The sequence below is a fragment of the Pseudomonas sp. GW460-12-10-14-TSB1 genome (assembly GCF_017349775.1).
In the GTDB taxonomy this organism is placed as follows: domain Bacteria; phylum Pseudomonadota; class Gammaproteobacteria; order Pseudomonadales; family Pseudomonadaceae; genus Aquipseudomonas; species Aquipseudomonas piscium.
Window position 1 is genome coordinate 1 of sequence record NZ_JACNAC010000009.1, and the last position, 54,762, is coordinate 54,762.

A 54,762-nucleotide genomic window follows, 5' to 3' on the forward strand; every position below is an offset into this window, starting at 1 on the left:
TCGCCGGCGGTGGCGTCGGGGGTGAAAATCCCCTCCAGGGCCTGCAGTTCATCGGCGCCGAGGCGGACCTGCAGCGCGGCGACGTTCTCCTCCAGGTACTTGCGCTGCTTGGTGCCCGGAATCGGAATCAGGTAATCGCCCTGCGCCAGCACCCAGGCCAGCGCCAGTTGCCCGGTGGTGATGCCCTTGGCCGCCGCGAGTTGCTTGACCTGTTCCACCAGCAGCAGGTTCTTGGTGAAGTTCTCGCCCTGGAAGCGCGGGCTGAAACGCCGGTAGTCGTCGGCGGCGAAGTCCTCCGGGCTCTTCAGGGCGCCGGTGAGAAAGCCTCGTCCCAGCGGGCTGTAGGGCACAAAGGCGATGCCCAGGCGCTGGCAGGCCGCGAGACAGCCGTTGTCTTCCTGGTCGCGGCTCCACAACGAGTACTCGCTTTGCAGAGCGCTGATCGGATGCACCTTGTGGGCCCGCTCCAGGGTCGCCGCCGAGGCTTCGCTGAGCCCCAGGTAGCGGACCTTGCCGGCCTGCACCAGCTCGGCCATGGCGCCGACGGTTTCCTCGATGGCCACGTCCGGGTCGATACGGTGCTGGTAATACAGGTCCAGGGTTTCCACGCCCAGGCGCCGCAGGGTGCCCTCGATCGCCTGGCGAATGTATTCGGGGCGGCCGTTCACGCCGCGTGCCGCCGCGTCGCCCGGGTCGCGGACGATGCCGAACTTGCTGGCCAGGAACACCTGTTCGCGTTTGCCGCGAATCGCCTGGCCGATCAGGGTTTCGTTGCTGTGGGGCCCGTACATGTCGGCGGTGTCCAGCAGGTTGACTCCCAGTTCCAGGGCGCGATGCAAGGTGGCGGTGGCTTCCTTGGTATCGGTGCCGGTGGTGTAGAAGTCGGTCATGCCCATGCAGCCAAGGCCGATGGCGGAAACCTGCGGGCCGTTCTTGCCCAGTTGACGGGTTTGCATAGGAGAAGCTCCGGTAGTAGGTGTGGTGGCCATTGTTCTCCTCGACAAAAACAAGATAAACCGGCTAAAAGCACTATCACTATTCGTAATTTCTAAATAATCCGTGACAGGCCAAGCCAATGGACCGTTTTAACGCCATGCGTGTGTTCACCCGCATCGTCGACCTCGGCGGTTTCGCCAAGGCCGCCGACAGCCTGCAGATGCCCCGGGCCTCGGTGACGGTGCTGATCAAGCAGTTGGAGGCGCATCTGGGCGTGCAGCTGCTGTTGCGCACCACCCGCCAGGTCACGCCGACCCTGGACGGCGCCGCCTATTACCAGCGTTGCGTGCGGCTGCTGGCCGACCTGGAGGAAACTGAGGCGGTGTTCTCCGTTGCGCGCCACAACCCGCGGGGCACCTTGCGCATCGACATGCCGGCGGGGATCGGGCGGTTGGTGGTGATCCCGGCGCTGCCGGCGTTCTCCGAGCGTTACCCGTTGATCGATCTGGAAATCGGCCTCAACGATCGACCGGTGGACCTGATTCGCGAAGGGGTGGACTGCGTGTTGCGCGGCGGCCTGTGCCTCGACGACTCGCTGGTGGCCCGACCGTTGCTGGCGCTGGAGCAGGTGACTTGCGCCAGCCCCGCCTACCTGCGCCGGCGCGGTGTGCCGCAGAGCCTGGACGACCTGGCCGGGCATCAGATGATCGAGTATTTCTCCAGCGTCAGCGGCAAGCGTTATGGCCTGGAGTTCGAGGTGCAGGGCCAGGTGCTGTTGCCGGAGCTGCCCAAGCAGGTGTCGGTCAACAGCGCCGATGGTTACCTGGCCGCCTGCGAGGCGGGCTACGGCTTGGTGCAGACGCCTTATTACCATGTCGCCCAGCAGTTGGCCGAAGGGCGCCTGAGCGAAGTGCTCCGGCACATCCCGCCGCCCAGGATGCCGTTGAGCGCGCTGTACCCGCCGCACCGGCATCTGTCGACACGGGTCAGAGTGTTTGTCGATTGGCTGGTGGAGTTGTTCGCCCAGCCGGGGATTCACAACACCCGGCTGGCGTAGCTCGACAGTAAAGACAGACGCCCGCGGCGAGGCGGGCGTCTGGTAATTTCGCGGGTGAGGTTGCCGGAGGGGAAATACCGGCGGGCTGGATGACTTAGCGGTGGTAGTAGCCGGGGCCGCCGTCGTAATGGCGGTGATGCCAGCCGTCGTGAGGGAAGATGATGCAGCCGGACAGAGTCAGCATCGCCAGCAGGGGAATCAGCCATGTGATTCGACGGAACATTGCGCAGTCCTCAAAGGGCTCTCGGGGTTAACACCGCCGCGATGCAGCGAAAACTCTTCGGCGGCTGTAACATGAGACCCCGTTTGCCTGCGCCCATCCCCGATTCTCGGTAGGCGTTTGGCATCTGTTTCGATACAAGGTCGATACATTTTCAGGCCGTACTTTTACAGGTTCAGGAACCCGCAATGACCCAGAAGCAACGTTTGATCTATTCGATTGTGATTTCCCTGGTGGTACTGGGAATCATGCTTGGCCTTTCTTACCTGCAGAACGCCGGAATGATCACCGAGAAAATGTTCCAGTACATCGCCATTGGCGTGGCGGTGACCGTGGTCGTGATCAATGGCGTGATGCGGCGCAAGGTCAAGCCTTGAGAGACACCCCCGACGGCCTCAGTCGCGGCCGTCGAGTATGGCTTCAGCCTGTTGATGCAGGCTGAAGCTCTTGTCTGCATTGAGGGTGATCACGCCTTCGCTGCACAGCCGCTTCAACACCTCGCGCACGCTGAGGAACGACAGCGGGATATCCAGCTCCAGCAAATGACTGTGAATACCACGCACCCCCAGGGCGCGCTGGCTTTCGGCTGCCTGTAGCAAGGCATCGATGACTTTCAGGCGAATCAGGCTGGTGCGCAGGCCGAAGCTCTTGAGCAGGTGCCTGATGCGTTCGTTGCGGTTGCGCTCGGCTTGCTTGCCGAAGACACCGGCACCAGCGTTCAGGGAGGACGCGGGTTGTGCGGTGTGGCCATCCGTTGGCAGTTGCGGGTCGTACATGCAAAAACTCCTTTTCAGAGCCTGATCAGGAAAATGACGGGTGCTCTCATATAACTAGACGAACGAGCCGCGCAAATCATGAGGAATCAGATGTAGAAAATTTGTGAGGCCTTTGTCGTCGCCGGGTTGGCGGGCGATCCGCGACTGGCGCGAGGCAGCTAAATTTTCCGTGGCGGTTTCGTCTGTAAGGGCAGGCGGGCCTCGGCTGTTGTCGGGCCGCGCCGTTCTTTCCAGGCTGGAACCCGGTCCCCTGTGTGCTCATCGCATGCCGCGCCAGCCTTGGTTGTGCATCTTTTTCGATCAGGAGTCGGCGTGATTATTTCCAGCCAGTTGCCCAGGTTTTGCCTTGCGGGTTTGTTTCTGGGGCTGAGCCTTGCGGCTCAGGGGCGTGAGGTCCAGGGCGGAGAGGCGAGTGCCGATATTCGCCGTACCGGTTTTGGCGTCCCGCATATCCGTGCCGCCGACGAACGAGGCCTGGGTTATGGCATCGGCTATGCCTACGCCCAGGACAACCTGTGCCTGCTGGCCAACGAAGTGCTGACGGTCAATGGTGAGCGTTCGAAGTATTTCGGCCCGCAGCAACAGACCCTCGAGCAACGGGAAAACCTCACCAGCGATCTGTTCTTCAACTGGCTGAACACGCCCCAGGCGGTGTTCGGCTTCTGGCAGGCGCAGACGCCGCAGGTGCGGCAACTGATCGAAGGCTATGTCGCCGGCTATAACCGCTCCCTGGCCGAACGCCGGGCCCAGGGCTTGCCCGAGCAGTGCCAGGGTGACTGGGTACGGCCGTTGACCGCCCTGGACCTGGTCAAGCTGACCCGCCGGCTGTTGGTGGAGGGGGGCGTCGGCCAGTTCGCCGAAGCCCTGGTAGGCGCGACACCGCCATCCGCCACGGCGCAGCTGAAACAATCGGCCCAGGTCTTCGCCCAGGCGGACGCCCGTGGCCAGCGTTTCGCCCTGGACCGGGGCAGCAACGCGGTGGCCGTGGGGCGCGAACGCTCGTTCAATGGCCGCGGCATGCTGCTGGCCAACCCGCATTTCCCCTGGGTGGGCGGCATGCGCTTCTACCAGATGCACCTGACCATTCCCGGCAAGCTGGATGTCATGGGCGCTGCCTTGCCCGGCCTGCCGATGATCAATATCGGTTTCAGCCAGCACCTGGCCTGGACCCACACGGTGGACACCTCCAAGCACTTCACCCTGTACCGCCTGCAACTGGACCCCAAGGACGCGACCCGCTACCTGCTCGACGGCAAGTCCCTGCCGCTGGACAAGCAGACGCTCAGCGTCAAGGTGAAGGGCGAGGACGGCCAGCTCACCACCCTCAGCCACAGTGTCTACAGTTCGCAGTTCGGCCCGCTGGTGCAGTGGCCCGGCAAGCTGGACTGGGACAAGCGCTTCGCCTACAGCCTGCGCGACGCCAACCTGGAGAACGACCGGGTGCTGCAACAGTGGTACGCGATGAACCAGGCCCGCAGCCTCAAGGAGTTGCAGGCGTCCGTGCATCAGCTGCAGGGCATTCCCTGGGTCAACACCCTGGCCGTGGATGACCAGGGCCAGACCCTGTACATGAACCAGTCGGTGGTGCCCAATGTCAGCGCGGAAAAACTCGCGCGCTGCAGCGACCCGCGGATTGGCACCCGGCTGATCATTCTCGATGGCTCCCGCGGCGCCTGTGCCTGGGACATCGACCCGGCCGCCGCGCAACAGGGCATCTACCCGGCCAGCCAGCTGCCGCAACTGCTGCGCAGCGATTATGTACAGAACTCCAATGATTCGGCGTGGATGGTCAACCCGGCCGCGCCGCTGCAAGGCTTCTCGCCGCTGATCAGCCAGCAGGACCTGCCGCTGGGGCAGCGCGCGCGTTTTGCCCTGAACCGTCTGATCGGCACGGGCAAAGCCGCGCCGCTGAGCGCCGCCGACCTCAAGCACATGGTGATGGACGATCAGGTGTACCAGGCCGGGCAGGTGATGCCGGACCTGCTGCAGTTCTGTGCCGCCGACCTGGGCACCGATACCCAGGCCCTGGCGCCGCTGTGTGCCAGCCTCAAGGCCTGGGATCGCAGTGCCAACCTGCAAAGCGGATTGGGCCTGGTGCATTTCCAGAATGTCATGGAGCAGTTGGAGGCGGTCGACGACCGCTGGCGCGTGGCCTTCGATGCCCGGGATCCGCAGCACACGCCGCGTGGCCTGGCGATCGACCGGCCGCCCGTGGCCAAGGCGTTGCGCGAGGCGATGCTGGCCTCGGTGCAGCAAGTGGCCGAGTCGGGCCTGAAGGCCGACAGCCGTTGGGGCGATATCCAGGTGGTCAGCAGTGGTGGCCGGCAGACACCGATTCATGGCGGCCCGGCCAGCCTGGGGGTGTACAACGCGATCCAGAGCGTGCCCACGGCCGACGGCAAGCGTGAGGTGGTCAGTGGCACCAGCTACCTGCAAGTGGTGACCTTCGACGACCAGGGCCCGCATGCCCAGGGCCTGCTGGCGTTCTCGCTGTCCAGCGACCCAGCGTCGCCGCACTCGCGGGACCAGACCGAGGCGTTCTCGAAGAAGCAGTGGAGTGTGTTGCCGTTCACCGAGCAGCAGATCCAGGCGGACCCGCAGTACCGGTTGCAGGTGATTCACGAAGTGGAGGATCGGTTGCGCAAGGTCGCGACCCAGTAAGCGCGCTCAACCTGGCGTCAAGCGAAGGCCGCACCCGCGAGGGTAGCGGCCTTCAGCTTTTTGGCGCGGTGCCTGGCAGCGAATTGATGACCGGATTGCCGTCCTGGTTGCGGGTCAGGTACACCGGCAACACCTTGGGCAGCGTGGTCACCAGGCTCTTGACCGCGGTGACGTCGTAGATGCCGCCGACCCGAATGTTGCCCGTGGCGCTGTCGGCCAGCATCACCGGCTTGCTGAGGTAGCGGTTGATCAGCGGCAGGGCCTCGCCGAGGGCCAGGTTGTCCAGCACCAGCTTGCCCTGGCGCCAGGCCAGCGAGCTGTCGTTGGCATAGGTCTGGCTGATCTGCGGCTGGTAGTCGCCCCGGCGATAACGCGCCTGCATGCCCGGATCGAGACGGAAGCCGCCATCGGGGCGGCTGTTGTCGCTGTTCACCAGTACCGAACCTTCGAGCAGGGTGACCCGTACCTGATCCTCGTACATCCAGACGTTGAACTGGGTGCCGGTGACCCGGACCTCGCCGCTGGCGGCCTTGACCACGAACGGATGGGCGCTGTCATGGCTGACCTTGAAGAAGGCTTCGCCTTTTTTCAGGGTGACCCGGCGCTGGTCCTTGTAGTTGCTGTAGGTCAGCTCGGTGCCCAGGTTGAGTTCGATCTGGCTGCCGTCGGCCAGGGTCACCTGGCGCATGCTGCCGTCGGCCTGGAAATGTTCGTAGGAGGAGGGCAGCCAGCCCAGGCTCCAGCCGCTGTAGGCGGCCAGGGGCAGGGCCAGAGCGCTGATCGCCGCGGCCATGCCGTAGGCGCGCCAGGATCTGCGCGGCGCCAGCGCTGGCGTTGGCAAGGGCACGACGGTGGCGGTTGGCGGGCGTGGCAGATGGTCGGCGACTTCCCAGATTTCCTGCATCGCTTCGTACTCGAAGGCATGCAGCGGATGGGCATCGCGCCATTGCTCGAAGGCCTGGCGTTCGGCGGCCGTACAGTCCGCGGCATGCAGACGCATGCACCACTGCGCGGCGGCATCGGTGATGGCGTCGTATTCGGCTTCTGTGAGGTGCTGTTGGCTCATTGGCTCTTCCTGGTTTCGCGCATTCTACCCTTCGCAGCCAGGCTTGGAGAACCGCCGTCATGGCTGATGCCTATCAAAAGTGGAACTTATTTTTGCCCCGAAGCCCCTGAAACACAGGACTTTCGCCAGCAGTATCCACAGCTGGAGTGAAAAAATGATCAAAAACACAGGGGCGCTGTCATCGCTAATGCCACCTTGGCTCGCCATCCTCGGCTGACGGCCTGTTCGTAGCGACTCTGTCACTTCCTGGCATCGCCTGTGCAAGGTCATGGCCGAGGTTGACAGAGCGCGCGCAAAGCGTTGTTTAATCGTCGGGCGCACTCACCCACGTGCATCTTCATACGCTGTAGCCCATTCCAATAATTAATCCGGAGCTCCAGATGTCTGTATCGCCCCTGGCTGTTGAAACACCGCAGGAACACCTGTCGCTCGAGGCGCTGGTGACGCTGCTGGAAACGATTTTCCTGCGCCATGGCACCAGCGCCGAAGTGGCACGCAGCCTGGCGCAGAACTGTGCCGCTGCCGAGCGCGACGGCGCTCATAGTCATGGCGTGTTCCGTATTCCCGGCTACGTGTCGACCCTCAATAGCGGCTGGGTCAACGGCAAGGCCGTGCCGGTGGTCGAAGACGTGGCCCCGGCCTTTGTCCGGGTCGATGCGGGCAACGGTTTCGCCCAACCGGCGCTGGCGGCGGCGCGGGCGCTGCTGGTGGAGAAAGCCCGCCACGCCGGGATCGCCATTCTGGCCATCCGCAACTCCCATCACTTCGCCGCGCTGTGGCCGGACGTCGAGCCCTTCGCCGAGGAAGGGCTGGTCGCCCTGAGCGTGGTCAACAGCATGACCTGCGTGGTGCCCCACGGCGCCGACCGGCCGTTGTTCGGCACCAACCCGATCGCCTTTGCCGCGCCCCAGGCCGCTGGCGATCCCATCGTTTTCGACCTGGCCACCAGCGCCATCGCCCATGGCGACGTGCAGATCGCCGCGCGCAAGGGCGAACGCCTGCCGCCGGGCATGGGCGTGGACGGCCTCGGCCAGCCCACCGATGACCCGAAAGCCATTCTCGAAGGCGGCGCGCTGTTGCCGTTCGGCGGGCACAAGGGTTCGGCGCTGTCGATGATGGTCGAGTTGCTGGCGGCGGCCCTGACGGGTGGCAACTTCTCGTTCGAGTTCGACTGGTCCAACCACCCGGGCGCGAAGACGCCCTGGACCGGTCAGCTGCTGATCGTCATCGATCCGAGCAAGGGCGCCGGGCAGAATTTCGCCGAGCGCAGCCAGGAGCTGATCCGGCAGATGCACGGCGTAGGGCTCAAGCGCCTGCCGGGGGATCGCCGCCATCGCCAGCGGGAAAAGTCCCTGCGCGAGGGGGTTGCCCTGGACGTCGCGGAACTCAAGCAACTGCGGGAACTGGCCGGGCTTTAAAACGCGGTTTCAAAACGCAAGGATCAGGCGAGCATGTTGCTGGCCTGGTCCTTTTTTATCGGTTGCGGGTGGCAAGGCTTGTTACGAACGACGCCCCAGCAACAGGCCCACCACCAGGCCGAAGCCGGCGGAGATGGCCACGGTCTGCCACGGGTGGCCGCCGATGTACTGCTCGGTGGCTTGCACCACCGGCTTGCTGCGCTCGCGCACGCTGGACACCGAGTCCAGCGCCTGCTTGAGTTTCAACCCCACCTGCTGGCGCAGGTTCTCGCCTTCCTCACCCACCAGCGACGCGCTGTTTTTCAAAAGCTTTTCCGATTCTTCGATCAGCGCCTGAAGCTCGCTGAATGCCTGGTCCTTGATTTGTTCGTCAACCGCTTGCGCGGCAGTTTTACGAGCCATTGAGTTACTCCTTGCGGGTCAGTGATGCGATGAACAATGGAGTTGCGGGGGGAATGAAAAGTTGCAGCTATTTTCTGCGCCGGCTCCATGCCGGCGGGAAAACCCCAGCCGTCACAGTGTAAGATGTCGGCAATTTTACGCAGCAGGAAATTCCCATGAGCTTCAATCTGGCCAACAAGACTCTCGCCGAGCGCGCAGAGATCGAAGATGAAAAGTCCCGTCTGTTCGAGCTGTGGCAGAGCAACCTGGGCAAGGCCAAGGGCGAAGCCGCGCGGTTGTTCGGCGAGCGCGGCAAGCGCAAGGGCAAATGGGCCGAATGGGTGCGCTCCGAGCTCGACGGCATGTCGCCGCCGGAATACGCCAACATGGTGCGCAGTGAAGTCAATCGCCTGATGGCGGCGAACAAGTAGCTTCGAAGCTGGCGACTATCGCTTCCCGCACTTTCAGCACCACCGGATCGATCTGCGCGCTGGTGCGCCAGCCCAGCTCGATCGGGTAACGCGGCAGGTCCAGCGGGCAGGGCAGCAGCGCCAGCCCGGTCAGTTCGGCGATGCTCCGCGCGGCATGGGCCGGAATGGTCGCCACCGCCTGGCTGCCCTTGAGCAGATGGGGCAGCGCGGCAAAATGCGTGGTCGAGGCGCAGACCTGGCGACTCAGCCCCAGGGTCGCCAGACCCTCGTCGGTAATCCCGATAAAACCTTGCGACGACACCAGCACATGCTCGCGGGCGACGAACTCGTCGAGGTCGATGGCCTGCTGTCCCGGGCTCAGGCTCGCCGGGTCCGCCAGGCACAGATAACCACCTTCCCCCAGGACCTGACGGCTGAGCATGCGTTCGGCGAAACCGCCGGCGCTGATGGCCAGGTCGATGCTGCGCTGCAACAGCGCTTCGCCGACGATCTGGCTGTGGCTCTGGCGAAAGATCAGGCGCAGCTTCGGCGCCCGCCGGGCGACTTCCTCGATCAGGCGCCGGCCGTAGGCAATCTCGAAATCGTCCGACAGCCCGATCGCCACCGAGCGCCCCTGATAATGGCTGGCATGGGGATCGACCATGGCCAGGCTCTGCCGGCATTTGTTCAGGGCCTCGCTGACCACCGGCTTGAGCTGGTTGGCCCGCAGGGTCGGCGCCAGGCCGCGGCCGGTGCGCACGAACAGCTGATCGCCGTACAGCTCGCGCAAGCGCCGCAGCGCCGCGCTCATGGCCGACTGGGTGACGCCCAGGCGCAGGGCGGCGCGACTGGCGCTGGATTCGTCATGCAGGGCTTCGAAGGCCTTGAGCAGGTTGAGATCGACCTGGGCGATATTCATCTGGTTCATATCATTCAGTATCAGGAGGGGCTTTCTGCATGATCGGCGAGCGCCGGACAATGGGCAACACTTCACCGCCACAGGAGTTTTCCCGATGTCCAAATCCGTTGTCGCTGCGTTGCAGATCGGCTCCCTGCCAGGGGGCAAGGCCGCTACCCTGGAGCAGATCCTGTCCTATGAGGACGCCATCATCGAGGCCGGCGCGCAGCTGGTGGTGATGCCCGAAGCCTTGCTTGGCGGCTACCCGAAGGGCGAGGGCTTCGGCACTCAGCTCGGCTATCGCCTGCCGGAGGGCCGCAACGCCTTCGCCCGCTATTTCGCCAACGCCGTCGAGGTGCCGGGCGCGGAAACCGACGCCCTGGCCGGTCTGGCGGCGCGCACTGGGGCCAACCTGGTGCTGGGGGTGATCGAGCGTGCAGGCAGCACCCTGTATTGCACGGCGCTGTATTTCGACCCGCAGCACGGCCTGGTGGGCAAGCATCGCAAGCTGATGCCCACCGGCACCGAGCGGCTGATCTGGGGCAAGGGCGACGGTTCGACCCTGCCGGTGCTGGACACCCAGGTCGGTCGGGTCGGCGCGGTGATCTGCTGGGAAAACATGATGCCGTTGCTGCGCACCGCGATGTACGCCAAGGGTGTGGAAGTCTGGTGCGCGCCGACCGTGGACGAGCGCGAGATGTGGCAGGTCAGCATGCGCCACATCGCCCATGAAGGCCGCTGCTTTGTGGTCAGCGCCTGCCAGGTACAGGTGTCACCCGAGGAACTGGGGCTGGAGATTGCCAACTGGCCGGCCGAGCGCCCGCTGATTGCCGGTGGCAGCCTGATTGTCGGGCCCATGGGCGAGGTACTGGCCGGGCCGCTGGTGGGCCGTGCCGGGCTGCTGACGGCGCAGATCGACACCGCCGAGCTGGTGCGGGCGCGCTACGACTACGACGTGGTCGGCCACTATGCGCGCCCGGACGTGTTCGAGCTGACAGTGGACGAACGGGCCAAGGCCGGCGTGCGTTTTATCTGAGGCGGCGCCATTGCTCGCGGGTGATTTCCCAGATGTCCCGGGGCAATCGCCCGCAGACGAAGTCGTCTTCGTCACTGCGGATCAGGCGCATGCCCGCGCGTTCGGAAATCCGCCGTGAGGCCAGGTTCGGCGCGGCCTTGGGCACCCGCATCACCTCGCGCCCCAGCACTTCGAACCAGTATTGGGTGACCGCCGCACTGGCCTCGCTCATATAGCCCTGGCCTTGCCACGCCGGAGCCAGCCAGAAGCCGCGGTTGTTGTCGGTCTGGTCCATCAGGCTGACATTGCCGATCAATTGTTCGGGCGCGCTTTTCAGGCGGATCGACCAGTGCCATTCCTCGCCGCGCTCGATGGCCGGCAGCGCCAGGTCGCGCAGGTAACTCAGGGCGCCATCGGCGGGATAGGGCCAGGGCACCCGGGCGTTGAGAAAGCGCACCACTTCCCAGTGCGGGAACTGCTGCTGGACGGCATCCGCGTCGGCCAGTTCCAGCGGGCGCAGGATCAGGCGCTCGGTGTAGAGGGTAGGGATAGGTTGCATGTTCGCGGCACATTCCTTGTGTGGATCGGGTGTGGTTTTCAGCGTGCGCCCAGCACCAGGCGTTCGCTGAGAAAGTCGACGAACACTCGCAGTTTCGGCAGCAGATGTCGACTGCCAGGCCAGAGCACCGAGAACTTGCCGCTGTCGATCTGATAGTCGTCCAGCACCGACACCAGCGAGCCGTCGGCCAGCGCCGCGCGCACCACGAAATCCGGCACGAAGGCGAGGCCCAGGCCCTGGGTGGCGGCAAAGATCAGCGACTCGAGGTTGTTGCTGGTCAAGGCGCTGCGCAGCACCAGCGGTGGCGCGTCGGCGGGCAGGCGCAGTTTCCATTCCTGCAATTGCACAGTGCCGGGAAACTTGTAGCGCAGGCAGGCATGCCGCTCCAGGTCCCGTGGGCATTCGGGCACGCCATGGCGGGCGAAATAGTGAGGGGCGCTGACCAGCACGAAACGGAACGGCCCCAGGATGCGGGATTTGAGTTGGGAATCCGCCAGCTCGCCGCTGCGGATCACCGCGTCGACGCCTTCGGCGATCACGTCGATCAGCCGGTCGTTGAAGTCCAGGTCCAGCTCGATGTCCGGGTAGTGTTCGGCGAACTCCGGCAGGATCGGCAACAGCATGCGATAGCCGATGGCGGGCAGGCTGACCCGCAGCTTGCCGCGAGGCTTGTCGCTGATGCGCGCCAACTCGGCCTCGGCGTCTTCCACCTCGCCGACTATGCGCTGGCAGCGTTCGAAGAACAGCGTGCCTTCGTCGGTCAGGCTGATGCGCCGGGTGCTGCGATTGAGCAGGCGCACGCCGAGCCGTTCTTCCAGGCGGGCCAGGCTTTTGCCCACCGCCGAGGCGGAGATGCCCAGGCGTTCCGCCGCGCCGACAAAACTGCCGGCCTGCACCGTGCGCACAAAGGCCAGCATGCCACTGAGGTTGTCCATGAGGGATCTCGATTAGAGCCTTTATGTCCGCAAAGAACGGACCTAAGCCCTGTTTGTGGGTGATTGCGGCGAATCTACCATTGATCGCACTGCTACATTCCCCTTGAGGTGTCGATGAATTCGCCAACCGATGTGCCTGCTGCCTTCGATCCCACCGTCGCCGGCGGTTCTTCCTACGCGGTGCTGGCCGCGGTGTGCCTGGCTGCGCTGATCCTGCCGCTGACCTTCGTCGGCGTGGCCGTGGCGACCCCGGCCATCGGCCGCGAGTTGGGCGGTGGCCCCCTGGCCCTGAGCTGGATCACCAATGCCTTCATGCTGAGTTTCGGCAGTATGCTGATGGCCGCCGGTACCCTGGCCGATGAGTTCGGGCGCAAACGCGTGTTCAGCCTGGGCGTCGGCCTGTTCGCCCTGACGTCGCTGGCCCTGGCCTTTGCGCCTTCGGTGTTCTGGCTCGACCTGTTGCGGGCCGTGCAAGGGCTGGCCGGCGCGGCGGCGCTGGCGGGCGGCTCGGCGGCCCTGGCCCAGGAGTTCGAGGGCCCGGCGCGGACCCGTGCCTTCAGCCTGCTGGGCACCACCTTCGGCGTCGGCCTGGCATTCGGGCCGATCCTCGCCGGGGTGCTGATCGAAGCCTACGGCTGGCGCTCGATCTTCGTCTCCGGGACCTTGATCGGCGGCCTGTCGCTGCTGTTTGGCGTGCCGCGCATGCAGGAGTCCCGCGACCCAGACGCGGCGGGTGTCGACTGGCCCGGCACCTTGAGTTTTACCGCGGCGCTGGTGGCGCTGACCTGGGGCATTTTGCAGGCACCGCAAAGCGGCTGGGGCAGCCCGCTGGTCTGGGGCTTGTTGCTGGTGGCGCTGCTGGCATTGCTGCTGTTCATCGTCGTGGAGCTGCGGGTCAAGCGGCCGATGCTCGACCTGTCGCTGTTTCGCTACCCGCGCTTTGTCGGCGTGCAGTTGCTGCCGATCGCCACCTGCTATTGCTTCGTGGTGTTGCTGATCCTGCTGCCGATCCGCTTTATCGGCGTGGAAGGCTACAGCGAGATCGATGCCGGATTGATGATGATCGCCTTGTCCGCGCCTATGGTGGTGGTGCCCTTGCTGGCGGCGTGGCTGACCCGCTGGTTCAGCGCCGGGACCCTGTCCAGCGTTGGCCTGGTGATCGCCGCGCTCGGGCTCTATCTGCTCAGCCGGATCGCCCCGGGGCAGGCGCCGGCGGCCAATGTCTTGCCCATGCTGTTGATCGGCCTGGGTGCCGGTTTGCCCTGGGGCTTGATGGACGGGCTGTCGGTCAGTGTGGTGCCCAAGGAACGGGCGGGGATGGCCACCGGCATCTTCAGCACCACCCGGGTGGCGGGTGAAGGCATTGCCCTGGCCCTGGTGGTGGCCCTGCTGGCCGGCTTGCTGCAACTGTCCATGGCTGCGGCACTGCCAGAGCATCCGCAGCTGCCGCTGGCCGCCCAGCAGCTGGCCAGCGGCAACCTGCAGGCCAGCGCGGCGTTGGTGCCCGAGCTGGGCCGGGAGCTGTTGCTCGGGCTGTACGCCAAGGCCTTCACCTGGCTGCTGTATGCGCTGATCGCCATCACCCTGGTCGCGGCGCTGGTGGTGCGGCTGATGCTGCATGAGCCGCGCCGGGCTTGAGGGTGTTCAGCGGAACTCGAAGAACTCGTAGTGCAGGTTGCGTTCGGGAATCGCGTGTTCGCGCATCAACGCCTTGACCCTTGCCAGCAAACCCTTGGGCCCGCAGAAACTGATCTGGATCTGTTGCGGATCGGTTTCGCTGGCCAGCCGTTTCAGGGTTTCGCCCAGGCGGTCGGCGCCGTCGGTGTGGCCGATGAAATCCACCCCGCGTTCCTCGGCCAGGCCCTGCAAGGTTTCGAGGCTGGGGAAGGCCCGTGACGGGTTGCAGCAGTACACCAGGGTCGCCTGGTCGAAGCGCCCGGCGGCGGCATCCTGCAGCCAGGAGATAAAGGGCGAGATGCCGACGCCACCGCCGATCCAGACCTCCCGGCCGGCATCGAGCCGGCGCTTGAAACGGCCATAGGGCGCGTAGAGGTCGGCGAGCATGCCGACCTTGACCTGCTGGCGCAGCTTCTGGGTGTAGTCGCCCAGGGCGCGGATCACGAACTCGATGCGCCCGTCGCTGGCGTGGGCGCTGGCGATGGTGAAGGGGTGCGGCTCGCGCAGGCCTTTTTCGCGCATGGCGAGAAAGGCGAACTGCCCGGCCTTGAAGGCGAAACCGCGGTGCAGTGGGGTCAGTTCCAGGTGCAGGGAGTTTTTCTCCAGGGTCACCGCGCTGACCCGGTATTCGCCGGCCTTGGCCAGCAGCGGATAGAGCAGCAGCTTGTACAGGGCGCCGAGCAGGCCCAGGCCGCAGAGTGCGGTGAGCCAGATGCCCGAGGGGGTATCCAGGGCAATCGGCGACTTGAAGCTCAGCCAGTGCAGGATGACGATCGCGAACAGCGGCCCGGACAGCTTGTGCCACCAGCGCCACTGGCCGTAGGGAATGTTGCGGTTCAGCGCCAGCAGCACGATCAGGCCGAGGGCGAGGTAACTCAGCTGCCGCACCATGCGCGTCCAGTACTTGGACAGCTCGATGATCGGCACGCTTTGCCAGAGATCCAGGTTGGCCTTGAACACCAGGTGATAGCTGGCGAAGACCAGCGCCCAGATGCCCAGCCACTTGTGGCTTTCATAGACCCGGTCGAGGCCGCCGAACAGCCGCTCGACCCAGCGCCAGCGGCTGGCCAGCAGGCAGGACAGGGCCATATAGGCCAGCGCCGTGGCGCCGAGGACCAGGCTCAGGGTGGCGGAGGTGAGCCAGGTATCGCTGGGGATTTCCAGCAGCAGGGTGAAGGTGGTGATCAGCAGGACGCCGACCACCGAGTACCAGGTTTTCAAGGGGGACACCTCCAGAAAGATGGCGCCGGTGTCGGCGCATAGGATGGGTCGCGGGCTGCGGGCGGGTGGTGGCGCAGCCGGGGTGAGGGCCTATTTTACCGGCGCAGCGGCGAGCCCGAGCTGATCTGCATCAGCGCCTGCTCAGTGCGGCTGGGGCAAGGGGTTTTCCACCAGCCAGGCCTGGGCGAAATCCAGGTAGGCGCGGACGATGTTCGAGGTCGGGCGCTGGTTTGGATAAAGCAGGTACAGCTGTTGTTCCGGCATCGGCAGGCGGGGCAGCAGGGCCCGCAGACGGCCATCGCGCAGGGCTTCGGCGGCGAGAAAGGCCGGCAGTTCGGTGACCACCTTGGCGGTCAGCGCCAGCTGGCGCAGGTGCAGGTAATCGTTGGCGGCGAACAGCGGATTGGGGCTGTAGGACTGGTCGCCCAGTTGCCACTGTTCCCGGGCATCGGCATGGCGCGACCAGACGGCGCAGGGAAAACCGCGAAGCTCGGCGGGGGTTTGCGGGGTGCCGAGGCGCTCCAGCAACTGCGGGCTGGCGACCAGCATATGGCGGTAGCTGCCGAGCAGGCGCGCCGGGCGATCCTCGTCGAACAGCGGCCCGGCGCGCAGGGCGACGTCGACCCCGTCCTCTGCCAGGTCGCTTTCCCGCTCACTGGTATAGACCGCGACCTGGACCTCGGGATGGCGCCGCTGGAACTCGGCCAGCAGCTTCCACCAGCTCTCGAATGCCGCCGGCACTGACACGCTCAGGCGGCCCTGCAAGTGCATTCGATCACTTCTGACAGCCTGTTCGCCCTCGGCCAGGGCTTCGATACCACGGCTGGCGTGCTCGTAGAGCTGGCTGCCGGCGGCGGTCAGCCGGGTGCCGCGGGCGGAGCGTTCCAGCAGTTGCACGTTGAGGCTGCGTTCCAGTTCACGGATGCCTCGGCGGATGGTGGCCAGCGGTAGTTGCAGCAGGTTGGCGGCGGACGAAATGCTGCCGCATTGGACCACGCTGACAAACATCCTGGCGGCGTTGAGATCCATGAGCGCTCCCTGTCGAATATAGGGGAAAGCCTATCAGCTGCGGCTCTGCCCGATCAAAAATGCGCGGCCCGCGAGCGATTTTTATCGCCGGTTTTTCTCCCGCGCGGAGGGCTGTACGGGGGGCGGGTGAGGCCGTGTGAGGGCCATGTGAGGGATAAGCACGACAACTGTGTTCTCGACCCGGCGGAGTGCGTCTAGCAGCGGTAGCTTCGCGGCGGTGCGAGGCACGAAGTGCGAGTCTGAACATGCAAGCGTTGTTGAACGAGATCCTCGACGAGGTCCGTCCCTTGATTGGCCAGGGCAAAGTGGCCAGCTACATTCCGGCGCTGGCCGATGTGCCGGCCAACCAGCTGGGGATTGCCGTGTATGGCAACGATGGCCAGGTGTTCAGCGCCGGCGACGCCGATACGCCGTTCTCGGTGCAGAGCATTTCCAAGGTGTTCAGCCTGGTGCAGGCCATCGGCCATTCCGGCGAGGCGATCTGGCAGCGCCTGGGCCATGAACCCTCAGGGCAGCCTTTCAACTCGCTGGTGCAACTGGAGTTCGAGCGTGGCCGTCCGCGCAACCCGTTCATCAACGCCGGGGCGCTGGTGATCTGCGATATCAACCAGTCGCGTTTCGCCGCGCCGGCGCTGTCCATGCGCGATTTCGTGCGGCGCCTGTCCGGCAACATGCAGGTGCTGGTGGACGGCCGCGTCGCCGATTCGGAATACCAGCACCGCGCGCGCAATGCGGCGATGGCCTACCTGATGCAGTCCTTCGGCAACTTCCACAACGACGTCGAGTCGGTACTGCGCAGCTACTTCAGCCACTGCGCGCTGCGCATGAGTTGCGTCGACCTGGCGCGGGCCTTCTGTTTCCTGGCCAACGACGGCTTCTGCAAACACAGCGGCGAGCAGATCCTCACGGCGCGCCAGACCCAGCAAGTCAACTCGATCATGGCCACCAGCGGCCTGTACGACGAAGCCGGCAATTTCGCCTACCGCGTCGGCCTGCCGGGCAAGAGCGGTGTGGGCGGCGGCATCGTCGCGGTGGTGCCGGGGCAGTTCACGGTGTGCGTGTGGTCGCCGGAATTGAACGCGGCGGGCAATTCCCTGGTGGGCATGGCGGCGCTGGAGTTGCTGAGTCAGCGCATTGGCTGGTCGGTGTTCTAGCGGCGGCGAGAGAGTTGCGGCCGGTTGCGGGTGCTGCGCACCCGGTCGCAGGCTGCGCCAGCGGCTACAGGAGTCGGATTGCCTGTGTAGCCGCTGCCGAGCCTGCGAGGCTGCGATCGGCAACGCAGTTGCCGCAAACCCTGAATCCGCGATCTGCCTGGAAAAGCGCGTTGGCTGGTTCTGCGAGCGCTACGTCGGAATGCCGCCCAGCTCGATCGCAGCCTCGCTGTCGCTCGGCAGCGGCTACAGGGATACGGTGGTTACCAGGTAAAGTTGGCGGTCTTCGGCAGGCTCAGCTGGCCTTTTTCGACGAAACGCATAGTGCCGAACGGGCCGCCGGCGAGCTTGCCGCGCAGCACGTAGGGCAGGTCGTCGAGGCTTTGCGTCTGGCTCAGGCCCAGGGTCTGGCGCAGCACGGCGAAAGCCGAAACGCTGACCGGCACCACCAGCACACCCTCGGAGAAACGCGCGATGCTGCCGGTCTGGTCGCTGACCCCGGTGGCCAGCGGTTGGCCGTTGACTTCCAGGTCCAGGGCCACGCCGTTGTAGTTGATCGCGGTTTCATTGGGGTTCTGCAGGCGCAGCTTGATGGCGAAGCGCACTTCCAGGTCCTGGCTGGGCAGCGGCTCGATACCGACCACATTGATGTGCAACTGATCGCGCTGGGGAAACAGGGCGCAGGCGCTCAGGCTGAGCAACAGCAAGCAAAGGGTGAGGCCGAGGAGTCTGCGCATCAGGGTTAGTCTCTGCGGGAAAGGAGGCACTGATGAATCTAGCGCGACCAGGTCTGCACCACAAACCGAGGTTGTTTGAGGGGCGCCATCTTCTGTAGGAGCCAGGCTTGCCGGCGATGAGGCCGGCAGGGCTGGCATTGGGCTTGAGGCTGGGCATCTGGTGGTGTTGCCACTGACGCCATCGCGAGCAATCGAGCGTCGACCGGCTGCTCCTACAGAGGCCGAGGTCAGGCGTTGGCTTTGGTGTTTACATCCGGGTCCTGCATGACCTTGAGGGTCGCCGCTTCCGGGTCGAATTCGTCTTCTTCCAGCTCGATGAATTCTTCCGGCAGGAAGATGTTCAGCAGGATCGCGCACATCGCGCCCACGGTGATCGGCGATTCGAAGATGTTGTGCAGCGCCTTGGGCAGTTCGCGCAGGACTTCCGGCACCGCCGCCACCCCCAGGCCCATGCCCAGGGAAATGGCCACGATCAGCACGTTGCGTCGATGCAGTCCGGCTTCGGCGAGGATCTTGATCCCGGCCACGGCCACGGTGCCGAACATGATCAGGGTGGCGCCGCCCAGCACCGGCTTGGGCATCAGTTGCAGCACCGCGCCGATCACCGGGAACAGCCCCAGCAGCACCAGCAGCCCGGCGATGAAGTACGCCACGTAGCGGCTGGCCACGCCGGTCAGCTGGATCACCCCGTTGTTCTGGGCGAAGGTGACCATCGGCAGGCTGTTGAACACCGCCGCCACCATCGAGTTGAAACCGTCGGCCAGCAGGCCGGACTTGATGCGCTTGATGTACAGCGGGCCCTTGACCGGCTGTTGGGAAATCATCGAGTTGGCGGTCAGGTCACCAGCCGCTTCCAGGGGCGAGATCAGGAAAATCACCGCCAGCGGAATGAAGGCGATCAGGTCGAAGGAGAAGCCGTACTTGAACGGCACCGGCACGCTGACCATCGGCACTTCCGGCATCGTCGCCAGGTCGACCCGGCCCAGCAGCCAGGCGACGACGAAGCCCAGGGTCAGGCCGATGACGATCGAGCCCAGGCGCAGCATCGGATGGCTGAAGCGGTTGAGTACCACTATGGTCAGCAGCACCAGGGCGGCCAGGCCCAGGTTGCTGGCGGCGCCCAGGTCGGGGGCGCCGAAGCCGCCGGCCATGTCGGTGACCGCCACCTTGATCAGCGACAGGCCCATCAGGGTGATGATGGTGCCGGTGACCACCGGGGTGATCAGCTTGCGCAGCTTGCCGATGAACTGGCTGAGGAACATCTCGATAAAGGCCGCGCAGAAGCAGATGCCGAAGATGGTCGAGAGGATTTCCTCGTTGCTGCCGCCACGGCCCTTGACCATCAGCCCGGCACTGAGCAGCACGCTGATAAAGGAAAAGCTGGTGCCCTGCACGCACAGCAGCCCGGAGCCGATCGGCCCCAGGCGCCGGGCCTGGACGAAGGTGCCCAGGCCCGAGACGAACAGCGCCATGCTGATCAGGTAGGGCGTTTCATTCTGCAGGCCCAGCACGCCGCCGAAGATCAGGGTCGGCGAGATGATGCCGACAAAACTCGCCAGCACATGTTGCAGCGCGGCAAAGATCGCCGCGCTGAAGTGCGGGCGGTCCTCCAGGCCATAGATCAGGTCGGACTTGTAGCGCGGCGTGGAGCGATCAGGTGCGGTCATGGGAAAAAGCCTGCCAATGACGTGTCGATAGAGCATGAAACACGTGGAGAAAAGGGGCGCGACGCGGGATGTCGGAGGACGTAAGGCAAAATCTGCGGACCCGGTCAGAAAAATGGAGGCGCAGGATGCCAGAAAGGTGGCCGGGTCAGAAGAGCAAAGCGCATTGCCGACCGAAACTTCAATCGGCGGCAGCGGCTAGAGGATCCGACGCTTAGTCGAATGCGGCCAGCAGGTCTTCCTCGAAGGCCCGCTGCGCCTCGCCGGGAACCTGGGCGCGGTGGCGGGCCAGATAGAAGCCCACGTCGTAACTCAACTCCTCCGGGCGCAGGGCCTTGATCAGCCCTTTGTCTTCCCAGGCGCGGGCGAAGTGACTGGGCAGGTAGCCGATGTGCTGGCCCGAGAGGATGAAGGTGAGGGTGGCCTCGACCTGCTGTGAACAGGCCGAGCCGGGCACGCCCTGCAACGGCTCGTCGTTTCTCAGCAGCCGGTAGCTGTGGTCGACCTTGTCGGCGCGATGCAGTGCTTGCAGGTCCGGGTTGTCCTGGGCGAACAACGGATGGCCGCGCCCGCAGTACAGGTGCTGGGTTTCCGTGAACAGCTGCCGGTAATCGAAGGCGTGCTGCACCTTGGAGAAATAGCCGATCGCCAGGTCCAGGCGCTGTTGCAACAGCAGGCGTTCCATCTCGCCGGTCATGGCGCTGATCATCTCGATGCGCACCGACTCGTCGCGCTGGCGAAAGCGCCGGATCGCCTCGGCGACTGTCTGCAACACCGCCGGGTCGAGCGCCTCCGACAGGCCCAGGCGCACCTCGCCGAGCAAACGCCCAGCGACGCCGTTGGACTGATGGCGAAACTGCTCGATGGACTCGAACAGGCCGCGGGTCGCCAGCAGCAACTGCTCGCCCTTGGGCGTCAGGCGGAAGCCGCCCTTGCCACGGCTGCACAGGCGATAGCCGAGACGGGTTTCCAGCTTGGCCATCTGCTGGCTGATGCTCGACTGGCTCAGCCCCAGTTCACCCTGGGCGGCGCTGAAGCCGCCGCATTCGACCACGCAGACGAACAGGCGCAGCAGGTGCAGGTCGAGGTCGTGCAGTTGGCCGAGCATCAAACATTACTCCGGGTGAATGTCAGGTTAATACGCTTGATATTTTTCCAATGTATCGACCGGTGCAAGCTGCCGCCACAGATTCCTCGATGGCCGTCAGCGCGGGGATCTCTGTAACCCTTCGTTAGCCGCCAACCATAAGGACGAATCCATGGATATCGCCAACCGCAACGACCAGGCCCTGACCCGTGACAGCCTGTACGGCACCGCCGCCGAAAGCACCTACGCCGGCATCACCAGCTTTATGCGCCGCCGCTATAGCCGCGACCTGCGCGGGGTGGATGTGGCGGTCAGCGGTGTGCCGTTCGATACCGCCACCAGCAATCGCCCCGGCGCGCGTTTCGGCCCGCGGGGGATTCGCGCCGCCTCCAGCGGCATCGCCTGGGAACGCCACTGGCCGTGGACCTTCGACCCGTTCGACCATCTGGCGGTGGTCGACTACGGCGACTGCGCCTTCGATTCCGGGGTGCCGCAGTCGGTGCCGGAGAGCATCGAGGCCCATGCCGAGCAGATCCTCGCCAGTGGCAGCGCGATGCTGACCTTCGGCGGCGACCACTTCATCACCTATCCGCTGCTCAAGGCCCATGCGCGCAAGCACGGTCCGCTGGCGCTGATCCACTTCGATGCCCACAGCGACACCTGGCCGGACGAAGATGGCAAGCGCATCGACCACGGCACCATGTTCTGGCACGCCGCCAGGGAAGGGCTGGTGGACCCGGCGCGCTCGGTGCAGATCGGCCTGCGTACCACCAACGACGATCACCAGGGGTTCCAGGTGCTGGATGCGCGGCAGGTGCATCGGCGGGGCTGCGAAGCCATAGTCGAAGCGATCCGCCAGCGGGTCGGCGACCAACCGGTGTACCTGACCTTCGACATCGACTGCCTCGACCCGGCCTTCGCCCCCGGTACCGGCACCCCGGTGTGCGGCGGCCTGAGCACGCTGCAGGCGCTGGAGATCCTCGGCGGCCTGCGCGGCATCAACCTGGTGGGCATGGACGTGGTGGAAGTGGCCCCGGCCTACGACAGCGCGGAAATCACCTCGCTGGCGGCGGCCACCCTGGCCATGGAAATGCTCTGCCTGTACGCGGCGCGACATAAGGTCGATCGCTAGGACGGGAAGCGGGATTGCCGCAGACTTCCGGTTTGCGGCAACTGCGTTGCCGGTCGCAGCCTCGCGGGCTCGGCAGCGGCTACAAAGGCACCGCGTCCGTAGCCGTTGCCGAGCCCGCGAGGTTGCGATCGAGCTGGGCGGCATTCCGACAAAGCGCTCGCCACACCAGACACCGCGTTTCTCCAACAAGGTCAGAGTTCGCTACTGACAGATCCTGACAGGGGGCTCTGCTAAGCTGCGCCGATCCTTCCCTGTCGAGCTTGAAGACGTGTCGCGCACCACTCGTTTGTTGACCCTGTTGCAAGTGCTGCGCGGCAAGCGCTGCCCGGTGACCGCCGCGGCGCTGGCGGCCGAGCTGGAGGTGTCCGAGCGCACCCTGTACCGCGACATCGCCGAGCTGACGGCCCTGGGCGCGCCTATCCATGGCGAGGCCGGGATCGGTTATGTGCTGCGCAGTGGCCTGTTCCTGCCACCGCTGATGCTCAACGCCGACGAAACCGAAGCCATCGTCCTTGGCCTGCGTTATGTCGACCAGCGTGGCGACGAGGTGCTCGGCAAGGCCGCCGCCGATGCCCTGGCGAAGATCGCCGCGGTGTTGGCGCCGGCGGCCCAGGAAGCCTTGCACAACCCGACGGTGCTGCCCGGCCCGCCGGCTTATTGCTACCCGGAAAACGTGGTGCCGCTGAACGTGTTTCGCCAGGCGATCCGCGAGCAGGCCAAGCTGCACATCGATTACGCCGACGTGAACAAGACGCCGAGCCAGCGCCTGATCTGGCCCCTGGCCCTGGGCTTCATGAACGAGGCGCGGGTGATAGTCGCCTGGTGTGAGCTGCGCGACGATTTCCGCACCTTTCGCACCGACCGGATCGCCGCCGCCAGCGAGCAGGGCCAGCGTTATCCGGGGCGCCGCAGCGACCTGTTGCGCACCTGGCGCCAGCGTATGCAACTGGACGATGCCGGGCGTTTCACTCCTGACAAGAACTGACGCGACGGCGTTTTAGCATGGCTCCAGCAACGATAAACAAGGAGCCGTAACACCATGTCCAGCACAGCCACTTCCCTCGCACCGGCCATCGCCGCCTATCTTGCGGCCACCAATGGTCGTGACAGTTCGGCGGTCGCCAGTTTCTTCGCCGAAGACGCCCAGGTGTTCGATGAGGGCCAGCATCAGGCCGGCACCCGGGCCATCGCCCAATGGATGGAAGACAGCGCCCGCCGTTACCAGCCCCGGCTCGAGGTGCTCAAGGTCCAGCAGCGCACCGGCAAGGTGCTGGTGGACAACCTGATTTCCGGCAGCTTCCCCGGCAGCCCGCTGGAGTTGCGCTACGTGTTCCGCCTCGACGAGCAGGGCAAGATCGCCCGGCTGGATATCTCGCTGTAGCGCCAGGGCGACAGGGGCGTTGGGGGAAGGACGATGAGGCATGGCATACTGCGCGGCCCCTTTGCGGATGCGTGGACCCCATGCCTTTCGATTCCCCCCTCAGCGCCTATCAGTACGCCCTCCAGGAGCGCGGTTTTGTCGCCGACGAGGCCCAGGAGCGGGCGATGCTGGCCCTGCAGCAGTGCCATGTCGCCCTGCATGAAGGGCGCAAGTCGGTCACCGGGGTCTATCTGTGGGGGCCCGTGGGAAGGGGCAAGACCTGGCTGATGGACCAGTTCTATCAAAGCCTCGAGGTGCCGGCGCGGCGTCAGCACTTCCACCATTTCATGGGCTGGGTCCACCAGCGCTCGTTTCAGCTGACCGGCACCGCCGACCCGCTGCAGGCCCTGGCCCGTGAGCTGAGCGAAGAGGTGCGGGTGCTGTGTTTCGACGAGCTGTTCGTCAACGACATCGGCGACGCGATCATTCTCGGGCGCCTGTTCCAGGTGATGTTCGAACAGGGCGTGGTGATGGTCTGCACCTCCAACCAGCCACCGCAGCAGCTGTATGCCGACGGCTTCAACCGCGAGCGTTTCCTGCCGGCGATCGCGGCGATCGAGGCGCATATGCAGGTGGTGGCGGTGGACGGTGCCCAGGACCATCGCCTGCACCCGGGGGCGGCCACCCAGCGTTATTGGCTGACCCCGGCTGGCCAACCGAGCGCCCTGGGCCCGCTGTTCGAACAACTCACGGCGGGGCAGGCGGCGTCCAGCGCGGTACTGCCGGTGGGTTATCGCGAGGTCCAGGTGATCAAGGCCAGCGAGCAGGTGCTCTGGTGCCGCTTCGCCGACCTCTGCGAGCAGCCGTTCGCCGCCATGGACTTCATGGCCCTGTGTGACCGCTTCAGCGCGATCCTGCTCAGCGAAGTGCCCGAGCTCAGCTCGCAACAGCGCCCGGGGCGGATTGCCCGGGGTACCGAGGACGGCGCCGAGCGAGTCGTGGCCGGCGATCGCGAGCTGCCGCAATTGTCGGTGCACGATGACAGCGTGCGGCGTTTCATTGCTTTGGTCGACGAGTGCTATGACCGCAAGGTGCCGCTGTATCTCGAAGCGCAGGTGCCGATGGAGGCGTTGTACACCCAGGGCTACCTGGAGTTTCCATTCCGCCGTACCCTCAGTCGTCTGAAGGAGATGCAGCTGCAGCGTTTCGGCTGAACACGCCTGATCATTACAAGGGAGACCTGACCGTGAACCAGCCCCTGTCCCATCATCTGCTGACCATGGCTTACCAGAATGCCTGGGCCAATCATCGCCTGGGCAAGGCCTGGGAAATACTCACCCCGGGCGAGCTGGCGGCGCCGCGGGTGAGTTTCTTTCCCAGCCTGAAAGCCACCCTCAACCACATCCTCACCTGCGACTGGTTCTACGTCGACGCGCTGGAGCGGGAGCTGCGCGGCGAGCCGCCACGGCCTGACTGCTATGTGTTTTTCGACGACGAGGAGCCCTTCGACCAGGCCGCCGACCTGCGGCGCGAGCAGGCCCTGGTGGACCGCCGGCTGATCGCCTACTGCGAGCAGCAGCGGGATGCCGACTTGCAGCGCATCGTCACCATCGCCCGGGAGAAGCCGCAGCGCGATACCCGGCTGCGCATGCTTTCGCACCTGTTCGAGCACCAGCTGCATCACCGTGGCCAGGTACACGCCATGCTCAGCGGCACCCGGGTGGCGCCGCCGCAGCTGGATGAATTCTTCTGCGCGGGCGAGGCGGCACTGCGCGCCGAGGACTTTGCCGAACTGGGCTGGAGCGAAGCGCAGATCTGGGGCGAGGGCGCGGAGGCGGTCGAGGAAAAGAACGGTAGCGCTTGACGCGGTAGCCGCTCGTTTCGTCATGTGCCGGTGTTTACAATCGCGCTTGCCGGAACGCATCCGGATCAATCGAACCGTTGAGGACAGACATGGACGTTGCAGACGTATTGGTACTCCAGGCCAGCTACACCAACCCGGTACACGCCGAGGCGATCGCCCTGGTGCTCAACCACTATGCCCAGGACCCGATGGGCGGCGGCCAGCCGTTGGACGCCGATATGTTGCGGCAATTGCCCGGCGAATTGGCCAAGCGCCCCCACGCTTTCAGCGTGCTGGCCTTTGTCGGCGGCGAGCCGGCCGGGCTGGTGAATTGCTTCGAGGGCTTTTCCACCTTTGCCGGCCGGCCGCTGGTCAATGTGCACGACGTGTCGGTGATCGATAAGTTCCGCGGCCTGGGCCTGAGCCAGAAGATGCTGCACAAGGTCGAAGAGATCGCCCGCCAGCGCGGCTGCTGCAAGATCACCCTGGAAGTGCTGGAGGGCAACGCGGTGGCCCAGGCGTCCTACCGCAAGTTCGGTTTCGACGACGCCATGCTCGACCCTAGCCATGGCCGGATGCTGTTCTGGAACAAAGCCCTGTAAGCCCCTGGAGCCGCCAACCGATTAACTCACGCCCCTGGATGGCCCGGGGCTGAGTTTCTTCGGCGGGCCGGCGGTGCACTTGGGGATATTTCTATACCGAGTTCGTCCAGGGTTTTTACGCCCGCGGCGGATGATTGAGCCGGGCAAACACCAGGCGGAACAGGGTGAAGCTGCCGGGCACGCTGCTGACCTCGGTCCGCCCCTGATGCAGGTTCATGATCGAGCGCACGATCGCCAGCCCCAAGCCAGTGCCGCCTTCGGCGCGCGAGCGGCTGCTGTCGACCCGGTAGAAGCGCTCGAACAGGTGTTCCAGGTGCTGCTCCGGGATGCCGGCGCCGGGGTTGCCCACCGACAGCGACACGCTCGAATCGTGCTCCTCCACCAGGATCGAAATGCTCGACGCCCGGGGGCTGTGGCGGATGGCGTTGGACAGCAGGTTGGAGATCGCCCGCTGGATCATCAAGCGGTCGCCATACACCAGGCCATCGCCGGACAGGCTGATGCCCAGGTGCTTTTCCTCGGCGCTCAGGGCGAACAGTTCCGTGACCCGCCGCGCTTCCTCGCCCAGGGAGACTTCTTCGAACGCCACCTGGGAGGCCGGATGGCTGACCTGGGCGAGGAACAGCATGTCGCTGACGATCCGGGTCAGGCGTTCCAATTCTTCGGTGCTCGACTCCAGCACCGCCTTGTACTCGTGGGGCGGGCGTTCCCGGGACAGGGTGACCTGGGCCTTGCCCATCAGGTTGGTGATGGGCGAGCGCAACTCGTGGGCCAGGTCATCGGAGAATTGCGAGAGCTGCTGCACGCCGCCGTCGAGCCGGTGCAGCATGAAATTGATGCTGTGGGCCAGCTCGGCCAGCTCCCGCGGCAGGTTGTCCGGCGACAGGCGATGGGTCAGGTCCTGGGTCGTGACCTTGGCAGCCACCCGGCTGAACTGCTGCAACGGCGCCAGGCCGCGCTGCACCACCCACCAGGCGCCGATGCCGATCAGCATCAGCAGCAGGGGCAGGGCGATCACCGTGGAACGCAGGTAGGCGCTGAGCAACGCCTGGTCGTTGGCCCGGTCCAGGGACAGCACCACCCGCACCTGTTCGCCATTGCGCAGATTGATCAGGCTGGAGGTGCTGAGCAGCCGGTTGCCGGCGCTGTCGAGCCAGTCGAGGAATGCCGGGCTTTCCGGCTGGGTCAGGGCGACGGGCAGCGGTTCGAGGTTGCGGTTGCCGATGTTCAACAGCGGTTCGGCCTGGGGATCGGCGCCGAAAATGCTCAGGTGCAGGTTGTCGTGGCCCATCACCAGGTCCAGCAGCGAGTGCGGGCGGGCGGCGATGTCGCCGGTCTTCAGGTCGCTGGTCAGGGTGTGGCGGATCTGTTCGAGTTTGCTGTCCAGGCTTTCCCGCGCCAGGCTGCCCAGTTCATGGCTGAGGGCCAGGTAGGCCAGGGTCGCGAGCAGCAGCACCAGGCCGGCGCCCATCAGGCTGACGGTCAGGCCCAGGCGCATGGACAGGCTGCTGGCGGTGCGTTGTGGCGAGGCTTTCATTGGCGCACTTCCAGGACATAACCGACACCGCGGATGGTGTGGATCAGCTTGATATCGCTGGCATCGTCGATCTTCGCCCGCAGGCGGCTGATGGAGACTTCCACCACGTTGGTGTCGCAGTCGAAGTTCATGTCCCAGACCAGGGAAATGATCTGGGTCCGGGTCAGCACCTCGCCCGACTGGCGCATCAGCACCTGCAGCAGGGTGAATTCCTTGGTGGTCAGGTCGATGCGCCGAGAACCGCGATAGGCCCGGTGCCGGCGTGGGTCGAGCTCCAGGTCGGCGACCCGCAGGGTATCGGTCGCCGGCAGGTTCTCGCTGCGCCGCAGCAGGGTGCGCACCCGCGCCAGCAGCTCGGGAAACTCGAACGGCTTGACCAGGTAATCGTCGGCCCCCAGGTCCAGGCCCTTGACCTTGTCGGCCAGGCGCCCGCGCGCCGAGAGCATCATCACCCGGGTGCTGCTGTCCTTGCGCATGTCTTCCAGCACCTGCCAGCCGTCCTTTTCCGGCAGGTTGACGTCCAGAATCACCAGTTCGTAGTTCTGCTGTTCGATCAGGTAAAGACCGTCGACACCGGTGGCGGCGCGGTCGACCACATAACCGCTTTCGGTCAGGCCCTGATGCAGATAATCGGCAGTTTTACGTTCGTCTTCGACAACCAGAATGCGCATGGAAAAGTGACCTCTTGATCATTAAAACGATTTCAATGGCGCTGGATATGAAGTTGTTGTTGGACCAGCCATAAAACCCGCGAAGTTGCTGCTGATAAATAGCTTCAGCCGTTTGGGTAGGGGAATGTTCAAGCCTGAAGTGGCTTTAGGGTCAAGATTTAAAGTGCCTGATATCAATGGCTTGTGCCTGTTTTCGACAGTCGGTCGCCGGGCTTTTTTCGCAGGAAGGCGCTTTTTTGTCTGGTTGTGAGCAACAAGCGGGGTGTCATCGTTATTACTGTTTCAATATATGTCTAAGTTTGGCGGGAACTTATGTTAATACAGCGGGCAGTGACGGTTGCCTATATGGCGTAATTGTCATTTTGACGCCAGAAAGTTGATAGCCGATTGTCATGTCGCTGATATCGACGGGATAAAAAAGGCGCCCGTGAAAGGGCGCCGGAAGATCCTCTCTGCCAAAGGAGCATTATCGCCAGAGAGGAGTAGAGCTCGGGGCATATCAGGCATCCGGTTGCGCAGTGGCGCGGGTCGGGTCCTCGGCGGGTGCCTGGGTTTTTTTCCCACTCTCGGAGGACGTCTGTTCGCTATCGGTGCGGGGTATCTGCTGGCTGATGGGGAAGTTGTCCCAGTAGTGCTTCATGCGTTCAGCGCCGCCTTCGGCGAACGCTGCACCCGAGCTGGCAATCATCAGACCGGCGAGCAGGAGTGTGGAGGCTTTCATGTGCGGTGTCCCATTAACAGTGATCGGAATTCCGTCGCGTCCCTGTAACGAAGCAGTAATAGAAGTATGGCGCGATCTTATTAACTGGGGGTTAACAGGGCGCTGAAGGCGGGATGACAATTCTGTCATCCCGGATGAGAGGCGCTGACGGCCCACTGATATGGGCCTTGTAGGAAGAAGGGCGGGTTACAGCTTCCAGTCCAGGCTCAGGGTCATAGTGCGCGGCTCGCCCCAGTAGACGCCGTTATAGAAGCCGACCCGTTCGTAGTACTTCTTGTCGAACAGGTTGGTGACGTTGAGCGAGGCGGAGAGGTGCGAGTCGAACTCGTAGCGCGACATCAGCCCGGCGACACTGTAGGCCTGCTGGTGGATGCGGGTGTTTTCGGTGACGAGGCCCCCGTCGCCGTCGCGTCCCACCGGCCGCCGGCTGTTGCCGTAGATTGCGCTTTGCCAGTTCAGGGTGCCGCCGACGGTCAGCGCCCGCCACTGGCCCGGCAGGCGATAGGCCGTGGACAGGCGCAGCATGTTCATCGGCTCGCCGCTGTTGGCGCGCTGATTTTCGCCGTTCAGGGCGTGGGTGTAGGTGTAGCCGGCGGTGAGGTTCCAGCCCGGGAGGATTTCGCCCGAGACCTCGGCCTCGAACCCCTGGACCTTGCCGCCTTTGCCGCCCGACTTGTAGAACTCCTCGCCGGTGACCGGGTCCGGTGGCACCGAGCTGTCCAGTTCGGCGACGTTGTCCTGCTTGCTCCAGAACACCGCGGTGGCCAGGTTCAGGCGTTCCTCCAGCAGGCTGCCCTTGAGCCCCAGCTCGTAGTTGCTGCCGACCACAGGTTCCAGGTATTTGCGGCTGGCATCGCGCCTGGTCTGGGGCTTGAAGATGTCGGTGTAGCTGACATACACCGTGTATTCCGGGGTGAGGTCGTACAGCAGGCCGGCGTAGGGAGTCCACATGTCGTTGTGTTGCTGGCGGGTGTCCTCGAGGCTGGTCAGCTGGTTGTTGGCGTCGTATCTGCGAGAGCGGCTGTGGGCGCTCCAGCTGCCGTAACGGCTGCCGAGCACCGCATGCAGCTCGTCGCTCAGGCTCAGGCGGGTGGCCAGGTAGCCGGCCTTTTGCCGGGTGCTGTCGCCGGAACCGGGCAGGTTGGTCACGGTGTCGGGAAACTTGGCGATGCCGCCCATGTATTTCCAGTCGGCGATGCTGGCGTAGCCCGGCGGCGTCGGGCCGTTGACGGTGTAGGGTGACGACTCGCGGCGCTCGGCCTCGCCGTAGCCCAGCATCAGTTCATGTTCGCGGCCCAGCAGGCTGTAGGGGCCGGCCAGGTTGAAGTCGTACACGCGCATTTTCTGCGTGCCGATCATATGGCTGGCCCAGGCGGTCATGCCTGAGCGGTCGGCCTCCGGGAAACCGGCGCCGCCGTAGTAGACCTTGCCGTCGCTGTCGCTGTCGCGGTGGGTGTAGGCGGCTTTCAGGTGCCAGTCGTGGCCCAGGCGCTGGTCGAGGGTGGCGAAGGCGGTCTTGTCCCTGAGCGGCCAGGAACTCCAGTGCGCCGCCATGTTGGTGGAGCGCGGCAGGTTGGCCTTGCCGCCCGAGGCGTCCCAGTAGGGCACGGTGCCCCAGGAGGTGCCCTGGACCTGCTTGTCCTGATAGTCGTAGCCCACGGCCAGGGTAGTGCTGTCGGTCAGGTCGGCCTCGAGAATGCCGTAGCCGACTTCCCGCTGCAGCTGGTAGTTGTCGCGGAACGACTGGCTGTCTCGATAGGCCAGCACCGTGCGCCCGCGCAGGCGGCCGTCGAACCCCAGCGGGCCGCCGACATCGACGTAGCTGTAGTAGTTGTCGTAGCTGCCGCCACTGACGCCGGCCTTGGCCGCCCATTCGTGGGTCGGCCGCTTGCGCACCATGTTGACCGTGGCCGAAGGGTCGCCAGCGCCGGTGGTCAGGCCAGTGGCGCCGCGGACCACTTCGATGCGGTCGTAGATGATGGTGTCCGAATCGGACTTCATGCGGTTGAAGGTGTTGAGCATGCCATCGATCTGGAAGTTGTCGATGGAGTAGCCGCGGGCGGAGTAGATCACCCGGTCGGAGTCCAGGTGCTGCACCACCACCCCGGTGGTTTGCCCCAGCACCTCGGACAAGGTATCGAGCTTGAAATCGTCCATCTGCTGGCGGGTTACCACCGACACCGATTGCGGGGTTTCCTTGATCGACAGGTTCAGGCGGGTGGCGGTGCTCATGCTGCCGGTGGTGTAGGACCCGGTGTTTTCCGTGGTGGCGCCCAGGCCCTGGGCGGTGACGCTGGTGGCATCGAGTTCCAGGGCCTGGGCGCCGCGGTCGGCGCTCTGCGCGGGCTCGGTTTCAGCCAGCAGCTTGGGGCTCAGGACCGCGCCGCACAGGCCGAAGGTCAAAGTCATGGAACGGGTGAATGGCGCGAACATCGCTGCCGTCTCCTTGTCGTCGAGGGAAAAAATCCGTTTGCACTGAGACGAAAAGGAGGAGGGGTATTTAGGCTAAACGAGAATAATTATTATCTTTCGGATACAAAAATGCCCCATGAAGGGGCATTGAAGGCCGGTATGACGGGGCTGCGGGAGCCCCGTAGGAAAAGGCTTATTTCTGTACCACTTATTTCTGTGCGACTTATTTCTGTACCACCGCGCCGGGTGGTGGCGCCTTGGGCTTCATCAGGCTGAAGTCGATCAGGGCTTTCTCGTTGCGCTCATAGGGGTTGCCGATCAGCAGCGGGCGCGGCTTGAAGCTGTCGCTGACCAGGCTCTTGCTGCGGTCCAGCTCATCGGAACTCAGCCCGGCCATGTCGGCCCAGGTGTGGATCAGGTTCGAGCTGCTGTAGGGGCGGCCGAGGTCGCCGGCGAAGTTCCAGTCGTGGTTCTGCTTCCACTTCGGCGAAGCCCAGGCGATGAAGGGAATGGTGTACATCGGCGCGGTCGGTTTGCCTTCGTTGCGGCCCAGGGTGTTGTGGCCGGCAGAGTCGAACACGTCTTCGCCGTGGTCCGACAGGTACAGCAGGAAGCCGTTGGGGTCGGTCTTGGCGTAGTCCTTGATCAGGCTCGAAACCACGAAATCGTTGTACAGCACGGCGTTGTCGTAGCTGTTGTAGGTCGGTACCTGGTCGTCGCGCACGCCGGTTGGCACGCCGCTGCGGTCGGTGAACTTGTCGTAGCTCGGCGGGTAGCGGTACTGGTAGCTCATGTGGGTGCCCAGCAGGTGGACCACGATGAACTTGCGCGGCGCGCCGTCGGCCAGGGCCTTGGAGAACGGCTCGAGCACGTCGCCGTCGTACTGGCGGGCGTTCTGGTTGCGGTTGTTGTTCAGGTAGACCTGCTCGTCCGCCTGCTCGGAGAAGGTGGTGAGCATGGTGTTGCGCTTGGTCATGGTCTGCTGGTTGGTGATCCAGTAGGTCTTGTAGCCGGCCTGCTTCATCACGCTGACCAGGGACGGGGTCTTGAGGTACAGGTCCGGGTTTTCTTCGTCGGCGAAGGTCAGCACCTGCTGCAGGGCTTCGATGGTGTAGGGGCGCGGGGTGATCACGTTGTCGAAGATCGCCAGCTGGTCCTTGAGCTTGTCCAGCTCCGGGGTGGTCTGGCGCGGGTAGCCATAGAGGCTCATGCGCTGGCGGTTGGTCGACTCGCCGATCACCAGGACCAGGGTCGAAGGCTGGTTTGCCATGCTGTCCTTGAGGTTCTGCAGCGGCGGGATCTTGCTCACGTTGTCGAGCATGCCCTGCATGTTTTCCAGCTGCTCGCGATAGCGCCGGTAGGCCACCACCATCTGCCATGGCACCGCGGGCTCGATGCGCGTCTCGAATTTCTCCAGGCCGCCGGCGAAGCTGCCGGTGCGCGCGGTCTGCTTGATCAGCGGGTAGCCGATGACGGCGATCAGGATTGCCATGGCCGCCACCAGCGCACGGCCGCGCGGCAGGTAGACCGGGCGCAGGCGGGTCCAGAGGAAGAGGGCGAAGGCGGTATGGGCGAGGAACGCCAGCACCATCCACCAGGCGAAGTACTGGGTCAGGTACTCGCCGGCTTCGGAGGGGTTCGACTCGAACATGATGAAGATGACGCTCTGGGAGAACTCCTGCTGGTAGATGAAGAAGTAACCCAGGCTGGCCATGGAGCAGGCCCAGAGCACCACGCCTATGACGGCGGCCATCGCGCGGGTACGGGCCGGGAACAGGAGCATCGGCGCCAGCCAGATCGCGCTCATGATGAACGCCTGGCGGAAACCGGCGAAGCCGGAGGTGTCGGTCAGCTGGATCAGCAACTGGGTGATGCCGGAGAAGTACCAGAAGAACAGGAAGAGCCAACCCAGGCCCGCCCAGTCAAACCCTTTCGCGGACGTCTTGTCGCGTTTAAACACAGCCATCGAGCGCTCCAGCTTCATTGAACAGGACATTCGCCGGAAAGCTTCGACCACCTCGGCGAACGCGCGCCGCGCCCGTGGGGGCGGCAATATTGCGCCGGAGTATCCATAAGAAGGTGTGAAAACTTTGTGAGTTGGTACCTGCGTGTCAGATAATGCCGTCGCCAGGAGGCGGGAAGGGTAAAAAGCGACGGGCAAAAAGAAGCCGGCGATCCATCGAGGACTCAGCCGGCTTCATTAATAACCTGTTGCAAGGACCGGCCACGGCGGGCGGGTTCCTCGGATCAATCAGGCGTGTAGCTGGGTGACGGCAGCCGCCTGACCCTGGTTCTGCAATGCCAGGCGCAGTTGCGCCAGCTCTTGCTTCAACTGGTCGCGCTCGTTCTTCAGTTCGCGCAACTCGTCACGACGGATAGTGACGTAGAGGGTTTGTGCAGGTCGTGCCGGTAGTACTGTGCCCATTGCTCACCTCGCAAATGGCGTGCATCAACTGTGGTCCGGCCGCTCGAATTCCGGGGCCTGAAACACTATCGGCGGCAATTTTGATTTCTTTTGCCGGCAAAGGGAACTTTTTTATTTTCAGCGGTCGTTGTGCCTTCTGGGCGATTTGCGTCGTTATCCACTCACTGCTTGGGAAACACTGTTTTGGAAACTTAGTTCAGATGCTCTGGACTAACCCTCACGAGCCTCGTTGGGCTATAACCTTTTGACACAATTTAGTAGTAAGGAGCATCAGCACATGCAACTGGGGATTATCGGACTGGGCCGCATGGGCGGAAACATTGCACGGCGCCTGATGCTCAATGGGCATGAAACCGTGGTCTATGACCGCAACAGCGCTTTTGTCAGCACCCTGAGCGGCGAAGGCGCCAAGGGCGTCGCCGACCTGCCGGCCCTGGTCGCCGGCCTGGAAAAGCCGCGCGCGGTCTGGGTCATGCTGCCGGCCGGCGCGCCCACCGAAGACACCATTGAAACCCTCAGCCAGTTGCTCGAACCGGGCGACGTGATCATCGATGGCGGCAACACCTACTACAAGGACGACATTCGTCGCGCCCAGGCGCTGGCGGAAAAGGGCCTGAACTACATCGACGTCGGCACCTCCGGCGGCGTCTGGGGCCTGGAGCGCGGCTACTGCATGATGATCGGCGGCGACGCCGAGGTGGTGCGCCGCCTGGACCCGCTGTTCGATGCGCTGGCACCGGGCATGGGCGACATCCCGCGGACCAAGGACCGGGTGGCTGAAGACGATCGCGCCGAGCGCGGTTACATCCACGCCGGCCCCGCCGGTGCCGGGCACTTCGTCAAGATGATCCACAACGGCATCGAGTACGGCATGATGCAGGCCTTCGCCGAAGGCTTCGACATCCTCAAGACCAAAGCCTCGCCAAGCCTGCCGGAAGACCAGCGCTTCGACCTCAACGTCGCCGATATCGCCGAAGTCTGGCGCCGCGGCAGCGTGGTCTCGTCCTGGTTGCTGGACCTGACCGCCGACGCCCTGGCCACCGATCCGCAACTCGACGGTTTCTCCGGCGAAGTGGCCGACAGCGGTGAAGGTCGCTGGACCATCGAAGCCGCCATCGAGCAGGCGGTGCCGGTCCCGGTATTGTCCAGCTCGCTGTTCGCCCGCTTCCGTTCCCGCCAGCAGAGCACCTATGGCGACAAGATGCTGTCGGCCATGCGCTTCGGCTTTGGCGGCCACGTGGAGACTCCGAAAAAATGACCTCCTCGCGAAAGAAGTCCAAGGCTCAACCCGCTCCACCCACCACACTGTTTCTGTTCGGCGCCCATGGCGACCTGGTCAAGCGCCTGCTGATGCCGGCGCTGTACAACCTCAACCGTGACGGCTTGCTGGATGAGGGGCTGAAGATTGTCGGCGTCGATCACAACGCGATCAGCGATGTGGATTTCGCCAAGAAGCTCGAGGACTTCATTCGCACCGAGGCCGCCGGCAAGGTCGGCAACGGCGCGCAAGCGCTGGATCCGGCGCTCTGGGCCAAGCTGGCCAATGGCATCAGCTATGTCCAGGGCGACTTCCTGGACGACAGCACCTACGACGCGCTGGCGGCGAAAATCGCCGCCAGCGGCACCGGCAATGCGGTGTTCTACCTGGCCACCGCACCGCGCTTCTTCAGTGAAGTGGTGCAGCGCCTGGGCGCGTCGGGGTTGCTGGTCGAAGGGGACAACGCGTTTCGCCGGGTGGTGGTGGAGAAGCCGTTCGGCTCCGACCTGCACACCGCGCAAGCGCTGAACGAATGCCTGCTCAAGGTGATGAGCGAGAAGCAGATCTATCGGATCGACCATTACCTGGGCAAGGAGACGGTGCAGAACATTCTGGTCAGCCGTTTCTCCAACAGCCTGTTCGAGGCTTTCTGGAACAACCATTACATCGACCACGTGCAGATCACCGCGGCGGAAACCGTCGGGGTGGAAACCCGTGGCAGCTTTTATGAAAACACCGGTGCACTGCGAGACATGGTGCCCAACCACCTGTTCCAGCTGCTGGCGATGGTCGCCATGGAGCCGCCGGCCGCCTTCGGCGCCGATGCGGTGCGCGGCGAAAAGGCCAAGGTGGTGGGGGCGATTCGTCCCTGGAGCACCGAAGATGCCCTGGCCAACTCGGTGCGTGGCCAGTACGTGGCGGGCAAGGCGGGCGACAAGCCGGTGGCCGGCTACCGCGAAGAGGCCAATGTGGCCCCGGACAGCAACACCGAAACCTACGTCGCCCTCAAGGTGATGATCGACAACTGGCGCTGGGTCGGCGTGCCGTTCTACCTGCGCACCGGCAAGCGCATGAGCGTGCGCGACACAGAGATCGCCATCTGCTTCAAGCCTGCGCCGTACGCGCAGTTCCGCGATACCGAGGTCGACCACTTGCAGCCGACCTACCTGCGCATCCAGATCCAGCCCAATGAAGGCATGTGGTTCGACCTGCTGGCGAAAAAGCCCGGGCCGACCCTGGACATGGCCAATATCGAGCTGGGGTTCGCCTACAAGAACTTCTTCGAGATGCAGCCTTCCACCGGCTACGAGACGCTGATCTACGATTGCCTGACCGGCGACCAGACCCTGTTCCAGCGCGCCGACAACATCGAAAACGGCTGGCGCGCGGTGCAGCCGTTCCTCGATGCCTGGAAGGAAAAGGCCAAGGTCCATATCTACCGGGCCGGCGAAGACGGACCGGCGGCCGGCGACGAGTTGCTGACCCGCGACGGCCGTGAATGGCACAGCCTCGGATGAGCGGCGAGGGGCGGCCGGCCATCCAGTTCCTGCTCAGCGACATGGACGGCACCTTGCTGCTGCCCGATCACAGCCTGAGCCAGCGCACCATCGCCGCGGTGCGTGCGTTGCGCGAAGCCGGGGTGTTCTTCAGCCTCGCCACCGGGCGGCCGCCGCGGGCCATGTTGCAGCAGATCGAGGCCCTGGGCGTCGACCTGCCGACCGCGGCGTTCAATGGCGGCACCATCGTCAACCCCGATGGCAGTTTCCTGGTGCGCCACCATGTGCCGGTGGAAGTCGTCGTCAGCACCTTGGCGCTGCTGTCGCCACAGCCGGAGGTGGAGGTCTGGGTCTTTGCCGACGGCGAATGGCTGTTGCGCAATCCCCATGGGCCGATGGTGCCGCGGGAGCAACATGGCCTGGGTTATCCGCCAGTGGTGGTGGAGAGCTTCGAGGACTACCTGCCGCGCATCGACAAGATAGTCGCCGCCAGTGCCGACACCGAGCTGTTGGTGGAACTGGAGGCGCGTTTGTTGGCGCAGGTCGGTGGACAGGCGCAAATCTCCCGTTCGCAGCCGGTGTACCTGGATGTGACGGCGCTGCAGGCCAACAAGGGGCAGGCGTTGATGACCCTGGCGGAGTTCCTTGGGGTGCCGCTGGAGCGCACCGCGGCGCTGGGGGATGGCGGCAACGACCCGGCGATGTTCCAGCAGGCCGGGTTGTCGATTGCCATGGGCCAGGCCGAAGCGGCGGTGAAACGCCAGGCCGACCTGGTGACGGGCAGCAATGTCGCCGATGGCGCCGCCGAAGCGATCGAACGATTTATCCTGCCGCGCTAACGCAAAAACCTCTGTAGCCGCTGTCAAAGGCCTCAGCGAACGACCCTACGGGCCGATCGCAGCCTGCGGCAGCGGCTACAGTCCTTTACAGCCAGTAACTCACCGCATACCAGCCCAGTACACCCATCACCAGGGTGTAAGGCAGCGCCATCCACACCATGCGCCCATAGGAAAGGCGCACCAGCGGCGCGATCGCCGAGGTCAGCAGGAACAGGAACGCCGCCTGGCCGTTGGGCGTGGCCACGCTGGGCAGGTTGGTGCCGGTGTTGATCGCCACCGCCAGGGTCTCGAAGTGTTCGCGGCTCATCTGCCCGGAAACGAAGGCCTGTTTCACTTCGGTGATGTAGATGGTGGCGACGAACACGTTATCGCTGATGGCCGACAACAGCCCGTTGGCGATAAACAGCATGCCCGGCTGCTGGCCCGCCGGCAGCGCCAGCACCCACTGGATCAGCGGGGTGAACAGCTGCTGGTCGTGAATCACTGCCACCACCGCGAAAAACACCACCAGCAGGGCGGTGAACGGCATCGCATCCTTGAAGGCGTTGCCCAGGCGGTGCTCGTCGGTGATGCCGGTGAAAGCGGTAATCAGCACGATCACCATCAGGCCGATCAGGCCAACCTCGGCGATATGCAGGGCCAGCGCGGCAATCAGGATCAGCGCCGCCACGCCCTGTACCAGCAGCGCCGCGCGTTGCCGGTCGGTGCGTTCGGCGTTGTCTTCGGCGGCGTAGTTGGCCAGCACCGCGCGCACGTTGTCCGGCAGCAGGGTGCCGTAGCCGAACCAGCGCAGTTTCTCCAGCAGCACGCAGGTCACCAGCCCGGCCACCAGCACCGGCAGGGACACCGGGGCGACCTTGAGGAAGAAGTCGGCGAAGTGCCAACCCATTTCATGGCCGATCAGCAGGTTCTGCGGTTCGCCCACCAGGGTGCAGACGCCGCCCAGGGCGGTGCCCACCGCGCCGTGCATCAGCAGGCTGCGCAGGAAGGCGCGGAACTGTTCCAGGTCCTGGTGATGCAGTTGGGGCAGGTGCTGGTCATCGTTGAATTCGCTGTCCTGGCGCGGGTCGTTGCCGGAGGCCACCCGGTGATACACCGAATAGAAGCCCACCGCGGCGCTGATAATCACCGCGGTGACCGTCAGGGCATCGAGAAACGCCGAGAGGAAGGCCGAGAGAAAGCAGAACAGCAAGCCCAGCAGCGCCTTGGAGCGCACCCCCAGCAACAGCCGGGAGAACAGGAACAGCAGCAGTTCCTTCATGAAATAGATGCCGGCCACCATGAACATCAGCAGCAGGATCACCGGGAAGTTGTGCACCAGTTCGTCGTACAGCGCCTGGGGCGTGGTCATGCCCAGCGCCACGGCTTCCAGCACCAGCAGGCCGCCGGGCATCAGCGGGTAGCACTTGAGGGCCATGGCCAGGGCGAAGATGAACTCGGCCACCAGCATCCAGCCGGCCGCCACCGGGCCGACCGTGAACAGCAGCAAGGGGTTGAGCAGCAGGAAGGCGAGGATGCTGGCTTTGTACCAGCGCGGTGAATGGCCGAGAAAGTTGTGGGCGAAAGCCTGGGCCAGTGAACCGGACATTGGCTGCTCCTTGTATTGAAGAAGCGCGCAACTTGCCGCAAGCACCGGTGAAGATCAAGAAACTCTGAAATCTTTTGCCACAAATACCGCCGGGGCCGGTGCAGGAGCCAGCAAGCCAGCTCCTGCGGGCGGTGCCGGTCAGTCTTCGCGTTTGACCACCAGGGTCAGGATGTCGTAGCTGGCCACCAGTTCGCCCAGCTGGTTGCTGACCTCCACGTCCCAGGCCACCACGCCCTGGGGGATACCTTGCGGGCTCTGCTTGCCCTGGTCGATCTTGCGCTTGCAGGTCAGGCGCGCCTGGATGGTGTCGCCGATGCCCACCGGGTTGATGAAGCGCAGGGTATCCAGGCCGTAGTTGGCCAGCACCGGGCCCGGCGCCGGGGACACGAACAGCCCGGCCGCCGCTGACAGCACGAAGTAACCATGGGCGATGCGCTTGCCGAACTGCGACTCCTTGGCCGCGATTTCGTCGAAGTGCATATAGAAGTGGTCGCCGGACAGGCAGCCGAAGTTCACCAGGTCGGCCTCGGTCACCGTGCGTCTGTGGGTCAGCAGCGACTCGCCGATCTGCAGGTCCTGGAAGAACCGGCGGAACGGATGTACTTCGGTCTCGATGACCTTGGCGCCACGCACGTATTCGCCGGTGACCGCCGCCAGCATGGTTGGCGAGCCTTGCACCGCCGCCCGTTGCAGGTAGTGCTTCACCGCGCGCAGGCCACCGAGCTCCTCACCGCCGCCGGCACGCCCCGGACCGCCGTGCTTGAGCTGCGGCAGCGGCGAGCCATGGCCGGTGGATTCGGCGGCGGATTCGCGGTCCAGCACCAGCAAGCGGCCGTGCCAGGCCGCGGCAACCGGGATGGCCTTGGCGGCGATTCGTGGGTCGCGGGTCACCAGGCTGGCCACCAGGCTGCCTTTGCCCCGCGCGGCCAGGGCCAGGGCTTCGTCGAGGTCGTCATAGGCCATCAGCGTGCTGACCGGGCCGAAGGCCTCGATATCGTGAGCGCCGCCTTCGGCATGCGGGTCGCGAGCCTGCAACAGGGTCGGGGCGAAGAACGCGCCCTGGCTGGTGTTTGCCCCGCGCGGCTCGAAGCCGTCCCGGGCGCCGAACAACAGGTCGCTGCTCTGCAACAAAGTCTCCAGGCGTTCGGCCACGTCCCGCTGCTGGTCGTGGGAGGCCAGCGCGCCCATGCGCACGCCTTCCACCGACGGATCGCCGACCACCACCTTGGCCAGCCTGTCGCGCAGGCGGCTGGCGACCGCGTCGATGTGCCTGGCCGGCACTATGGCACGGCGAATGGCGGTGCATTTCTGCCCGGCCTTGGTGGTCATTTCCCGGGCCACTTCCTTGATGAACAGCTCGAACTCTTCGTCGTCCGGGCTCACGTCCGGGGCGAGGATCGCGCAGTTCAGCGAGTCGGCCTCGGCATTGAAGGGCACCGAGTTGCGAATCAGCTGCGGATTGGCCCGCAGCTTGGCCGCGGTGTCGGCCGAGCCGGTGAAGGTCAGTACGTCCTGGCCCTGCAGGCGGTCCAGCAGGTCGCCGGTGCTGCCGATCACCAGTTGCAGGCTGCCGGCGGGCAGCAGCCCCGATTGGTCCATCAGGCGTACCACGGCTTCGGTCAGGTAGCTGGTGGCGGTGGCCGGCTTGACGATGCACGGCATGCCCGCGAGGAAGCTCGGGGCGAACTTTTCCAGCATGCCCCAGATCGGGAAGTTGAAGGCATTGATATGCACCGCTAGGCCGCCGCGGGGCACCAGGATATGGGTGCCGGCGAAGCTGCCGAGCTTGCTCAACTGCATCGCCGGGCCTTCGTGGACGATATTGCCCGAGGGCAATTCCCGCGACCCCAGGCTGGCATAGGTGAACAGGGTGCTGTTGCCGCCCTCGATGTCGATCCAGCTGTCGGCGCGGGTGGCGCCGCTGTGGTGGGAAAGGGCGTACAGCTGTTCCTTGCGTTCGCTCAGGTACAGCGCCAGCGCCTTGAGCCGCTGGGCGCGCTGCTGGAAGTCCAGGGCCATGAGGGAGACGATGCCCTGGCGCCGGCCATGGTCGAGCGCCTCGGCGAAATCCAGGCGCTCCTCGTGGGTACGGGCCAGTTCGTGGCCGTCGATGGCACTGCGCAGCACCTGGGCGCCGTGTTGGCCGATCCAGCGGCCGGCGATGAAGCTTTGCAGGGTAGGGGCGTGAGGCATCACGATTCCTCCGGATGATGAATGAGGCCGGCGCGGCCAGCGACCGCGCCGGCGGGGTTTACCAAAGAGCCAGGGTGTAGCCGAGAATCAGGCGGTTCTCGTCGAGATCGGTGGTCAGGCCGTTGCCCGAACGAAAGGTCACGTTGCGCCAGCGGATGCTCAGGTCCTTCAGCGGTCCGCTCTGGATCACGTAGGTGATGTCGGTGTCGCGTTCGGTTTCTCGGCCGTTGTCGACAGTGCCCGCCTTGACGTGGCGGCCGTCGGTGTAGCGGGTCATGAAGGTCAGGCCGGGCAGGCCCATGGCCGCGAAGTCGTAGTCGTAGCGCAGTTGCCAGGAGTCTTCCTCGGCGCGGGTGTAGGTGTTGTAGGTCACCAGGTTGACCACGTAGGGATCGCCGCCGTTGAGGAACGGAAAGGCGCTATCGCCGGACAGCTGCTGCCAGGTGGCGCTGATTTTGTGCGGGCCCTTGATCAGGCTGAACATGCTGTTGAAGTTGCGGTTGTCGATCCGCCCGGCGCGCCCGGCGCCGTCGCCACGGCTGTCGAAGTAGCGCAGGTCGCTGCGCAGGCTGAAGCCGCCGCCCAGGGGCTGGGTATGCAGCAGGCCGAGGTAGTGCTGGCGATAGATCTGTTCGAGCTTGCCGTAGTAATAGCTGAGGCTCAGTTGCGGGCTGAAGGCGTAGCTGGCGCCGGCGAAGTCGAAATGATCGCTGCGGGCGGCGCCGTAACCTATGTCGTCGTTGCTCGAGGAATCGCGCAGGTTGGCTTCGGTCAGGCGCCCGGCATTGACCGTCAGGCCGCTGATTTCCTGGCTGGTCAGCAGGCCGCCCTGGAACGTCGAGCCCAGCAGGCGGGTGTCGTTGTAAGTCGCGACGGGCAGCAGCGGTTGCAAGGTGCCGATCTTCAACACGCTTTTCGACAGGCGCAGCTTGCCGGTCAGGCCCAGTTCGCTGAACTCGTCCGCCGGTTCGTGGCTGTTGGGGCCGAACGGCAGCAGGCCGGTGCCACGGCGATCCGGGCTGGAATCGAGCTTGAGCCCGAGTTCGCCAAGGGCATCCAGGCCGAAGCCCAGGGTGCCCTCGGTGTAGCCGGACTCGATCCGCGCGGTGAAGCCCTGGGCCCATTCCTCGGCCTTGGACTGCGCGGCGTTGGCCTGGCGAAAGTCACGGTTGATGTAGTGGTTGCGCATTTCGATCCGTGCCTTGCTGTCGCTGATGAAGTCGGCTTGTACGCTGCAGGTGAACAGGCCCAGGCCCAGCGAGGCCATGGCCGGCAGCAGGTGTTTCGGTGAGGCGATGGAAACGGGGTTCATTGTTGTTATTCCCTGTCATCGATCGGAACGGGTTCAGTGTTTGCTGGCGCCGGAAGCGCCGATGCCGGTCATCGAGCGGATGAACTGCGCAAGGTAGCGGCCACGCTCCAGTTCGGCCCGCGCCGAGGTGTCGGTCACCGAGAACAGCCAGGCACTGAGGAACGCCAGGCTCATGGAAAACAGCGCCGGGTTGGAATAAGGGAACAGCGCCCGCTCGTGATGCAGCACGTTGACCCAGACCGCCGGGCTCAGCACCAGCAGTACGATCGCCGACACCAGCCCGGCCAGGCTGCCCGTCACGGCGCCGCGGGTGGTCAGGCCTTTCCAGAACATCGAAAGGAACAGCACCGGGAAATTCACCGAGGCGGCGATGGCCAGTACCAGCCCGGACAGGAAGGCGATGTTCTGCGACTCGAACAGCAGGCCGAGGACGATCGCCAGCACGCCGATGCACAGGGTGGCGATGCGCGACACGCGCATTTCCTGCTGCTCGCTGGCCTGGCCCTTGCGCAGCACGCAGGCATACAGGTCGTGGGACACCGCCGAGGCGCCGGACAGCGCCAGGCCGGCGACCACCGCGAGGATGGTGGCGAAGGCCACCGCCGAGATGAAGCCGAGGAACAGGTTGCCGCCCACCGCCTGGGCCAGGTGCACGGCGATCATGTTGCCGCCGCCGATGATCGCGCCGTTGGCATCGCGGAACGCCGGGTCGGTGCCGACCATGACGATCGCGCCGAAGCCGACCACGATCAGCAGCAGATAGAAGTAACCGATGAAGCCGGTGGCGTAGAACACGCTCTTGCGCGCTTCCTTGGCGTCGCTGACGGTAAAGAAGCGCATCAGGATATGGGGCAGGCCGGCGGTGCCGAACATCATGCCCAGGCCCAGGGAGATGGCATCGATGGGGTTCGACAGCAGCCCGCCGGGGGCCATGATCGCGCTGCCCTTGGCATGCACGGCGCTGGCCCCGGCGAACATCGCTTCGGTGCTGAAGCCGAAATGCCTGAGCACCATGAACGCCATGAAGCTGGTGCCGAACAGCAGCATCACCGCCTTGATGATCTGCACCCAGGTGGTGGCGAGCATGCCGCCGAAGGTCACGTAGAACACCATCAGCACGCCCACCAGCATCACCGCATAGAGGTAGCTGATGCCGAACAGCAGTTCGATCAGCTTGCCGGCGCCGACCATCTGCGCCACCAGGTACATCAGGGCCACGGTCAGGGTGCCGAAGGCCGAGGTCAGGCGCACCGGGGTCTGCTCCAGGCGGTAGGACACCACGTCGGCGAAGGTGTACTTGCCCAGGTTGCGCAGGCGTTCGGCGATCAGGAACAGGATGATCGGCCAGCCGGCGAGCACGCCCAGGGCGTACAACAGGCCGTCGTAACCGTTGAGGAACATCATCGCCGAGATGCCCAGAAAGGACGCCGCGGAGATCATGTCGCCGGCGATCGCCAGGCCGTTCTGCAAGCCGCTCATGCCGCCGCCGGCGGTATAGAAATCACTGGCCGAGCGGGTGCGCAGGGCGGCCCAGCGAGTGACGCCGAGGGTGAACAGGACAAACACCAGGAACATGCCGATGGCGTTCCAGTTCAAGGGGCGGGCGCTGCCTTCGGCGGCCAGCGCCAGGTCGGTGGCGAACACGCACGGCAGGGCGAACAACGCCAACAAGCGCTTCATTGGGCGCACTCCTGCTTGAGCTTTTCGTTCAGCGGGTCAATGACGTTATTGGCGCGATAGACGTAAAAACCGGTGAGGGTGAAGGCCAGCAGCACGATTGCCACGCCCACCAGCATGCCGACCGTGGTCACCCCGCCACTCAGCGAGCGCCCCAGGGTGCTGGGGGAAAACGCCACCAGCAGCACGAAGCCGTAGTAGATCACCAGCATGGCCAGGGTCAGGGACCAGTAGAGGTTCTGTTTGCGCCGCACCAGCTGGATGAAGTCGGGATGCTGGCGGATCTGTTCGATGTCTTGCGGGGTCATGGGAGCGCTCTCTTGATGTTGTTTTTGTTTTGGTTGAAACGCGGTGAACTTTTTTGCTTCTGCAGCTGCTGCCTCAAGAACGTGTCCGCTACGCAGCCCACGGCAGCGGCTACAGGTCAGAGCTGGTCGAAGTCCAGCACCACCTTGTCGCTGACCGGGAACGACTGGCACGACAGCACGTACCCGGCCGCCACTTCGTAGTCCTCGAGGGCGTGGTTGCTGTCCATCTCCACTTCGCCTTCGATCACCTTGCACTTGCAGGTGGAGCACACCCCGGCGCGGCACGAATAGGGCAGCTCGGCGCCCTGGGCATTGCCGGCATCGAGGATGCTCTGGCTGTTGCGTGGCAGGTCGAAGGCCAGGGCGCGACCGTCGCTGATCACGGTGATCTGGCTGACCGCCGCGTCGAGCTGCCGGGCCGCCTCGCGCGCCTCGCGCTTGTGCTGGCTGCCCGCGGCGGCGAACAGTTCGAAGTGAATGCGTTCGGCGGCCATGCCGCGGGCCTTCAGGCTGTCGCGCACGGTTTCGGTCATCTCCTGCGGGCCGCAGATGAAGGCCGCGTCCAGGGCCTTGACGTCGAGCCAGCGGGAGAACAGCCGGGCGCATTTGTCGGCGTCGATCCGGCCGTTGTAGAGGTCGACGTCCTGCTGTTCGCGGCTGAACACGAAGATCAGGTTCAGGCGTTGCAGGTAGCGGTTCTTCAGGTCTTCCAGCTGTTCGCGAAACAGGGCGGTGGAGCTTGCGCGGTTGCCGTACAGCAGGGTGACGCGGCTGTGGGGCTCGGTTTCCAGGGTGCTCTTGATGATCGACAGGATCGGCGTGATGCCGCTGCCGGCCGCCACCGCCAGGTACTGGCCATGGCGCGCGGGGTCGAGTTCGACATGGAAGTGCCCGGCGGGCGGCATCACGTCCAGGCAGTGCCCGGGCTTGAGCCGGTCATTGGCGAATGCCGAAAAACGCCCGCCGGCCACGCGCTTCACGGCAATGCGCAGCTCGCCGTCGTTGACCCCGGTGCAGATCGAATAGGAGCGGCGCACCTCCTCGCCATCCAGCTGGGTGCGCATCACCAGGTGCTGGCCCTGGGTGAAATGAAAGCTGTCCTGCAGGTGCTGCGGAATCTCGAAGGCGATGGATACCGCGTCGCGGGTTTCGCTGCGCACATCCTTGATGGTCAGGCTGTGGAATTTGCTCATTGTTGTTCTCCCACTGACGCGGCGTCAGATGCACTTGAAATAGTCGAACGGCTCCAGGCAGTCCTGGCAGCGATACAGCGCCTTGCAGGCGGTCGAGCCGAACTCGCTGAGCTGTTCGGTGTGGGCGCTGCCACATTGCGGGCAGCAGATGGCAGCGCTTTCACCCAGCAGGCTGCGTTTGCTGCCACTACCCACTGGCGGGGCGATGCCGTAGGCCCGCAGCCGTTCGCGGCCGCTGGCGGTGATCCAGTCGGTGCTCCAGGCCGGGGTCAGCCGGCGTTGCAGGCGGGGCGCGGAAAACCCGGCGAGTTCCAGGGCCGCGCGGATATCGCCCTCGATCACCTCGGTGGCCGGGCAGCCGGAATAGGTCGGGGTGACCACCACCTGCAGGTGGCCGTCGTGCCAGTCGAGGTCGCGAACGATGCCCAGGTCCACCACGCTGACCACCGGCACCTCCGGGTCCATGACCGCGCCGAGGATGTTCCAGGCGGTTTCCAGATCGCCCGGTTGCTGGGCGCGGGCGCCGCGGTCGCTGGAAATCAGTTCACCAGGTCGCATCGGGGTAGGCTCGTGGCAGCGCCTGCATTTCCGCCAGCAGAATGCCCAGGTGTTCGCTGTGCAGGCCGCGGCGGGCGTCCAGGTAGAAATGGCAGGGGGCCGGTGGCAGGGGCAGGGTGGCGCTGGTGAAGATCTGCGTCACCCTGGCCTGCCAGGCGCTGGCGACCTGTGCGGGGTCGGCGATGATGCCGGCGCCGTGCAGGTGGTTTTCGCTGTCGTCGCCGCTGATCAGCTCGAGGGTGAAGCGCCAGAGCAGGGGAATCGCCTCCAGCATGCGTTGGTGGCTGTGCTCGGTGCCGTCGCCCAGGCGCTCGACCCATTCGCTGGAGCGACGCAGGTGATAGGTGACTTCCTTCACCGCTTTGGCGGCGATCCCGGCGATACGCTCGTCGCTGGACTGGGCCAGGCCCTTGAGCACTTCCAGGTGCCAGGCGTCGTAGAGAAACTGCTTGAGCATGGTCACGGCGAAATCGCCGTTGGGCTGCTCGACCAGCAGCAGGTTGCGATAGGCCCGCTCGTCGCGGCGGAACGCCAGGTGGTCGGCATCGCGGCCGTCGTCCAGCAGTTCGGCGGCGTAGTCCAGCCAGTTGCGGGCCTGGCCCACCAGGTCGAGGCCGACGTTCATCAGCGCCAGTTCTTCTTCCAGGGCCGGCGCGCGGCCGCACCACTGGCACAGGCGCTGGCCCTGGACCAGGGCGCTGTCGCCCAGGCGCAGCAGGTATTGGATCAATTCGTTTTGCGTGTTCATGGTCGACCTCACATGTGCCCGACTTCGGCCGGCAGCTCGTAGAAGCTGGCGTGGCGATAGACCTTGTCGTCCGCCGGGTCGAACAGCGGGTCCTTTTCATCCGGGGACGAGGCGACGATCAGCGCCGAGGGCACCACCCACAGGCTCACGCCTTCGCTGCGGCGGGTGTAGAGCTCGCGGGCGTTCTCGATGGCCATGGCGCTGTCGGCGGCGTGCACGCTGCCGACGTGCTTGTGGTTGAGCCCGTGCTTGCTGCGCACGAAGACTTCGAAGAGGGTCCATTCAGACATAAGGGTGACTCCACATCAGGGGCTGAAGCGGTGTAGTCCTGGCCGCGGGTTGCCGCGGCCAGGGTTCACGCGGCGTTTTTATTGGTTTTATTGCGGGCGTGGGCGACCGCGGCCTCGCGCACCCAGGCGCCGTCCTCGATGGCCTTGCGCCGGGTGGCGAGGCGTTCCTGGTTGCACGGGCCGTTGCCCTTGAGCACTTCGTAGAATTCGTCCCACTGGATCTCGCCGAAGTCGTAGTGGCCGCGCTCGGCGTTCCACTTCAAGTCCGGGTCCGGGCAGGTGCAGCCGAGCAGCTCCAGCTGCGGGATGGTCTGGTCGATGAAGCGCTGGCGCAGTTCGTCGTTGCTCTGGCGCTTGATCTTCCAGGCCATGGATTGCGCGCTGTTGGGCGAGTGTTCGTCGCTGGGGCCGAACATCATCAGCGCTGGCCACCACAGGCGGTCGATGGCGTCCTGGACCATGTCCTTCTGCGCCTGGTTGCCCTCGCGCATCAGGGTCAGGAGGATTTCGTAGCCCTGGCGCTGGTGGAAGCTCTCTTCCTTGCAGATGCGCACCATGGCTCGGGAGTAGGGGCCGTAGGAGGTGCGTTGCAGCACCACCTGGTTGACGATCGCCGCGCCGTCCACCAGCCAGCCCACCGCGCCCATGTCGGCCCAGTTCAGCGTCGGGTAGTTGAAGATACTCGAGTACTTGGCGCGGCCGCTGTGCAGCTTGGCGATTTCCTCGTCGCGGTCGGCGCCCAGGGTTTCCATCGCGCTGTACAGGTACAGGCCATGGCCGGCTTCGTCCTGGATCTTGGCCATCAGTTGCAGCTTGCGCTTGAGGGTCGGGGCGCGGGTCACCCAGTTGCCTTCGGGCAGCATGCCGACGATTTCCGAATGGGCGTGCTGGGAAATCTGCCGGATCAGGGTTTGCCGATAGGCATCCGGCATCCAGTTCTTGGCTTCGATCTTGATTTCCGAATCGATTTTTTCCTGGAAGGCGCGTTCCTGTTCGGACATCTCCGAACGGGGCTTGATGCTTTTGATTCCGGTCTCTACCAGCTGTGCGTACATGGTGCGTCTCCTGCCGTGAAGGATTGCCTGGGCATGGAGAACTTTATATGTGATACAAAAATAAATATCAAACATAAAATAGCGTGTCGTATGTGTTTTTGTATCGCTTTGCCCGGCGAGGGCTTTCCCGCGGGCAAAAAAAAGCCCCGCCGAAGCAGGGCTTTAAGCGCGAAAGGCTTATTTTTGCCGGTTATCCACCACGTGGCTGGCCTTGCCTTCGGAGCGTTTGAGGGAGAAGGGTGGGCGCAAAACGATACGCGAGCTGATGCCGATATAGGTCTTGATGTGCCGGCTCAGTTCGTCGCAGATGGCTTTCTGCTGCTCGTCGCCCAGCTGCTGATGCTCGTTCTTGAGTTCCACATGCACCTCGACGCTGTCGAGGTTGCCGTTGCGGTACAGGTGGATTTCGTAGCATTCGCAGAGTTGCTGGACCTTGAGCACCTGCTCCTCGATCTGCGTGGGGAACACGTTGACCCCGCGAATGATCAGCATGTCGTCGCTGCGCCCGGTGATCTTGTCGATCCGCCGCATGGGCCGCGCCGTACCGGGCAGCAGGCGGGTCAGGTCGCGGGTGCGGTAGCGGATCATCGGCAGGGCTTCCTTGCTCAGCGAGGTGAACACCAGTTCGCCCATCTGGCCATCCGGCAGCACCTGGCCGGTCACCGGGTCGATGATCTCGGGGTAGAAGTGGTCTTCCCAGATGGTCGGCCCGTCCTTGGTCTCGGCGCACTCCATGGCCACGCCGGGGCCCATGATTTCCGAGAGCCCGTAGATGTCCAGGGCGGTGATGCCCAGGCGCTGCTCGATGGCGCTGCGCAGTTCGGCGGTCCAGGGTTCGGCGCCGAAGATTCCCAGGCGCAGGGCGAGCTTTTGCGGATCGATGCCCTGGCGCTCGATCTCGTCGGCGATGTTGAGCATGTAGGAGGGCGTGACCATGATGATGTCCGGCTGGAAGTCCTTGATCAGCTGCACCTGTTTTTCGGTCTGGCCGCCGGACATCGGAATCACCGTGCAGCCCAGGCGTTCGGCGCCGTAGTGCGCCCCCAGGCCGCCGGTGAACAGGCCGTAGCCGTAGGACACATGGACCTTGTCACCACGTCGGCCGCCGGCGGCGCGAATCGAACGCGCGACCACCCTGGCCCAGGTGTCGATGTCGTTCTGGGTGTAGCCGACCACCGTCGGCTTGCCGGTGGTGCCGCTGGAGGCGTGCAGGCGCACCACGTCCTGGATCGGCACGGCGAACATGCCGTAGGGGTAGTTGTCGCGCAGGTCGGACTTGCTGGTGAACGGGAACTTCGCCAGGTCCTCCAGGCTGCGCACATCGTCCGGGTGCACGCCGAGCGCGTCGAAGCGCTGACGGTACAGCGGCACATTCCGGTAGGCGTGGTTCAGGCTCCAGCGCAGGCGTTCCAGCTGATGCTGGCGCAGCTGGTCGACGCTGGCGGTTTCCAGCGGGTCCAGCAGGGGATCAAGCACGGCTTTGGCAATTGGCATGTTCATGGCTTCACTCGAATTATTGTTGTGTTGCGACCCGCCGGCGGGCGGGTCTTGAGTGCCTGCGCCAAGGATACCCGTGGGGGCTCCGGGCGCGGGTGTATCTGGTCTTAAAGTCGTTCGATGATCAGGGCGATGCCCTGGCCCACGCCGATGCACATGGTGCACAAGGCGTAGCGGCCCTGGCGCTGCTCCAGCTCGTGCAGCGCGGTGGTCACCAGGCGCGCGCCGCTCATGCCCAGGGGGTGGCCCAGGGCGATCGCGCCGCCGTTGGGGTTGACCCGCCCGTCGTCGTCCGCCAGGCCCAGCTCGCGCAGTACCGCCAGGCCCTGGGCGGCGAACGCCTCGTTGAGTTCGATCACGTCCATGTCCGCCAGGCTCAGCCGGGCCAGTTCCAGTACCTTGCGCGTGGCCGGCACCGGGCCGATGCCCATGATCCGTGGCTCGACCCCGGCGGTGGCCATGGCGACCACCCGACCACGCGCCTTGAGGTTGTAGCGTTGCGCGGTCGCGGCATCGGCCAGCAACAGGGCGCAGGCACCGTCGTTGACCCCCGAGGCGTTGCCCGCGGTGACGCTGCCGCCCTGGCGGAACGGCGTGCCGAGCTTCTGCAACTGTTCGAGGCTGGTGTCGCCCCTCGGGTGTTCGTCGTGTTCGACCAGGGTCGGCGGGCCTTTGCGCTGGGGAATGGGCACCGGGACTATTTCCCTGGCCAGGCGTCCGCTGGCTTGTGCGGCGGCGGCCCGCTGCTGGCTGCGCAGGGCGAAGGCGTCCTGGTCGGCGCGGGAAATGCCGAACTGCGCGGCGACGTTCTCCGCGGTTTCCGGCATCGAGTCGATGCCGAAGCCTTGTTCCATCAGCGGGTTGACGAAGCGCCAGCCGATGGTGGTGTCGAACAGCTCGGCCTGGCGGGAAAACGCGGTCTGCGCCTTGCCCATCACCAGCGGTGCACGGGACATCGACTCGACGCCGCCGGCCAGTACCAGCCCGGCCTCGCCACAACGCAGGGCGCGGGCGGCGGTGCCGATGGCGTCCAGGCCGGAGCCGCACAAGCGGTTGAGGGTGGTGCCGGGGACCTCCACCGGCAGCCCGGCCAGCAGCGCCGACATGCGCGCCACGTTGCGGTTGTCCTCGCCGGCCTGGTTGGCGCAGCCGTAGATCACTTCGTCGACCCGGCTCCAGTCGACCCCGGGATTACGCTGCATCAGGGCGCGCAAGGGTATTGCCCCCAGGTCGTCGGCACGCACGCTGCTCAGGGCGCCGCCGTAACGGCCGATGGGAGTGCGGACCGCATCGATGATCAGGGCGTCATTCATTGGGGTTCTCCTGCGCCAGCACCGGGCCGCGCACTTTGTAGGATTTGCCGTGGAACAGGGCGATCAGCACGCCATGCTGGTTTTCGATCCGCACGTCGTAGTTGCCGGTGCGGCCGCTACGGCTTTGCTCGATGCAATCGGCGGTCAGGGTGTCGCCCAGGCGGGCCGGGGCGATGTAGTCGATGCTGCAGCCGATGGCCACGGTGGCTTCGTCGTAGGTATTGCAGGCCAGGGCGAAGGCCGAGTCTGCCAGGGTGAACAGCAAGCCGCCGTGGCAGGTGCCGTGGCCCTGGAGCATGTCTTCGCGCACGCTCATGCCCAGTCGGGCGGCGCCGGGCGCCACGGACAGCAGGCGCATGCCCAGCGCCTGGCTGGCGTTGTCGCGTTTGAACAGGCTCTGGGCGCACGCGCTGGCCAGGCTCATGGCAGGGTGATCAAGCATGCAGCGTCCTCCCTTCGGCCACCCGGCGGCGCAACAGCAGGGACGGTCGATAACGCTCCTCGCCGTAGGCGGCCTGCAGGTTTTGCAGGACCTCGAGCACCCATGGCAGGCCCAGGCGGTCGGCCCAGGCCAGGGGGCCTTCGGGGTAATTGACCCCGGCGCGCATCGCCAGGTCGATGTCCGCCGCCGAGGCCACGCCTTGCAGCAAGGCGTCGGCGGCCTCGTTGGCGAGCATCGCCACCGTGCGCAGGACCAGCAGCCCCGGGCTGTCGCTGAGCTGGCTGACCTTGAACCCGGCGCGTTGCAACAACGCCACCGCCTGGTCGCGGGCCAATGGGCTGGTGCCGGCGCAGCAACTGATGGCCAGGCGTCCGGCGCTGGCATAGTCATGGGCCAGGTCCAGCAGGATCAGGTTGCTCAAGCCTTGGTCGCGGGCGCGCTGGCTGGCCAGGCGTCCGTCGCTGACGGCCAGCACCGCGTCGCCGATCCGCAACAGGCCATGGCCGTCACGCTCGATCAGCCGCACACCTGACTCGCGCAGGCGTTGCAGCAAACCTTGGGCTGCCCCCAGGCCGCCCTCGACCACGCAGTGCTCGATGGGCTGATCGCTGTGCAGTTCGACAGGGGCTGGGCGTTCGGCGCCCTCGGCATAGGAATAGAAGCCCTGGCCAGTCTTGCGGCCGAAATGCCCGGCATCCACCAGTTCCTGCTGAATCAGCGACGGCTGAAAGCGCATGTCGCCGTAATAGGCCTCGAATACCGAGCGGGTCACTGCGTAGTTGACGTCGTGCCCGATCAGGTCTGTCAGCTCGAAGGCGCCCATGGCAAAACCACCGGCCTCGCGCAGCAGGGCGTCGAGGGTGGCGCAGTCGCCGGTGCCTTCCTGCAACAGGCGCAGGCTTTCGGCGTAGAACGGCCGGGCCACGCGATTGACGATAAAGCCCGGGGTGGACCGGGTGTGCACCGTCTTCTTGCCCCAGTTTGTCGCGGTGTCGTACAGGCGCTGCGCCAGTTGCCGGTCGCTGGCCAGCCCTGAGACGACCTCGACCAGCGGCATTACCGGTGCCGGGTTGAAGAAGTGCAGGCCCAGCAGGCGTTCGGGGCGTTTCAGGCCGGCGGCGATGCGGGTGATCGACAGCGAAGAGGTGTTGCTGGCGAGGATGCAGCTGTCGCGGCACAGGCTTTCCAATTGGCGAAACAGCTCACGCTTGGCCTCGAGGTTCTCGGCGATGGCTTCGATGATCAGCTCGCTGTCGGCCAGTTGCTCGATGGATTCGGCCGCCTGCAACCGGGCCATGGTTGCCCTGTGCGCCTGGGTATCGAGCTTGCCGTTGGCCACGCGTCTGGCGAGTTGCCGGTCGATGCCGGTGATGGCTTGCGCCGCGGCGCCCGGGCGGTTGTCCAGCAGCCATACCGGGTGGCCGGCTTGGGCCGCGACCTGGGCAATGCCGGCGCCCATCGCGCCGGCGCCGATCACCGCGACACGGGCCTGGGGTGTCAGTGCGCTCATGTTCAGCGTCCCTTGAAGATCGGTGTGCGTTTGTCCATGAAGGCACTCACGCCTTCGCGGTAGTCCTCGCTGCGCCCGGCCAGGCGTTGCAGGTCTTTTTCCAGTTCCAGCTGTTCGTCGAAGCTGTTATTCAGGCTGGCGTTGAGACTGCGCTTGATCAGCGCCAGGCCGTAGGTCGGCTGGGTGGCCAGGTGGCGCGCGAGCTTGAGGGCCTCGTCACGCAACTCGGCATCTTCGACGCAGCGATAGATCAGGCCCCATTGCTCGGCCTGTTCGGCCGTCAGGCGATTGCCCAGCAAGGCCAGGGCCTTGGCCCGCGCCATGCCGACCAGGCGCGGCAAGGTCCAGGTGCCGCCGGAATCGGGGATCAGGCCGATCTTGCAGAACGCCTGGATAAAGCTTGCCGACCGACCGGCCAGCACCAGGTCGCAGGCCAGGGGGATGTTGGCCCCGGCCCCGGCGGCCACGCCGTTCACCGCGCAAATCACTGGCAGCGGCAGGTCGCGCAACTGGTGGATCAGCGGGTTGTAGAAGCGCTCGATGGACTCGCCCAGGTCCGGTACCTCCGCGCCGGGAGCCACGTTGCGGTCGCTCAGGTCCTGGCCGGCGCAGAAACCGCGGCCTTCGCCGGTCAGCAACAGCACCCGGGCCTCGGGATTGGCGCGCAGTTGCTTGAGCGCTTCGCGGACCTCGCCATGCATCTGTGTGTTGAAGCTGTTGAGTTGTTCGGGGCGGTTCAGGCTGAGGAGGGCGACGCCTGCCTCGACGGAAAACAGGATGTGTTCGAAGTTCATGGTTCTGGCGCTCTCTGACGGGTCGTGTGAGTCGTTGGTCCGTATGCCGGCCTAGTGGCCGGTGAAGCTGGGCCGGCGTTTTTCCTGGAAGGCGCGGATGCCTTCTTCGCGGTCGCGGGTGCCGGCCAGCACCGTGAAGGCATGGCGCTCGAAGCGCAGGCCGCTGGCGAGGTCGGTGTCCAGCGCCTTGAGCAGTGCCTCCTTGGCCAGGCGCAAGGCCAGCGGCGCCTTGCCGGCGATCAGCCGCGCCAGCTGCAGGGCGCGCTCGACCGTGAGTTCCTGCTGGGTGACCTCGCTGACCAGGCCGGCGCGCAAGGCATGGCGGGCATCGATCGACTCGCCGCCGAGGACCATCTGCATGGCCAGGGATTTGCCGACTGCCCGCAGCAGGCGCTGGGTACCGCCGGCGCCGGGCATGATCCCGAGGTTGATTTCCGGCTGGCCGAAGCGCGCGTCCTCGCCGGCGATCAGGATGTCGGCGTGCATGGCCAGCTCGCAGCCGCCGCCGAGGGCGAAGCCGTTGACCGCAGCTATCAATGGTTTGCTGAAGCCGGTGATCTGCTGCCAGGAAGCCTGGCGCGGGTCGTTGAGGATGCCGGTGAGGTCGCGCTCAGCCATTTCATTGATGTCGGCGCCGGCGGCGAATGCCTTGCGGCTGCCGGTCAGCACCACGACCCGGGTCTCGTTATCGGCCTGGGCGGCGTCCAGGGCGGCTGCCAGTTCGCCGAGTAATTCGGTGGTCAGGGCATTCAGGGCGGCGGGGCGTTGCAGGGTAATCAGTCGAACGCCGCCGTCGAGGCTTTCGACAGCAAGGGTTTGAGGCATGGCGGATGCCCTCGGGGTGCACGCTCGGCGCAGGGCCGGGTCATTATTGGATCGGCTGGGGAGCCGGTTTTCGCCGAGTATATCGCCAATGCGATACACAAATGCAACGTAAAAATATTATTAGTGTGTCTTTATGTTTGATATTTGGTCGGTCGCGCCAGGGTAGGGATAGGTAGGGAAGTCGGTGGTTTTCTCAATTCTATTGGGGTTTATGCCCGTTCTATGGCGGCTCTCACTGTGCAGCGACGTGATACTTATTTTCCGC

The 54,762-nt window shown here is 65.0% G+C and carries 52 protein-coding genes; 17 read left to right on the forward strand and 35 right to left on the reverse strand.

Annotated elements, in window-relative coordinates:
- Positions 1 to 956 (reverse strand): aldo/keto reductase (locus tag J4D52_RS08210; RefSeq protein WP_207272119.1); only part of this gene is annotated, 956 nt, incomplete at its 3' end.
- Positions 957 to 1,075: 119 nt separating this feature from the next.
- On the opposite strand from J4D52_RS08210, the gene J4D52_RS08215 reads away from it, so the two are divergent.
- A complete protein-coding gene (locus J4D52_RS08215; RefSeq protein WP_102677187.1) occupies positions 1,076 to 1,993 on the forward strand; it encodes a LysR family transcriptional regulator in 918 nt (305 codons plus the stop codon).
- Between the two features lie 94 nt (positions 1,994 to 2,087).
- Here the strand turns inward: J4D52_RS08215 and J4D52_RS30480 are convergent, their stop codons facing one another.
- The gene (locus tag J4D52_RS30480) at positions 2,088 to 2,216 is read right to left on the reverse strand and encodes a hypothetical protein (protein WP_256581545.1); all 129 of its coding nucleotides are present in this window, start codon (positions 2,214 to 2,216) and stop codon (positions 2,088 to 2,090) included.
- A gap of 185 nt (positions 2,217 to 2,401) precedes the next feature.
- Here J4D52_RS30480 and J4D52_RS08220 point away from each other — a divergent pair, with 185 nt between their 5' ends.
- Positions 2,402 to 2,590 carry a hypothetical protein gene (locus J4D52_RS08220; RefSeq protein WP_007928588.1) on the forward strand — a complete coding sequence of 63 codons (189 nt, stop codon included), beginning with the start codon at positions 2,402 to 2,404 and terminating at the stop codon, positions 2,588 to 2,590.
- 18 nt (positions 2,591 to 2,608) lie between these two features.
- On the opposite strand, the gene J4D52_RS08225 is transcribed toward J4D52_RS08220, so the two are convergent.
- A complete protein-coding gene (locus J4D52_RS08225; RefSeq protein ID WP_007928587.1) occupies positions 2,609 to 2,989 on the reverse strand; it encodes a hypothetical protein in 381 nt (126 codons plus the stop codon).
- Between the two features lie 312 nt (positions 2,990 to 3,301).
- Here J4D52_RS08225 and J4D52_RS08230 point away from each other — a divergent pair, with 312 nt between their 5' ends.
- Entirely contained in the window at positions 3,302 to 5,650 is a 2,349-nt protein-coding gene (locus J4D52_RS08230) for an acylase (RefSeq protein ID WP_102677188.1), read from the forward strand.
- Between the two features lie 52 nt (positions 5,651 to 5,702).
- On the opposite strand, the gene J4D52_RS08235 is transcribed toward J4D52_RS08230, so the two are convergent.
- The gene (locus J4D52_RS08235; protein ID WP_102677189.1) at positions 5,703 to 6,716 is read right to left on the reverse strand and encodes a FecR family protein; all 1,014 of its coding nucleotides are present in this window, start codon (positions 6,714 to 6,716) and stop codon (positions 5,703 to 5,705) included.
- Positions 6,717 to 7,096: 380 nt separating this feature from the next.
- Between J4D52_RS08235 and J4D52_RS08240 the strand changes: the two genes are divergently transcribed.
- Positions 7,097 to 8,134 carry an Ldh family oxidoreductase gene (locus J4D52_RS08240; protein ID WP_025809081.1) on the forward strand — a complete coding sequence of 346 codons (1,038 nt, stop codon included), beginning with the start codon at positions 7,097 to 7,099 and terminating at the stop codon, positions 8,132 to 8,134.
- Between the two features lie 81 nt (positions 8,135 to 8,215).
- Here J4D52_RS08240 and J4D52_RS08245 read toward each other — a convergent pair whose 3' ends face one another.
- Entirely contained in the window at positions 8,216 to 8,536 is a 321-nt protein-coding gene (locus J4D52_RS08245; protein ID WP_025809080.1) for a YqjD family protein, read from the reverse strand.
- 155 nt (positions 8,537 to 8,691) lie between these two features.
- Between J4D52_RS08245 and J4D52_RS08250 the strand changes: the two genes are divergently transcribed.
- Complete coding sequence (locus tag J4D52_RS08250) at positions 8,692 to 8,946, forward strand: hypothetical protein (RefSeq protein WP_025809079.1); 255 nt, start codon at positions 8,692 to 8,694, stop codon at positions 8,944 to 8,946.
- Here the strand turns inward: J4D52_RS08250 and J4D52_RS08255 are convergent.
- Positions 8,918 to 9,853 (reverse strand): LysR family transcriptional regulator, encoded by a 936-nt coding sequence (locus J4D52_RS08255; protein WP_102677190.1) that lies wholly within the window; start codon positions 9,851 to 9,853, stop codon positions 8,918 to 8,920. The two genes, J4D52_RS08250 and J4D52_RS08255, sit on opposite strands and share 29 nt — an antisense overlap.
- Positions 9,854 to 9,938: 85 nt before the next feature.
- On the opposite strand from J4D52_RS08255, the gene J4D52_RS08260 reads away from it, so the two are divergent.
- On the forward strand, positions 9,939 to 10,859 hold the full coding sequence (locus J4D52_RS08260; RefSeq protein WP_102677191.1) for a carbon-nitrogen hydrolase family protein: 921 nt from the start codon (positions 9,939 to 9,941) through the stop codon (positions 10,857 to 10,859).
- On the opposite strand, the gene J4D52_RS08265 is transcribed toward J4D52_RS08260, so the two are convergent.
- Positions 10,852 to 11,397 carry a GNAT family N-acetyltransferase gene (locus J4D52_RS08265; RefSeq protein ID WP_063430506.1) on the reverse strand — a complete coding sequence of 182 codons (546 nt, stop codon included), beginning with the start codon at positions 11,395 to 11,397 and terminating at the stop codon, positions 10,852 to 10,854. The two genes, J4D52_RS08260 and J4D52_RS08265, sit on opposite strands and share 8 nt — an antisense overlap.
- A 38-nt stretch (positions 11,398 to 11,435) precedes the next feature.
- Positions 11,436 to 12,332 carry a LysR family transcriptional regulator gene (locus tag J4D52_RS08270; RefSeq protein ID WP_102677192.1) on the reverse strand — a complete coding sequence of 299 codons (897 nt, stop codon included), beginning with the start codon at positions 12,330 to 12,332 and terminating at the stop codon, positions 11,436 to 11,438.
- A gap of 114 nt (positions 12,333 to 12,446) precedes the next feature.
- Between J4D52_RS08270 and J4D52_RS08275 the strand changes: the two genes are divergently transcribed.
- On the forward strand, positions 12,447 to 13,970 hold the full coding sequence (locus J4D52_RS08275) for an MFS transporter (protein WP_102677193.1): 1,524 nt from the start codon (positions 12,447 to 12,449) through the stop codon (positions 13,968 to 13,970).
- A gap of 6 nt (positions 13,971 to 13,976) precedes the next feature.
- On the opposite strand, the gene J4D52_RS08280 is transcribed toward J4D52_RS08275, so the two are convergent.
- Positions 13,977 to 15,230 (reverse strand): ferric reductase-like transmembrane domain-containing protein, encoded by a 1,254-nt coding sequence (locus tag J4D52_RS08280; protein WP_063430512.1) that lies wholly within the window; start codon positions 15,228 to 15,230, stop codon positions 13,977 to 13,979.
- A gap of 141 nt (positions 15,231 to 15,371) precedes the next feature.
- Complete coding sequence (locus tag J4D52_RS08285; protein WP_063430514.1) at positions 15,372 to 16,259, reverse strand: LysR family transcriptional regulator; 888 nt, start codon at positions 16,257 to 16,259, stop codon at positions 15,372 to 15,374.
- Between the two features lie 245 nt (positions 16,260 to 16,504).
- On the opposite strand from J4D52_RS08285, the gene glsB reads away from it, so the two are divergent.
- Positions 16,505 to 17,413, forward strand: coding sequence for a glutaminase B (gene glsB, locus J4D52_RS08290; RefSeq protein ID WP_009048849.1), 909 nt, complete (start codon positions 16,505 to 16,507; stop codon positions 17,411 to 17,413).
- A 260-nt stretch (positions 17,414 to 17,673) separates the two neighbouring features.
- Here the strand turns inward: glsB and J4D52_RS08295 are convergent, their stop codons facing one another.
- From J4D52_RS08295 to J4D52_RS08305, 3 genes are all read right to left on the reverse strand, one after another.
- Entirely contained in the window at positions 17,674 to 18,147 is a 474-nt protein-coding gene (locus J4D52_RS08295) for an LEA type 2 family protein (RefSeq protein WP_102677194.1), read from the reverse strand.
- Positions 18,148 to 18,374: 227 nt separating this feature from the next.
- Positions 18,375 to 19,814 (reverse strand): nucleobase:cation symporter-2 family protein, encoded by a 1,440-nt coding sequence (locus tag J4D52_RS08300; protein WP_097303352.1) that lies wholly within the window; start codon positions 19,812 to 19,814, stop codon positions 18,375 to 18,377.
- A 211-nt stretch (positions 19,815 to 20,025) separates the two neighbouring features.
- A complete protein-coding gene (locus J4D52_RS08305; protein WP_102677195.1) occupies positions 20,026 to 20,919 on the reverse strand; it encodes a LysR family transcriptional regulator in 894 nt (297 codons plus the stop codon).
- Between the two features lie 151 nt (positions 20,920 to 21,070).
- Between J4D52_RS08305 and speB the strand changes: the two genes are divergently transcribed.
- The 6 genes from speB (at position 21,071) to J4D52_RS08335 (ending at position 25,835) form a co-directional block, all read left to right on the forward strand.
- Positions 21,071 to 22,030: an agmatinase gene (gene speB, locus J4D52_RS08310; RefSeq protein ID WP_102677196.1), complete on the forward strand. Its 960-nt coding sequence runs from the start codon at positions 21,071 to 21,073 to the stop codon at positions 22,028 to 22,030.
- A 268-nt stretch (positions 22,031 to 22,298) separates the two neighbouring features.
- On the forward strand, positions 22,299 to 23,015 hold the full coding sequence (locus J4D52_RS08315; protein WP_009048852.1) for a YafY family protein: 717 nt from the start codon (positions 22,299 to 22,301) through the stop codon (positions 23,013 to 23,015).
- 54 nt (positions 23,016 to 23,069) lie between these two features.
- On the forward strand, positions 23,070 to 23,411 hold the full coding sequence (locus J4D52_RS08320) for a nuclear transport factor 2 family protein (protein ID WP_063430524.1): 342 nt from the start codon (positions 23,070 to 23,072) through the stop codon (positions 23,409 to 23,411).
- 80 nt (positions 23,412 to 23,491) lie between these two features.
- The gene (gene zapE, locus J4D52_RS08325) at positions 23,492 to 24,604 is read left to right on the forward strand and encodes a cell division protein ZapE (RefSeq protein WP_102677197.1); all 1,113 of its coding nucleotides are present in this window, start codon (positions 23,492 to 23,494) and stop codon (positions 24,602 to 24,604) included.
- 32 nt (positions 24,605 to 24,636) lie between these two features.
- Positions 24,637 to 25,254, forward strand: a complete 618-nt coding sequence (locus J4D52_RS08330; protein WP_102677198.1) for a DinB family protein — start codon at positions 24,637 to 24,639, stop codon at positions 25,252 to 25,254.
- Between the two features lie 89 nt (positions 25,255 to 25,343).
- Positions 25,344 to 25,835, forward strand: a complete 492-nt coding sequence (locus tag J4D52_RS08335; RefSeq protein ID WP_025809063.1) for a GNAT family N-acetyltransferase — start codon at positions 25,344 to 25,346, stop codon at positions 25,833 to 25,835.
- Positions 25,836 to 25,950: 115 nt separating this feature from the next.
- On the opposite strand, the gene J4D52_RS08340 is transcribed toward J4D52_RS08335, so the two are convergent.
- The 6 genes from J4D52_RS08340 to J4D52_RS08365 all read right to left on the reverse strand — a co-directional run bounded on the left by J4D52_RS08340 (position 25,951) and on the right by J4D52_RS08365 (position 33,601).
- Positions 25,951 to 27,372 (reverse strand): heavy metal sensor histidine kinase, encoded by a 1,422-nt coding sequence (locus J4D52_RS08340; protein WP_025809062.1) that lies wholly within the window; start codon positions 27,370 to 27,372, stop codon positions 25,951 to 25,953.
- Entirely contained in the window at positions 27,369 to 28,043 is a 675-nt protein-coding gene (locus tag J4D52_RS08345; RefSeq protein ID WP_009048858.1) for a heavy metal response regulator transcription factor, read from the reverse strand. Before J4D52_RS08345 ends, J4D52_RS08340 begins: the two co-directional genes overlap by 4 nt.
- 499 nt (positions 28,044 to 28,542) lie before the next feature.
- Positions 28,543 to 28,764 carry a hypothetical protein gene (locus J4D52_RS08350; RefSeq protein ID WP_102677199.1) on the reverse strand — a complete coding sequence of 74 codons (222 nt, stop codon included), beginning with the start codon at positions 28,762 to 28,764 and terminating at the stop codon, positions 28,543 to 28,545.
- A 186-nt stretch (positions 28,765 to 28,950) separates the two neighbouring features.
- Positions 28,951 to 31,197, reverse strand: a complete 2,247-nt coding sequence (locus J4D52_RS08355; protein WP_102677200.1) for a TonB-dependent siderophore receptor — start codon at positions 31,195 to 31,197, stop codon at positions 28,951 to 28,953.
- Between the two features lie 202 nt (positions 31,198 to 31,399).
- On the reverse strand, positions 31,400 to 33,142 hold the full coding sequence (locus J4D52_RS08360) for a phosphoethanolamine transferase CptA (RefSeq protein WP_025809059.1): 1,743 nt from the start codon (positions 33,140 to 33,142) through the stop codon (positions 31,400 to 31,402).
- 285 nt (positions 33,143 to 33,427) lie between these two features.
- Positions 33,428 to 33,601 (reverse strand): DUF6026 family protein, encoded by a 174-nt coding sequence (locus tag J4D52_RS08365; protein ID WP_173678552.1) that lies wholly within the window; start codon positions 33,599 to 33,601, stop codon positions 33,428 to 33,430.
- Between the two features lie 244 nt (positions 33,602 to 33,845).
- Here J4D52_RS08365 and gnd point away from each other — a divergent pair, with 244 nt between their 5' ends.
- From gnd to J4D52_RS08380, 3 genes are read left to right on the forward strand one after another with little or no spacing between them, the layout of a single operon-like run.
- Positions 33,846 to 34,859, forward strand: coding sequence for a phosphogluconate dehydrogenase (NAD(+)-dependent, decarboxylating) (gnd, locus tag J4D52_RS08370; protein WP_223265566.1), 1,014 nt, complete (start codon positions 33,846 to 33,848; stop codon positions 34,857 to 34,859).
- A complete protein-coding gene (zwf, locus tag J4D52_RS08375) occupies positions 34,856 to 36,376 on the forward strand; it encodes a glucose-6-phosphate dehydrogenase (protein ID WP_053279000.1) in 1,521 nt (506 codons plus the stop codon). Before gnd ends, zwf begins: the two co-directional genes overlap by 4 nt.
- The gene (locus tag J4D52_RS08380; RefSeq protein WP_102677201.1) at positions 36,373 to 37,194 is read left to right on the forward strand and encodes an HAD family hydrolase; all 822 of its coding nucleotides are present in this window, start codon (positions 36,373 to 36,375) and stop codon (positions 37,192 to 37,194) included. Before zwf ends, J4D52_RS08380 begins: the two co-directional genes overlap by 4 nt.
- An 85-nt stretch (positions 37,195 to 37,279) precedes the next feature.
- Here the strand turns inward: J4D52_RS08380 and nhaB are convergent, their stop codons facing one another.
- The 16 genes from nhaB to paaF all read right to left on the reverse strand — a co-directional run bounded on the left by nhaB (position 37,280) and on the right by paaF (position 54,497).
- Entirely contained in the window at positions 37,280 to 38,782 is a 1,503-nt protein-coding gene (nhaB, locus tag J4D52_RS08385; protein WP_025809055.1) for a sodium/proton antiporter NhaB, read from the reverse strand.
- Positions 38,783 to 38,920: 138 nt separating this feature from the next.
- Positions 38,921 to 40,975: a phenylacetic acid degradation bifunctional protein PaaZ gene (gene paaZ / locus J4D52_RS08390; RefSeq protein ID WP_102677202.1), complete on the reverse strand. Its 2,055-nt coding sequence runs from the start codon at positions 40,973 to 40,975 to the stop codon at positions 38,921 to 38,923.
- 58 nt (positions 40,976 to 41,033) lie between these two features.
- Positions 41,034 to 42,287: an OprD family porin gene (locus tag J4D52_RS08395; RefSeq protein WP_102677203.1), complete on the reverse strand. Its 1,254-nt coding sequence runs from the start codon at positions 42,285 to 42,287 to the stop codon at positions 41,034 to 41,036.
- Positions 42,288 to 42,320: 33 nt separating this feature from the next.
- On the reverse strand, positions 42,321 to 43,967 hold the full coding sequence (locus tag J4D52_RS08400; protein ID WP_081001499.1) for a cation acetate symporter: 1,647 nt from the start codon (positions 43,965 to 43,967) through the stop codon (positions 42,321 to 42,323).
- On the reverse strand, positions 43,964 to 44,272 hold the full coding sequence (locus J4D52_RS08405) for a DUF485 domain-containing protein (protein ID WP_102677204.1): 309 nt from the start codon (positions 44,270 to 44,272) through the stop codon (positions 43,964 to 43,966). The genes J4D52_RS08400 and J4D52_RS08405 overlap by 4 nt, the downstream gene beginning before the upstream one ends.
- Positions 44,273 to 44,388: 116 nt before the next feature.
- Entirely contained in the window at positions 44,389 to 45,465 is a 1,077-nt protein-coding gene (paaE, locus tag J4D52_RS08410) for a 1,2-phenylacetyl-CoA epoxidase subunit PaaE (RefSeq protein WP_102677205.1), read from the reverse strand.
- A gap of 24 nt (positions 45,466 to 45,489) precedes the next feature.
- Positions 45,490 to 46,023, reverse strand: coding sequence for a 1,2-phenylacetyl-CoA epoxidase subunit PaaD (paaD, locus tag J4D52_RS08415; protein ID WP_063430550.1), 534 nt, complete (start codon positions 46,021 to 46,023; stop codon positions 45,490 to 45,492).
- Entirely contained in the window at positions 46,010 to 46,771 is a 762-nt protein-coding gene (gene paaC / locus J4D52_RS08420) for a 1,2-phenylacetyl-CoA epoxidase subunit PaaC (RefSeq protein ID WP_102677206.1), read from the reverse strand. Before paaC ends, paaD begins: the two co-directional genes overlap by 14 nt.
- An 8-nt stretch (positions 46,772 to 46,779) precedes the next feature.
- Complete coding sequence (gene paaB, locus J4D52_RS08425; protein WP_007926505.1) at positions 46,780 to 47,061, reverse strand: 1,2-phenylacetyl-CoA epoxidase subunit PaaB; 282 nt, start codon at positions 47,059 to 47,061, stop codon at positions 46,780 to 46,782.
- A 65-nt stretch (positions 47,062 to 47,126) separates the two neighbouring features.
- Positions 47,127 to 48,116, reverse strand: a complete 990-nt coding sequence (paaA, locus tag J4D52_RS08430; protein ID WP_207272120.1) for a 1,2-phenylacetyl-CoA epoxidase subunit PaaA — start codon at positions 48,114 to 48,116, stop codon at positions 47,127 to 47,129.
- 177 nt (positions 48,117 to 48,293) lie between these two features.
- Positions 48,294 to 49,616, reverse strand: a complete 1,323-nt coding sequence (gene paaK / locus J4D52_RS08435; RefSeq protein WP_102677806.1) for a phenylacetate--CoA ligase PaaK — start codon at positions 49,614 to 49,616, stop codon at positions 48,294 to 48,296.
- 104 nt (positions 49,617 to 49,720) lie between these two features.
- Positions 49,721 to 50,926 carry a 3-oxoadipyl-CoA thiolase gene (pcaF, locus tag J4D52_RS08440; RefSeq protein WP_102677807.1) on the reverse strand — a complete coding sequence of 402 codons (1,206 nt, stop codon included), beginning with the start codon at positions 50,924 to 50,926 and terminating at the stop codon, positions 49,721 to 49,723.
- Positions 50,919 to 51,368: a hydroxyphenylacetyl-CoA thioesterase PaaI gene (gene paaI / locus J4D52_RS08445; protein ID WP_023964863.1), complete on the reverse strand. Its 450-nt coding sequence runs from the start codon at positions 51,366 to 51,368 to the stop codon at positions 50,919 to 50,921. The genes pcaF and paaI overlap by 8 nt, the downstream gene beginning before the upstream one ends.
- Positions 51,361 to 52,878, reverse strand: coding sequence for a 3-hydroxyacyl-CoA dehydrogenase PaaH (gene paaH / locus J4D52_RS08450; RefSeq protein WP_102677808.1), 1,518 nt, complete (start codon positions 52,876 to 52,878; stop codon positions 51,361 to 51,363). The genes paaI and paaH overlap by 8 nt, the downstream gene beginning before the upstream one ends.
- Positions 52,879 to 52,880: 2 nt before the next feature.
- Entirely contained in the window at positions 52,881 to 53,672 is a 792-nt protein-coding gene (gene paaG / locus J4D52_RS08455; RefSeq protein ID WP_102677809.1) for a 2-(1,2-epoxy-1,2-dihydrophenyl)acetyl-CoA isomerase PaaG, read from the reverse strand.
- Between the two features lie 51 nt (positions 53,673 to 53,723).
- Complete coding sequence (gene paaF, locus J4D52_RS08460) at positions 53,724 to 54,497, reverse strand: 2,3-dehydroadipyl-CoA hydratase PaaF (protein WP_102677810.1); 774 nt, start codon at positions 54,495 to 54,497, stop codon at positions 53,724 to 53,726.
- Between the last annotated feature and the right edge of the window lie 265 nt (positions 54,498 to 54,762).

Excerpts from the sequence above, each read along its gene's own strand:
- J4D52_RS08265 (WP_063430506.1), bottom strand. The coding sequence starts at position 11,397 with ATGCAACCTATCCCTACCCTCTACACCGAGCGCCTGATCCTGCGCCCG.
- J4D52_RS08295 (WP_102677194.1), bottom strand. The coding sequence starts at position 18,147 with ATGCGCAGACTCCTCGGCCTCACCCTTTGCTTGCTGTTGCTCAGCCTG.
- paaH (WP_102677808.1), bottom strand. The coding sequence starts at position 52,878 with ATGAGCGCACTGACACCCCAGGCCCGTGTCGCGGTGATCGGCGCCGGC.
- J4D52_RS08305 (WP_102677195.1), bottom strand. The coding sequence starts at position 20,919 with ATGCTCGGCCAACTGCACGACCTCGACCTGCACCTGCTGCGCCTGTTC.
- J4D52_RS30480 (WP_256581545.1), bottom strand. The coding sequence starts at position 2,216 with ATGTTCCGTCGAATCACATGGCTGATTCCCCTGCTGGCGATGCTGACT.
- paaD (WP_063430550.1), bottom strand. The coding sequence starts at position 46,023 with ATGCGACCTGGTGAACTGATTTCCAGCGACCGCGGCGCCCGCGCCCAG.
- paaC (WP_102677206.1), bottom strand. The coding sequence starts at position 46,771 with ATGAACACGCAAAACGAATTGATCCAATACCTGCTGCGCCTGGGCGAC.
- speB (WP_102677196.1), top strand. The coding sequence starts at position 21,071 with ATGGATATCGCCAACCGCAACGACCAGGCCCTGACCCGTGACAGCCTG.
- pcaF (WP_102677807.1), bottom strand. The coding sequence starts at position 50,926 with ATGAATGACGCCCTGATCATCGATGCGGTCCGCACTCCCATCGGCCGT.
- J4D52_RS08380 (WP_102677201.1), top strand. The coding sequence starts at position 36,373 with ATGAGCGGCGAGGGGCGGCCGGCCATCCAGTTCCTGCTCAGCGACATG.
- J4D52_RS08300 (WP_097303352.1), bottom strand. The coding sequence starts at position 19,814 with ATGACCGCACCTGATCGCTCCACGCCGCGCTACAAGTCCGACCTGATC.
- J4D52_RS08260 (WP_102677191.1), top strand. The coding sequence starts at position 9,939 with ATGTCCAAATCCGTTGTCGCTGCGTTGCAGATCGGCTCCCTGCCAGGG.
- J4D52_RS08340 (WP_025809062.1), bottom strand. The coding sequence starts at position 27,372 with ATGAAAGCCTCGCCACAACGCACCGCCAGCAGCCTGTCCATGCGCCTG.
- J4D52_RS08400 (WP_081001499.1), bottom strand. The coding sequence starts at position 43,967 with ATGAAGCGCTTGTTGGCGTTGTTCGCCCTGCCGTGCGTGTTCGCCACC.
- J4D52_RS08245 (WP_025809080.1), bottom strand. The coding sequence starts at position 8,536 with ATGGCTCGTAAAACTGCCGCGCAAGCGGTTGACGAACAAATCAAGGAC.
- paaE (WP_102677205.1), bottom strand. The coding sequence starts at position 45,465 with ATGAGCAAATTCCACAGCCTGACCATCAAGGATGTGCGCAGCGAAACC.
- J4D52_RS08255 (WP_102677190.1), bottom strand. The coding sequence starts at position 9,853 with ATGAACCAGATGAATATCGCCCAGGTCGATCTCAACCTGCTCAAGGCC.
- J4D52_RS08220 (WP_007928588.1), top strand. The coding sequence starts at position 2,402 with ATGACCCAGAAGCAACGTTTGATCTATTCGATTGTGATTTCCCTGGTG.
- J4D52_RS08225 (WP_007928587.1), bottom strand. The coding sequence starts at position 2,989 with ATGTACGACCCGCAACTGCCAACGGATGGCCACACCGCACAACCCGCG.
- J4D52_RS08350 (WP_102677199.1), bottom strand. The coding sequence starts at position 28,764 with ATGAAAGCCTCCACACTCCTGCTCGCCGGTCTGATGATTGCCAGCTCG.
- J4D52_RS08395 (WP_102677203.1), bottom strand. The coding sequence starts at position 42,287 with ATGAACCCCGTTTCCATCGCCTCACCGAAACACCTGCTGCCGGCCATG.
- nhaB (WP_025809055.1), bottom strand. The coding sequence starts at position 38,782 with ATGTCCGGTTCACTGGCCCAGGCTTTCGCCCACAACTTTCTCGGCCAT.
- J4D52_RS08235 (WP_102677189.1), bottom strand. The coding sequence starts at position 6,716 with ATGAGCCAACAGCACCTCACAGAAGCCGAATACGACGCCATCACCGAT.
- paaB (WP_007926505.1), bottom strand. The coding sequence starts at position 47,061 with ATGTCTGAATGGACCCTCTTCGAAGTCTTCGTGCGCAGCAAGCACGGG.
- J4D52_RS08405 (WP_102677204.1), bottom strand. The coding sequence starts at position 44,272 with ATGACCCCGCAAGACATCGAACAGATCCGCCAGCATCCCGACTTCATC.
- paaF (WP_102677810.1), bottom strand. The coding sequence starts at position 54,497 with ATGCCTCAAACCCTTGCTGTCGAAAGCCTCGACGGCGGCGTTCGACTG.
- paaI (WP_023964863.1), bottom strand. The coding sequence starts at position 51,368 with ATGCTTGATCACCCTGCCATGAGCCTGGCCAGCGCGTGCGCCCAGAGC.
- paaG (WP_102677809.1), bottom strand. The coding sequence starts at position 53,672 with ATGAACTTCGAACACATCCTGTTTTCCGTCGAGGCAGGCGTCGCCCTC.
- paaK (WP_102677806.1), bottom strand. The coding sequence starts at position 49,616 with ATGAACATGCCAATTGCCAAAGCCGTGCTTGATCCCCTGCTGGACCCG.
- J4D52_RS08285 (WP_063430514.1), bottom strand. The coding sequence starts at position 16,259 with ATGGATCTCAACGCCGCCAGGATGTTTGTCAGCGTGGTCCAATGCGGC.
- J4D52_RS08215 (WP_102677187.1), top strand. The coding sequence starts at position 1,076 with ATGGACCGTTTTAACGCCATGCGTGTGTTCACCCGCATCGTCGACCTC.
- paaZ (WP_102677202.1), bottom strand. The coding sequence starts at position 40,975 with ATGCCTCACGCCCCTACCCTGCAAAGCTTCATCGCCGGCCGCTGGATC.
- J4D52_RS08335 (WP_025809063.1), top strand. The coding sequence starts at position 25,344 with ATGGACGTTGCAGACGTATTGGTACTCCAGGCCAGCTACACCAACCCG.
- J4D52_RS08355 (WP_102677200.1), bottom strand. The coding sequence starts at position 31,197 with ATGTTCGCGCCATTCACCCGTTCCATGACTTTGACCTTCGGCCTGTGC.
- J4D52_RS08320 (WP_063430524.1), top strand. The coding sequence starts at position 23,070 with ATGTCCAGCACAGCCACTTCCCTCGCACCGGCCATCGCCGCCTATCTT.
- J4D52_RS08275 (WP_102677193.1), top strand. The coding sequence starts at position 12,447 with ATGAATTCGCCAACCGATGTGCCTGCTGCCTTCGATCCCACCGTCGCC.
- J4D52_RS08270 (WP_102677192.1), bottom strand. The coding sequence starts at position 12,332 with ATGGACAACCTCAGTGGCATGCTGGCCTTTGTGCGCACGGTGCAGGCC.
- J4D52_RS08250 (WP_025809079.1), top strand. The coding sequence starts at position 8,692 with ATGAGCTTCAATCTGGCCAACAAGACTCTCGCCGAGCGCGCAGAGATC.
- J4D52_RS08365 (WP_173678552.1), bottom strand. The coding sequence starts at position 33,601 with ATGGGCACAGTACTACCGGCACGACCTGCACAAACCCTCTACGTCACT.
- J4D52_RS08360 (WP_025809059.1), bottom strand. The coding sequence starts at position 33,142 with ATGGCTGTGTTTAAACGCGACAAGACGTCCGCGAAAGGGTTTGACTGG.
- J4D52_RS08345 (WP_009048858.1), bottom strand. The coding sequence starts at position 28,043 with ATGCGCATTCTGGTTGTCGAAGACGAACGTAAAACTGCCGATTATCTG.
- paaA (WP_207272120.1), bottom strand. The coding sequence starts at position 48,116 with ATGTACGCACAGCTGGTAGAGACCGGAATCAAAAGCATCAAGCCCCGT.
- J4D52_RS08240 (WP_025809081.1), top strand. The coding sequence starts at position 7,097 with ATGTCTGTATCGCCCCTGGCTGTTGAAACACCGCAGGAACACCTGTCG.
- glsB (WP_009048849.1), top strand. The coding sequence starts at position 16,505 with ATGCAAGCGTTGTTGAACGAGATCCTCGACGAGGTCCGTCCCTTGATT.
- zwf (WP_053279000.1), top strand. The coding sequence starts at position 34,856 with ATGACCTCCTCGCGAAAGAAGTCCAAGGCTCAACCCGCTCCACCCACC.
- zapE (WP_102677197.1), top strand. The coding sequence starts at position 23,492 with ATGCCTTTCGATTCCCCCCTCAGCGCCTATCAGTACGCCCTCCAGGAG.